General features: G+C 53.4%; 50 protein-coding genes, 1 tRNA gene and 3 rRNA genes (1 of these 54 running past the window's edge). 30 read left to right on the forward strand and 24 right to left on the reverse strand.

The window, feature by feature from the left end:
• From E2L00_RS19050 to rrf (E2L00_RS19065), 4 genes are all read left to right on the forward strand, one after another.
• Positions 1 to 206 (forward strand): 23S ribosomal RNA (locus tag E2L00_RS19050); the annotation flags it as partial.
• A gap of 106 nt (positions 207 to 312) precedes the next feature.
• Positions 313 to 428 (forward strand): 5S ribosomal RNA (rrf, locus tag E2L00_RS19055).
• Positions 429 to 479: 51 nt separating this feature from the next.
• Positions 480 to 555, forward strand: a tRNA-Thr gene (locus E2L00_RS19060).
• Between the two features lie 39 nt (positions 556 to 594).
• Positions 595 to 710 (forward strand): 5S ribosomal RNA (rrf, locus tag E2L00_RS19065).
• A 65-nt stretch (positions 711 to 775) separates the two neighbouring features.
• Here the strand turns inward: rrf (E2L00_RS19065) and E2L00_RS19070 are convergent.
• From E2L00_RS19070 to msrP, 15 genes are all read right to left on the reverse strand, one after another.
• Entirely contained in the window at positions 776 to 1,534 is a 759-nt protein-coding gene (locus tag E2L00_RS19070) for an amino acid ABC transporter ATP-binding protein (RefSeq protein ID WP_167614527.1), read from the reverse strand.
• 8 nt (positions 1,535 to 1,542) lie between these two features.
• On the reverse strand, positions 1,543 to 2,643 hold the full coding sequence (locus E2L00_RS19075; protein ID WP_167614528.1) for an amino acid ABC transporter permease: 1,101 nt from the start codon (positions 2,641 to 2,643) through the stop codon (positions 1,543 to 1,545).
• Between the two features lie 9 nt (positions 2,644 to 2,652).
• Positions 2,653 to 3,834: an amino acid ABC transporter permease gene (locus E2L00_RS19080; protein WP_167614529.1), complete on the reverse strand. Its 1,182-nt coding sequence runs from the start codon at positions 3,832 to 3,834 to the stop codon at positions 2,653 to 2,655.
• 70 nt (positions 3,835 to 3,904) lie between these two features.
• Positions 3,905 to 4,930 (reverse strand): amino acid ABC transporter substrate-binding protein, encoded by a 1,026-nt coding sequence (locus E2L00_RS19085; protein WP_167614530.1) that lies wholly within the window; start codon positions 4,928 to 4,930, stop codon positions 3,905 to 3,907.
• Positions 4,931 to 5,313: 383 nt separating this feature from the next.
• Positions 5,314 to 5,535 (reverse strand): putative periplasmic lipoprotein, encoded by a 222-nt coding sequence (locus E2L00_RS19090; protein WP_167614531.1) that lies wholly within the window; start codon positions 5,533 to 5,535, stop codon positions 5,314 to 5,316.
• Positions 5,536 to 5,834: 299 nt separating this feature from the next.
• Entirely contained in the window at positions 5,835 to 6,131 is a 297-nt protein-coding gene (gene fis / locus E2L00_RS19095) for a DNA-binding transcriptional regulator Fis (RefSeq protein WP_000462905.1), read from the reverse strand.
• Positions 6,132 to 6,156: 25 nt separating this feature from the next.
• The gene (gene dusB, locus E2L00_RS19100) at positions 6,157 to 7,122 is read right to left on the reverse strand and encodes a tRNA dihydrouridine synthase DusB (RefSeq protein ID WP_167614532.1); all 966 of its coding nucleotides are present in this window, start codon (positions 7,120 to 7,122) and stop codon (positions 6,157 to 6,159) included.
• Between the two features lie 337 nt (positions 7,123 to 7,459).
• The gene (gene prmA, locus E2L00_RS19105) at positions 7,460 to 8,341 is read right to left on the reverse strand and encodes a 50S ribosomal protein L11 methyltransferase (protein ID WP_167614533.1); all 882 of its coding nucleotides are present in this window, start codon (positions 8,339 to 8,341) and stop codon (positions 7,460 to 7,462) included.
• An 11-nt stretch (positions 8,342 to 8,352) separates the two neighbouring features.
• A complete protein-coding gene (gene panF, locus E2L00_RS19110) occupies positions 8,353 to 9,807 on the reverse strand; it encodes a sodium/pantothenate symporter (RefSeq protein ID WP_167614534.1) in 1,455 nt (484 codons plus the stop codon).
• Positions 9,797 to 10,039, reverse strand: a complete 243-nt coding sequence (locus E2L00_RS19115; RefSeq protein WP_167614535.1) for a YhdT family protein — start codon at positions 10,037 to 10,039, stop codon at positions 9,797 to 9,799. The genes panF and E2L00_RS19115 overlap by 11 nt, the downstream gene beginning before the upstream one ends.
• A 348-nt stretch (positions 10,040 to 10,387) precedes the next feature.
• Positions 10,388 to 11,734 (reverse strand): acetyl-CoA carboxylase biotin carboxylase subunit, encoded by a 1,347-nt coding sequence (gene accC / locus E2L00_RS19120; protein ID WP_167614536.1) that lies wholly within the window; start codon positions 11,732 to 11,734, stop codon positions 10,388 to 10,390.
• A 10-nt stretch (positions 11,735 to 11,744) separates the two neighbouring features.
• Positions 11,745 to 12,224 (reverse strand): acetyl-CoA carboxylase biotin carboxyl carrier protein, encoded by a 480-nt coding sequence (accB, locus tag E2L00_RS19125; protein ID WP_167614537.1) that lies wholly within the window; start codon positions 12,222 to 12,224, stop codon positions 11,745 to 11,747.
• Between the two features lie 21 nt (positions 12,225 to 12,245).
• Positions 12,246 to 12,698, reverse strand: coding sequence for a type II 3-dehydroquinate dehydratase (gene aroQ / locus E2L00_RS19130; RefSeq protein ID WP_167614538.1), 453 nt, complete (start codon positions 12,696 to 12,698; stop codon positions 12,246 to 12,248).
• Positions 12,699 to 12,923: 225 nt separating this feature from the next.
• Complete coding sequence (msrQ, locus tag E2L00_RS19135; protein ID WP_167614539.1) at positions 12,924 to 13,529, reverse strand: protein-methionine-sulfoxide reductase heme-binding subunit MsrQ; 606 nt, start codon at positions 13,527 to 13,529, stop codon at positions 12,924 to 12,926.
• Complete coding sequence (msrP, locus tag E2L00_RS19140; protein WP_167614540.1) at positions 13,530 to 14,534, reverse strand: protein-methionine-sulfoxide reductase catalytic subunit MsrP; 1,005 nt, start codon at positions 14,532 to 14,534, stop codon at positions 13,530 to 13,532.
• A gap of 292 nt (positions 14,535 to 14,826) precedes the next feature.
• On the opposite strand from msrP, the gene csrD reads away from it, so the two are divergent.
• From csrD to tldD, 8 genes are all read left to right on the forward strand, one after another.
• Positions 14,827 to 16,767: an RNase E specificity factor CsrD gene (gene csrD, locus E2L00_RS19145; protein ID WP_167614541.1), complete on the forward strand. Its 1,941-nt coding sequence runs from the start codon at positions 14,827 to 14,829 to the stop codon at positions 16,765 to 16,767.
• Positions 16,768 to 17,074: 307 nt separating this feature from the next.
• Positions 17,075 to 18,118, forward strand: a complete 1,044-nt coding sequence (gene mreB / locus E2L00_RS19150) for a rod shape-determining protein MreB (protein WP_000913396.1) — start codon at positions 17,075 to 17,077, stop codon at positions 18,116 to 18,118.
• Positions 18,119 to 18,183: 65 nt separating this feature from the next.
• On the forward strand, positions 18,184 to 19,200 hold the full coding sequence (gene mreC / locus E2L00_RS19155; RefSeq protein ID WP_167614542.1) for a rod shape-determining protein MreC: 1,017 nt from the start codon (positions 18,184 to 18,186) through the stop codon (positions 19,198 to 19,200).
• On the forward strand, positions 19,200 to 19,688 hold the full coding sequence (gene mreD / locus E2L00_RS19160) for a rod shape-determining protein MreD (protein ID WP_167614543.1): 489 nt from the start codon (positions 19,200 to 19,202) through the stop codon (positions 19,686 to 19,688). Before mreC ends, mreD begins: the two co-directional genes overlap by 1 nt.
• Before the next feature lie 8 nt (positions 19,689 to 19,696).
• Positions 19,697 to 20,290 (forward strand): Maf family protein, encoded by a 594-nt coding sequence (locus tag E2L00_RS19165; protein ID WP_167614544.1) that lies wholly within the window; start codon positions 19,697 to 19,699, stop codon positions 20,288 to 20,290.
• On the forward strand, positions 20,280 to 21,749 hold the full coding sequence (rng, locus tag E2L00_RS19170; RefSeq protein ID WP_167614545.1) for a ribonuclease G: 1,470 nt from the start codon (positions 20,280 to 20,282) through the stop codon (positions 21,747 to 21,749). The genes E2L00_RS19165 and rng overlap by 11 nt, the downstream gene beginning before the upstream one ends.
• Before the next feature lie 59 nt (positions 21,750 to 21,808).
• Positions 21,809 to 25,618, forward strand: a complete 3,810-nt coding sequence (yhdP, locus tag E2L00_RS19175; protein ID WP_167614546.1) for an AsmA2 domain-containing protein YhdP — start codon at positions 21,809 to 21,811, stop codon at positions 25,616 to 25,618.
• A 73-nt stretch (positions 25,619 to 25,691) separates the two neighbouring features.
• The gene (gene tldD, locus E2L00_RS19180) at positions 25,692 to 27,137 is read left to right on the forward strand and encodes a metalloprotease TldD (RefSeq protein WP_167614547.1); all 1,446 of its coding nucleotides are present in this window, start codon (positions 25,692 to 25,694) and stop codon (positions 27,135 to 27,137) included.
• A 150-nt stretch (positions 27,138 to 27,287) separates the two neighbouring features.
• Here the strand turns inward: tldD and aaeR are convergent, their stop codons facing one another.
• Positions 27,288 to 28,235 carry an HTH-type transcriptional activator AaeR gene (gene aaeR, locus E2L00_RS19185; protein WP_167614548.1) on the reverse strand — a complete coding sequence of 316 codons (948 nt, stop codon included), beginning with the start codon at positions 28,233 to 28,235 and terminating at the stop codon, positions 27,288 to 27,290.
• 182 nt (positions 28,236 to 28,417) lie between these two features.
• Between aaeR and aaeX the strand changes: the two genes are divergently transcribed.
• The 5 genes from aaeX to E2L00_RS19210 all read left to right on the forward strand — a co-directional run bounded on the left by aaeX (position 28,418) and on the right by E2L00_RS19210 (position 33,386).
• Positions 28,418 to 28,621, forward strand: coding sequence for a p-hydroxybenzoic acid efflux pump operon protein AaeX (aaeX, locus tag E2L00_RS19190; RefSeq protein ID WP_167614549.1), 204 nt, complete (start codon positions 28,418 to 28,420; stop codon positions 28,619 to 28,621).
• A gap of 7 nt (positions 28,622 to 28,628) precedes the next feature.
• On the forward strand, positions 28,629 to 29,561 hold the full coding sequence (aaeA, locus tag E2L00_RS19195; RefSeq protein ID WP_167614550.1) for a p-hydroxybenzoic acid efflux pump subunit AaeA: 933 nt from the start codon (positions 28,629 to 28,631) through the stop codon (positions 29,559 to 29,561).
• An 11-nt stretch (positions 29,562 to 29,572) separates the two neighbouring features.
• Positions 29,573 to 31,534 carry a p-hydroxybenzoic acid efflux pump subunit AaeB gene (aaeB, locus tag E2L00_RS19200; RefSeq protein ID WP_167614551.1) on the forward strand — a complete coding sequence of 654 codons (1,962 nt, stop codon included), beginning with the start codon at positions 29,573 to 29,575 and terminating at the stop codon, positions 31,532 to 31,534.
• Positions 31,535 to 31,616: 82 nt separating this feature from the next.
• Positions 31,617 to 33,071, forward strand: a complete 1,455-nt coding sequence (locus tag E2L00_RS19205; RefSeq protein WP_167614627.1) for an NAD-dependent succinate-semialdehyde dehydrogenase — start codon at positions 31,617 to 31,619, stop codon at positions 33,069 to 33,071.
• Positions 33,072 to 33,113: 42 nt separating this feature from the next.
• The gene (locus E2L00_RS19210; RefSeq protein WP_167614552.1) at positions 33,114 to 33,386 is read left to right on the forward strand and encodes a barstar family protein; all 273 of its coding nucleotides are present in this window, start codon (positions 33,114 to 33,116) and stop codon (positions 33,384 to 33,386) included.
• Positions 33,387 to 33,446: 60 nt separating this feature from the next.
• Here E2L00_RS19210 and yhcN (E2L00_RS19215) read toward each other — a convergent pair whose 3' ends face one another.
• From yhcN (E2L00_RS19215) to argR, 3 genes are all read right to left on the reverse strand, one after another.
• Entirely contained in the window at positions 33,447 to 33,713 is a 267-nt protein-coding gene (gene yhcN, locus E2L00_RS19215; RefSeq protein ID WP_167614553.1) for a peroxide/acid stress response protein YhcN, read from the reverse strand.
• Between the two features lie 125 nt (positions 33,714 to 33,838).
• On the reverse strand, positions 33,839 to 34,102 hold the full coding sequence (gene yhcN / locus E2L00_RS19220) for a peroxide/acid stress response protein YhcN (protein ID WP_167614628.1): 264 nt from the start codon (positions 34,100 to 34,102) through the stop codon (positions 33,839 to 33,841).
• A 383-nt stretch (positions 34,103 to 34,485) separates the two neighbouring features.
• Complete coding sequence (gene argR, locus E2L00_RS19225) at positions 34,486 to 34,956, reverse strand: transcriptional regulator ArgR (protein ID WP_167614554.1); 471 nt, start codon at positions 34,954 to 34,956, stop codon at positions 34,486 to 34,488.
• Positions 34,957 to 35,388: 432 nt separating this feature from the next.
• On the opposite strand from argR, the gene mdh reads away from it, so the two are divergent.
• Entirely contained in the window at positions 35,389 to 36,327 is a 939-nt protein-coding gene (gene mdh, locus E2L00_RS19230) for a malate dehydrogenase (RefSeq protein ID WP_167614555.1), read from the forward strand.
• A 54-nt stretch (positions 36,328 to 36,381) separates the two neighbouring features.
• Here the strand turns inward: mdh and degS are convergent, their stop codons facing one another.
• The 3 genes from degS to zapG all read right to left on the reverse strand — a co-directional run bounded on the left by degS (position 36,382) and on the right by zapG (position 39,655).
• Complete coding sequence (gene degS / locus E2L00_RS19235; RefSeq protein ID WP_167614556.1) at positions 36,382 to 37,449, reverse strand: outer membrane-stress sensor serine endopeptidase DegS; 1,068 nt, start codon at positions 37,447 to 37,449, stop codon at positions 36,382 to 36,384.
• Between the two features lie 87 nt (positions 37,450 to 37,536).
• Positions 37,537 to 38,907 carry a serine endoprotease DegQ gene (gene degQ / locus E2L00_RS19240; RefSeq protein ID WP_167614557.1) on the reverse strand — a complete coding sequence of 457 codons (1,371 nt, stop codon included), beginning with the start codon at positions 38,905 to 38,907 and terminating at the stop codon, positions 37,537 to 37,539.
• A 337-nt stretch (positions 38,908 to 39,244) separates the two neighbouring features.
• Positions 39,245 to 39,655, reverse strand: coding sequence for a Z-ring associated protein ZapG (gene zapG / locus E2L00_RS19245; RefSeq protein WP_167614558.1), 411 nt, complete (start codon positions 39,653 to 39,655; stop codon positions 39,245 to 39,247).
• A gap of 177 nt (positions 39,656 to 39,832) precedes the next feature.
• Between zapG and zapE the strand changes: the two genes are divergently transcribed.
• The 10 genes from zapE (at position 39,833) to nanQ (ending at position 48,404) form a co-directional block, all read left to right on the forward strand.
• Positions 39,833 to 40,960 (forward strand): cell division protein ZapE, encoded by a 1,128-nt coding sequence (gene zapE, locus E2L00_RS19250; protein ID WP_167614559.1) that lies wholly within the window; start codon positions 39,833 to 39,835, stop codon positions 40,958 to 40,960.
• Positions 40,961 to 41,187: 227 nt separating this feature from the next.
• A complete protein-coding gene (gene rplM, locus E2L00_RS19255; protein ID WP_167614560.1) occupies positions 41,188 to 41,616 on the forward strand; it encodes a 50S ribosomal protein L13 in 429 nt (142 codons plus the stop codon).
• A gap of 14 nt (positions 41,617 to 41,630) precedes the next feature.
• Positions 41,631 to 42,023 (forward strand): 30S ribosomal protein S9, encoded by a 393-nt coding sequence (gene rpsI / locus E2L00_RS19260; protein ID WP_003025138.1) that lies wholly within the window; start codon positions 41,631 to 41,633, stop codon positions 42,021 to 42,023.
• Between the two features lie 323 nt (positions 42,024 to 42,346).
• Positions 42,347 to 42,988, forward strand: a complete 642-nt coding sequence (gene sspA, locus E2L00_RS19265; RefSeq protein WP_167614561.1) for a stringent starvation protein SspA — start codon at positions 42,347 to 42,349, stop codon at positions 42,986 to 42,988.
• Between the two features lie 3 nt (positions 42,989 to 42,991).
• Entirely contained in the window at positions 42,992 to 43,489 is a 498-nt protein-coding gene (gene sspB / locus E2L00_RS19270) for a ClpXP protease specificity-enhancing factor (protein ID WP_167614562.1), read from the forward strand.
• A 140-nt stretch (positions 43,490 to 43,629) separates the two neighbouring features.
• On the forward strand, positions 43,630 to 44,412 hold the full coding sequence (locus tag E2L00_RS19275) for a transcriptional regulator NanR (RefSeq protein WP_167614563.1): 783 nt from the start codon (positions 43,630 to 43,632) through the stop codon (positions 44,410 to 44,412).
• A gap of 177 nt (positions 44,413 to 44,589) precedes the next feature.
• Positions 44,590 to 45,489, forward strand: a complete 900-nt coding sequence (nanA, locus tag E2L00_RS19280; protein ID WP_167614564.1) for an N-acetylneuraminate lyase — start codon at positions 44,590 to 44,592, stop codon at positions 45,487 to 45,489.
• Positions 45,490 to 45,577: 88 nt separating this feature from the next.
• Entirely contained in the window at positions 45,578 to 47,068 is a 1,491-nt protein-coding gene (locus E2L00_RS19285) for an MFS transporter (RefSeq protein ID WP_167614565.1), read from the forward strand.
• Complete coding sequence (gene nanK / locus E2L00_RS19290; RefSeq protein WP_167614566.1) at positions 47,065 to 47,940, forward strand: N-acetylmannosamine kinase; 876 nt, start codon at positions 47,065 to 47,067, stop codon at positions 47,938 to 47,940. The genes E2L00_RS19285 and nanK overlap by 4 nt, the downstream gene beginning before the upstream one ends.
• Positions 47,937 to 48,404 carry an N-acetylneuraminate anomerase gene (gene nanQ, locus E2L00_RS19295; protein WP_167614567.1) on the forward strand — a complete coding sequence of 156 codons (468 nt, stop codon included), beginning with the start codon at positions 47,937 to 47,939 and terminating at the stop codon, positions 48,402 to 48,404. Before nanK ends, nanQ begins: the two co-directional genes overlap by 4 nt.
• Before the next feature lie 121 nt (positions 48,405 to 48,525).
• On the opposite strand, the gene E2L00_RS19300 is transcribed toward nanQ, so the two are convergent.
• A complete protein-coding gene (locus E2L00_RS19300) occupies positions 48,526 to 49,944 on the reverse strand; it encodes a glutamate synthase small subunit (RefSeq protein ID WP_167614568.1) in 1,419 nt (472 codons plus the stop codon).
• 9 nt (positions 49,945 to 49,953) lie between these two features.
• Positions 49,954 to 54,411, reverse strand: coding sequence for a glutamate synthase large subunit (gltB, locus tag E2L00_RS19305; protein WP_167614569.1), 4,458 nt, complete (start codon positions 54,409 to 54,411; stop codon positions 49,954 to 49,956).
• Between the two features lie 819 nt (positions 54,412 to 55,230).
• On the opposite strand from gltB, the gene mnmL reads away from it, so the two are divergent.
• A complete protein-coding gene (mnmL, locus tag E2L00_RS19310) occupies positions 55,231 to 56,163 on the forward strand; it encodes a tRNA modification radical SAM protein MnmL/YtqA (protein ID WP_167614570.1) in 933 nt (310 codons plus the stop codon).
• 61 nt (positions 56,164 to 56,224) lie between these two features.
• Positions 56,225 to 57,671 carry the 5' portion of an aerobic respiration two-component sensor histidine kinase ArcB gene (gene arcB / locus E2L00_RS19315; protein ID WP_167614571.1) on the forward strand. It continues 902 nt past the right edge of the window, so only the first 1,447 of its 2,349 coding nucleotides appear in the window; the start codon lies at positions 56,225 to 56,227; the stop codon falls past the right edge of the window.

The following is a 57,671-nucleotide window of genomic DNA, read 5'->3' on the forward strand; positions in this document are numbered from 1 at the left end:
CATGCCAATGGCACTGCCCGGTAGCTAAATGCGGAAAAGATAAGCGCTGAAAGCATCTAAGCGCGAAACTTGCCCCGAGATGAGTTCTCCCTGAGCCTTTAAGGCTCCTGAAGGAACGTTGAAGACGACGACGTTGATAGGCTGGGTGTGTAAGTGCAGCGATGCATTGAGCTAACCAGTACTAATGATCCGTGAGGCTTAACCTTACAACACCGAAGGTGTTTTGGTGAGAGACGATAATTTGATTTTCAGCTGAATTCCGAGATTAAACATTGATGGTCATGAGAATGACGGTTAATGAAACAGAATATGCCTGGCGGCAACAGCGCGGTGGTCCCACCTGACCCCATGCCGAACTCAGAAGTGAAACGCCGTAGCGCCGATGGTAGTGTGGGGTCTCCCCATGCGAGAGTAGGGAACTGCCAGGCTTCAAATTAGTAAAGTTTGCTTTTAAAGCAGGCTGTTATAAGAATTAGCGTGCTGATATGGCTCAGTTGGTAGAGCGCACCCTTGGTAAGGGTGAGGTCCCCAGTTCGACTCTGGGTATCAGCACCAGTTTTTAGGTTAAAGTTCGGTGATTTAATAAAGAATTTGCCTGGCGGCAACAGCGCGGTGGTCCCACCTGACCCCATGCCGAACTCAGAAGTGAAACGCCGTAGCGCCGATGGTAGTGTGGGGTCTCCCCATGCGAGAGTAGGGAACTGCCAGGCTCCAAATAAACAAAAAGGCCATCCGTAAGGATGGCCTTTTTGTTTTGCATAACGACCAGGATATATCAATGTATAACCTGCGACAGAAATGCGCGCGTACGCTCTGACTTTGGATGGGCAAAGAATTCATCCGGCGGAGCCTGCTCTACTATCTCACCGCGATCCATAAAGATCACCCTGTCTGCGACCGTCTTGGCGAAGCCCATTTCGTGCGTTACGCACAGCATCGTCATGCCTGACTGTGCAAGGCTAATCATGGTATCCAGCACTTCCTTGACCATTTCTGGATCGAGCGCCGAAGTGGGTTCATCAAACAGCATTATCCTGGGCTTCATACACAGCGAGCGGGCGATCGCCACGCGCTGCTGCTGTCCACCGGAGATTTGGCCGGGAAACTTATGGGCATGCTCCGCGATGCGTACCCGCTCCAGATAATGCATACCAAGCTCTTCGGCTTCCCTCTTCGGCATCTTTTTCACCCAAACTGGCGCCAGCGTGCAGTTCTGCAGCACGGTCAGATGAGGGAAGAGGTTAAAATGCTGGAAAACCATCCCTACCTCAGTGCGCACTTTCTCGATATTGCGTAAATCATCATTCAGTTCCGTTCCGTCTACAACGATACGACCTTTTTGATGCTCTTCGAGATGGTTAATACAGCGGATGGTGGTTGATTTGCCGGATCCTGACGGTCCGCAAAGCACGATACGCTCACCCTGCTTAACCTGCAGGTTTATATCCTTCAAAACGTGAAACTGCCCGAACCATTTATTCACGTTCTCAAGGAGGATCATCGCATCAGCAGGTTGCATAATAGTTTGGCTCATTTTTATCCTCAGTGCGGTGCTCGCCCGGTATTAAAGCGCTTTTCCAGGTGTTGGCTGTAGCGCGACATGCTGAAACAGAAAGCCCAATAGATCAGGGCGGCAAAAACGTAACCTTCGGTGGACATGCCCAGCCAGGCGGGATCTACGGTAGCCTGTTGCACGCTACTAAAGAGATCGAACAAACCGATGATGATCACCAGGCTTGTATCCTTAAACAGCGCGATGATCGTATTGACCAGTCCCGGGATCACCAGTTTTAACGCCTGCGGTAAAATCACCAGCCCTTGTGTTTTCCAGTAGCCCAGCGCCAGAGATTCTGCCGCCTCGTATTGGCCTTTAGGCAATGCCTGTAAGCCACCGCGGACCACTTCGGCGACGTAAGCCGACTGGAACAGGATCACGCCGACAAGGGCACGAATCAGCTTGTCGATGCTTGTGCCTTCCGCAAGGAACAGCGGCAGCATGACCGACGACATAAACAGTACGGTGATCAGCGGAACGCCACGCCAGAACTCGATAAATACAACCGATAATATTCTTACCACCGGCATGCGAGAGCGGCGTCCGAGCGCCAGCAGGATCCCCAGTGGCAAAGCGCCAGCTATCCCTACGGAAGCAATGATAAGCGTTAATGTCAGTCCACCCCACTGGCGGGTTTCCACACGCTCAAGCCCCAGAAAACCGCCATACATCAACCACCAGACAACCAGCGGGTAGATGATTGCCCAGGCCGCAATATAGCGCCCGCGACGAGGCATAGCATTCCAGAACATTGGTACAATGGAGAGCAGGCCGATAATCAACGCGAGATTGATGCGCCAGCGCTGATCGTGCGGATAAAGCCCATACATAAACTGGCCGAAGCGGGCATGAATGAATACCCAGCACGCTCCTTCTTTGGTGCAGTCGGCTCGCGTCTCGCCAAACCAGTTCGCCTGGAAAATGGCCCAGTTAAGCAGCGGCGGAATAAGCTGCCACATCATCCATAAACAGAAAAGCGTCAGCAGGCTGTTGGACCAGCTCGAAAACAGATTCTTACGAACCCATTGCACCGGACCCGAACGCGCGGCTTTGGGAGGCGCCTGATGGGAGGTTAAGGCTTTCGTCATCATGGTTCCTTAGCGCTCAATCAGGGCTATGCGGCGGTTATAGATATTCATCAGCAATGAGATGCCCAGGCTGATAATCAGATAAACCGACATAGTAATAGCAATGGTTTCAATGGCCTGTCCGGTCTGGTTTAGCACCGTACCCGCAAACAGCGACACCATATCCGGATAGCCGATAGCCGCCGCCAGTGAAGAGTTTTTCACGATGTTGAGATACTGGCTGGTCAGAGGCGGAATAATGACCCGCAGGGCCTGAGGAATAATGACCTGGCGTAACGTCACCGTATTGGGCAGCGCAAGGGAGCGAGCGGCTTCATGCTGACCATAGGGTACTGACTGGATACCAGAGCGGATAATCTCTGCGATAAAAGCTGAGGTATAAACCGACAGGGCGAGAGTTAAAGCCGCCAGTTCAGGGATCAGAACCATCCCGCCGCGGAAGTTAAAGCCGCGTAAGGCAGGCACGTCCCAGTGCAGTGCAGCGCCGAAAATCCACTGCGCTATAGCCGGGAGTAAAAGCAATAATCCAAGAGCGACAGGCCATGTACGACGAAGCTGCCCGGTTTTGATTTGATGCGTTTTGTTATAGCGAAAGAGGCCAGCAGAAACGGCAATCGCCACTATTATCGCGACAACAAAAGCCAGGGTTCCTTCTCCCAACTGCGGCGAAGGAATATATAACCCGCGGTTGCTGAGAAAGAGCAGATCAAAGGCATTCACCGCCTGACGAGGCCCTGGCAGGTTACGAAGCACGGCAAAGTACCAGAAAAAGATCTGCAACAGCGGCGGGATATTCCGGAACGTCTCAATGTAGATGGTCGACAGTTTACGTAGCAGCCAGTTTTCAGACAGGCGGGCGAGGCCCAGAAAGAAACCGATGAAGGACGCAAACAGGATACACAGCGCGGATACCAGTAAGGTATTCAATAATCCGACCACAAAAACCCGGCCGTAAGTATCGCCCTGCTCATAATCAATAAGATGCTGGACGATGCCAAAACCGGCGCTGCGGTCGAGGAACGCAAAACCTGAGGTGATACCGCGATTATTAAGGTTAGTAATAGTGTTGTGTATCAGGTAAGCCGCAATGCCAACAACGATAGCGACGGCAATAATCTGATACAGCCATGCACGAAACCTGGGATTAGAAAAGGAGAAATCTCCTTTTACGGTTGGGCGACGTTGGAACATAAGCGAACCTCAGTAACGTAAACTCAAACCCTGGGCACCACCTGAGCGGTGCCCATTTCTGACGTTTCGCTTAGCGAACGGGCGGAGCGTACTGGATGCCGCCTTTGTTCCACAGGTTGTTCTGGCCGCGTTTAATTTTCAGCGGGCTTTCAGAGCCGACGTTGTGCTCGAAAATCTCGGCGTAGTTGCCGACCTGTTTAACGATGTTATAAGCCCATTTGTTGTCGAGCTTCAGGTCTTTGCCAAAATCGCCCTCTTTGCCTAACAGGTGCGCCATATCTGGCGTGGTTGGATTCGCGGCCATCTGGTCGACATTTTTAGAATCCACGCCCATCTCTTCGGCATTCAGCATGGCGAACAATGTCCAGCGCACGATGGCGAACCAGTCTTCATCGCCGCGACGAACTACCGGGCCCAGCGGCTCTTTGGAAATCACTTCTGGCAGAACGATCCATTCAGCCGGATTGCTCAGCTTAATACGCAGCGCGTATAGCTGGGATTGATCGGAGGCAAGCGTATCGCAGCGGCCTGATTCCAGCGCCTTAGCGGATTCGTCTGAGCGATCGAAGGTTACCGGCGTGTAATTCATCTTATTGGCTTTAAAGTAGTCCGCCACGTTCAGCTCGGTGTCAGTGCCGGCCTGGATACAAACCGTTGCGCCATCCAGCTCTTTAGCGCTCTTCAGGCCAGCTTTGTTATGCGTCAGGAAGCCGATGCCGTCGTAATAGGTCACGCCGGTGAAAATCATGCCCATGCCCGCATCGCGCGAAGAAGTCCAGGTGGTATTACGAGACAGAATATCCACTTCGCCAGACTGTAATGCGGTGAATCTTTCTTTGGCGGTCAGCGGCGTGTATTTAACTTTAGTGGCATCGCCAAATACCGCAGCGGCCACGCCACGACAAACGTCCACATCAATACCGGTGAATTTGCCGCTCGCGTCGGCATAAGAGAAACCCGGCAAGCCGTCACTGATGCCGCACTGCACAAAACCTTTCTTTTTCACTGCATCGAGCGAGGTCCCGGCATGAGCCTGACCTGCAATGGCTAACAACGAACCGGCTGCAACCAGAGTGGCTAATATTAACTTTTTCATAATGCATCCTGTGTGTAGAAATTATCGTTATATTTGTGGCTCCCTGAGGCGCCGTTTTCCTGCCTGTGGCATCCGCCAGTTTCTTTAAAGCAAAGGCAATGCCAGGATTGCAGCGGACGTATCGCGTGCACGTTTGCCGCAGTAAGCTGAGTGTAGACAGGAAAATATGCGCTCAACGCCCCGAATCGGTGCAAAACTGAAACCTGCGCCACATTTCGGAGCAAAAAATGCTCAGGATTTGATAGGGCGAAAGGAGCTGGTTTCAGGCGTTAATAGTAGCGACGGTAGTATTCAGACAGGAATGTGAGAATTATCACGATGTGGATGCAAAAAGGGGAACAGAAAAAACAAAAAGCGCGGGGGGTTACCCGCGCTTTTCAACGTTATTTTGTCAGAGCGACGATACCCAGGGTTAAACCTGCAACGGCCGCCGCGCCACCGGCGATAGCGCCTGCTGTTTCCCAGTTATCCTGCGTTGTGCCTTTCATACAGGTGTTGGTATGCACCAGACGGCCCTGATCGTCGTAGACCGGCACGCAAGGCGAGTTGGTCGCGCATCCAGCGAGAAGCGTGGAAAGCACAGCGGCAGCAATTAACTTTTTCATTTTCAAACCTCATTGATACAAACCCCGGGGCAGGGACGACTCTCGCTGGTGCGCCGGGAAGCGCACTGAGCCTTCGCAAAATCCACCCCGGCGTGAATGTGCTTATTTTATCATCGTCATCAATACACAAGGAGAAGGGAATAATTGCAATTCATGTGTACTGTAAACAAAGTGGAGAAAAGGGAGAACAGAAACAAAACTATGGAGAAAAAAGGAAGAAAAGCTAATAACCTGGACGATAAAAAAGGCGCTTCCCCATGCCGGTTAGCGCCTTCTTAAACAACACTAACTGATTAGTATCAGTTCATGCCGTATTTTTTCAGCTTTTTGCGCAGCGTACCACGGTTGATGCCCATCATCAGAGCAGCACGGGTTTGGTTGCCACGGGTGTATTGCATCACCATGTCCAACAATGGCTGCTCTACTTCAGCCAGTACCAGCTCATACAGATCGTTTACATCTTGACCATTCAGTTGAGCAAAATAGTTCTTCAGTGCCTGTTTCACGGAGTCACGCAGGGGTTTTTGGGTAACCTGATCCTGAGAGTTAACGGTAGAAACGGTCAGTACGTCAGAATTTACGCGTTGTTCGAACATAGTTCTGTCAGCTCTTTATTTCTGTTTACGCAAAATTTTCGAAGTATGCCTCCAACGCCTCAAGCTGTTCGCTTGCATCCTCAATGGCGTTGAATGTGCGCCGAAACTGGTCATCCGGAGCGTGTTCCTGGAGATACCAGGATACGTGTTTGCGCGCAATTCGGTATCCCTTTACCTGACCATAAAAGTCATGGAGTTCCCGAATATGTGCGCAAAGTAAGCGCTTTACCTCTGCCAGAGGCAGGGGCGGAAGCAACTCTCCAGTGTCCAGATAGTGCTGGATTTCCCGAAAGATCCAGGGTCTTCCCTGAGCTGCACGTCCTATCATCAGAGCATCAGCCCCTGTATAGTCGAGCACAGCTCTGGCTTTAAGCGGGTCAGTAATGTCGCCATTCGCGATAACCGGAATGGAAACTTTCTGCTTAACTGCCCGAATACTGTCGTACTCAGCGTTTCCCTGGAATAAACAGGCGCGTGTGCGTCCGTGAATCGTCAGGGCCTGAATGCCACATTCTTCAGCCAGTTGGGCAATCTCTACACAGTTACGGTGCGCCGTATCCCAGCCAGTGCGAATCTTTAACGTTACAGGAACGTCCACTGCCTTCACTACCGTCGTCACGATAGACTTCACCAGACTCGGGTACTGCAGAAGGGCTGAACCTGCCAGTTTGCGATTCACTTTCTTCGCCGGGCAACCCATATTGATATCAATAATCTGGGCGCCATTAGCCACGTTAATGCGTGCGGCTTCTGCCATCTCTTCAGGATCGCTTCCGGCAATCTGCACGGTGCGAATACCTGGCTCATCAACATGTACCATCCGTAAACGAGATTTGTCGCTCGCCCAAACTTCTGGGTTAGAAGACATCATCTCGGAAACGGTTAACCCTGCTCCCATCTCATAACACAGCGTCCTGAATGGTCTGTCGGTAATGCCAGCCATCGGTGCTGCGATAAGGCGATTTCTGAGCTGGTGGTGTCCGATGCGCATGAGTTAAGAAATGACCATACTGTACCTGCAAGGCGGCGTATATTACGCATTTTTTATCCGAGATGAAAGGACAAACTTTGAGCAATCCGCTGCCGTAGATCGATGAACCATAAAGATGTATCAATTTTTTGTTTTATTTATGCTATTTATCAACGGGTTAATGTCAGTTGGTTGATTTGTGCTCTTTTAAATTTTGCTGAAAATCATCAGCCATTAAGCGCTATTAAAGGCGCTGGCGCCGGATAAACTGCTGGGTTTCTGCGCGATTTCGGCGTTTTTATGCGAGCCGGATCTCATTTTTTTGCCGGGAAAGGGGACGCAACGGCCCCCCAAAACCTTAGCGCTTGATGCCTGTGATACGGCACCACTCTTCTTTTTCGGCAACCGGGTCGAGGATAAATTTATCCGCGTAGGCTTCACAAACGCCTTCCGCCTGGCTTGCCAGCACGCCAGAAAGGCCCAAAAAACCGCCCTGAACGGGCAGGACGCTGATTAACGGCGCCAGTTCACGCAATGGGCCTGCGAGGATATTAGCGACCACCACATCGGCGCTCATGGCTTCTGGCTGATCTTTTGGCAGATATAGCTCCAGACGCTCAGAAACACCGTTACGCTGGGCATTGTCGCGGCTGGCCTGAATTGCCTGCGGATCGATATCGATACCGATGGCTTTCGCCGCACCCAGCTTCAAAGCGGCAATGGCCAGAATGCCGGAGCCGCAGCCGAAATCGATAACGGTTTTGCCTTCCAGATCCAGGCCGTCTAACCATTCAAGGCACAGAGACGTCGTTGGGTGCGTGCCGGTACCAAACGCCAGGCCAGGATCAAGCATCACATTCACGGCATTTGCGTCAGGCACGTCGCGCCAGCTCGGACAAATCCATAAACGCTTCCCGAAACGCATTGGGTGGAAGTTATCCATCCACTCACGCTCCCAGTCTTTATCTTCCAGCTGCTCGATTTTATGGTGGAATCCCTGGCCGAGCAGAGGATGTTTTGCAAGGATGGCGATAACCTCCTGCATATCGGCTTCTGCGTCAAACAGACCAATCACGTCGGTATCGCCCCACAGGCGAGTTTCACCCGGCAGGGGTTCAAATACCGGCGTGTCGTGCGTGTCCTGAAACGTAACGGATACCGATCCGCTTTCAATCAGGGCATCACCGAGTTCTTCAGCGTTCGAGCCGGTAGTATTAATTTTCAGTTGAATCCATGGCATGACGAAACTCTTTATTTATCAGTAGGTGAAACCAGCGCTGGCTCCGGCAGCGTATGGCCAAAGCGGTTGCCGATGATGAAGGCCAGCAAACTTAATAATAGTGAAGGAACAATCGGATGGAAGCTGAACGGCTGGACATTAAAGCTTGCCAGCAGAGCGTACAGCACGCCGCCGACGATCATCGCGCTCAACGCCCCCGCCGCATTAGCACGCTCCCAGTACAGACCCAGCACCAGCGGCCAGAGGAATACTGCTTCAAGGCCGCCAAAAGCGAGCAGGTTAAGCCAGATGATCATCTCCGGCGGATGCCACGCGGCAAGCAATAACAATACGCCTAATATCAGCGTGATCGCGGAGGACATTCGCTTAAGCAGTTTTTCATTGCGGATCTGCTCGGGACGCATATTGAGATAGAGATCCTTGACGATCGTCGCCGAAGACTGAAGAAGCTGAGCGTTAATGGTCGACATAATGGCGGCCATCGGTGCTGCAAGGAAGATCCCCGCGGCAACGGGCGGCAGTACCGTTACCATAAGCGTTGGAATAACCAGATCGGGTACGTGTAAATCTGGCAGCACGGCCCGTCCCAGCGCGCCCGCCAGATGCATTCCGAGCATCAACACGGCCACAACAATAGTGCCCAGAATAATGCCGCGGTGAACGGCCTTGCTGTCTTTATAGGAGATACAGCGCACGGCGGTATGGGGCAAACCAATTACGCCAAAGCACACCAGCACCCAGAACGAGGTCATAAAGGCTGGCGAAAGAATATCGTCCGCACCCTGCGGTGAAACCAGTTTCGGGTCGATATTCTGAAGTTTATCCACGGCGCTTTCCAGGCCTCCTGCGGCATGCACCACGCCAATCAACAGCAGCACGGTGCCAAGCAACATCACCAGCCCCTGCATGGCATCGTTTAACACGCTGGCACGAAAACCACCGAATGCGGTGTAGAGCGCAATACTGATGCCAAAGATCAGCAGGCCGGTTTCGTAAGGAATACCCGCAGCGGTTTCGAGCAGACGTGCACCACCGATAAACTGCACCGTCATTGCGCCGATAAACGCAACCAGCAGGCTCAGGCTTGCCAGCCAGACCAGCAGGCGGCTCTGGTAGCGGGCATAAAGCATGTCGTTGAGCGTTACCGCGTTGTAACGGCGGGCCAGAATGGCAAACTTCTTCCCTAAAATGCCTAAGGCTAACCAGACTGCGGGGAGCTGAATCATCGCCAGCAGCACCCAGCCCAGACCGTATTTATAGGCGGCGCCGGGCCCACCGATAAACGAACTGGCGCTGATATAGGTAGCCGTCAGCGTCATCGCCAGCACAAATCCGCCCATCGAGCGGCTGCCGAGGAAATATTCGTTCAGAAAATTACCGCTGCTCCGCTTGCGCATAGCGTAAATAGATAAACCAAACACCACGAGCAGATAAGCAACGAGGGGCAGGACCACTTCAGGCCGCATTGTCGTCCTCCAGCGGAATATCACGGAAGATAAATTTCACCATCATCCAGCACAGCAGAATAAAGACCAGCGGTACCAGCAGACAGGCCATCTCAAACCAGTGCGGCAGGCCCGTCGGGCCGATCGTATTGCCAGGTAAGTAAGCAGCCACTAACCAAGCTGCGAGGTAGGCCAGGGTTAGCCATAGCGCCCAGCGCGCTTCTTTATGGGCCTGAACAAAACGCGTGTCCATTATTGTCCCTTGAGTTCGCGGAAAGCGGCGATTGTAACGCATAGCGGCAGGAGGAGGATCAAAAAAGAAAAGGCCGTATCAGCGGCCTTTTAAGATTACTGTGACCCGTCTCTGGGAGAGAATAAAGCTTGCCATCAACGTAAAAGGCCGCATCAGCGGCCTTTTAAGGTTACTGACAAAGAAGGAAAAAGCGTGGTTTTCCCTTCTTTGTGGTCAGCAGCCGAAAATCAATGAATTGATTTTCCTTGTTCATTATTTGATGACCTCTTCCCGTCCTGGGAGAGAATGAAGCTTGCCATCAACATGAAAGGCCGCATCAGCGGCCTTTTAAGCGACAAGTTGAAAAACTTAGTCCTGAAGACCCAGCTTTTTCTCCAGGTAGTGGATGTTAGTCCCACCGTGCTGGAAATGTTCGTCGTTCATGATGCGGGTCTGCAAATCAACGTTGGTTTTGATGCCGTCGATGATCAGTTCCGCCAGGGCGTTTTTCATACGAGAGATCGCCACTTCACGGGTTTCGCCGTAGCAGATCAGTTTGCCAATCATGGAATCGTAGTACGGCGGCACTGTATAACCGGCGTAAATATGTGATTCCCAACGCACGCCAAAACCACCTGGCGCATGGAAGCGAGTGATTTTGCCCGGGCTTGGCAGGAAGGTGTTCGGGTCTTCGGCGTTAATACGGCATTCCACCGCGTGGCCTTTAACGTGAACTTCATCCTGCTTGATAGACAGCGGCTGACCAGCCGCGATACGCAGCTGCTCTTTAATCAGGTCAACGCCGGTAATCATTTCTGTTACCGGATGTTCAACCTGAATACGGGTGTTCATCTCGATGAAATAGAACTCGCCGTTTTCGAACAGGAACTCGAAGGTGCCCGCACCGCGATAGTTGATATCGACACAGGCTTTCGCGCAACGCTCGCCGATGAATTTACGTAGTTCAGGCGTGATGCCCGGCGCTGGCGCTTCTTCAACGACTTTCTGGTGACGACGCTGCATGGAACAGTCACGTTCTGCCAGATAGATTGCTTTGCCCTGGCCGTCTGCCAGCACCTGAATCTCAATATGGCGTGGATTCTCCAGGTACTTCTCCATATAGACCATGTCGTTGTTGAAAGCAGCTTTCGCTTCCGCACGGGTCATATTAATGGATTGTTCCAGTTCCGCATCGCTGCGGACCACGCGCATACCGCGACCGCCGCCGCCGCCGGACGCTTTGATAATCACCGGGTAGCCAATGCGTTTCGCATGAGCACGGTTTTTATCCATATCGCCGTCTAACGGGCCGTCAGAACCGGGCACGCAAGGCACGCCTGCTTTCTTCATGGCGTTGATTGCGGAAACTTTATCGCCCATCAGGCGGATAGTCTCGGCACGTGGACCAATGAAGATAAAGCCTGAACGTTCAACCTGCTCGGCAAAGTTAGCGTTTTCAGACAGGAAGCCATAGCCCGGGTGAATCGCCACTGCGCCAGTAATTTCAGCGGCAGAGATGATAGCCGGGATATTCAGATAGCTTTTTACGGAAGGAGCCGGGCCAATACAGACCGTCTCATCCGCCAGTAATACGTGTTTTAAGTCGCGGTCCGCGCTTGAATGCACGGCGACAGTCTTGATGCCCAGTTCTTTACAGGCACGAAGAATACGCAGAGCAATCTCGCCACGGTTGGCGATAACAATTTTATCCAGCATGTTCGCCTCGTTACTCGATGACGACCAGCGGCTCGTCATATTCTACCGGTTGACCGTTTTCAAGCAGGATGGCTTTCACCACGCCAGCTTTGTCCGCTTCGATCTGGTTCATCATTTTCATTGCTTCAACGATGCACAGCGTATCGCCAACGTTAACTTTCTGGCCAACTTCAACGAACGCTTTCGCATCCGGGCTTGGGGTACGGTAGAAAGTACCGACCATCGGGGAACGTACGATGTGACCACTGACTTCAGCAGCCGCTGGCGCTTCCATTACCGGTGCGGTGGCAGGAGCAACAGCGTTAGACAGGCCTGGTTGCGGCTGCGGCTGGTACATAGGGGCAGCATAAGCCTGTTGCATCATTGGGTAGCCCGCGTTTGGCGCGCTACGGCTGATACGAACAGACTCTTCGCCTTCAGAAATTTCCAGTTCGGAGATGCCTGATTCTTCAACCAGCTCGATCAGTTTTTTAATCTTACGAATATCCATGAGTGGGTTCCGTACTCTTGTTTAGATGGATTTTGACAGGCGTTTTACCGCCGTCTGTAGTGCATATGAATAACCGTCAGCGCCTAATCCGCAGATAACACCAACGGCTTTATCAGAAAGATACGAATGATGGCGGAACGGTTCGCGCGCGTGCACGTTGCTCAGGTGAATCTCGATAAACGGAATATCCACCGCCAGCAGAGCATCACGCAGCGCAACGCTCGTATGCGTAAACGCGGCCGGATTGATCAGGATAAAGTCGACGTTATCTTTCGCCTGATGAATTCGGTCGAGCAGCGCATATTCCGCGTTCGATTGCAGGTGGCTGAGCGACACGTTGAGGTCTTTCGCTTCGTTTTCAAGCACGTTAATAATCTGTGCCAGCGTCTGGTCGCCGTATTTATCCGGCTCGCGCGTCCCCAGCATATTCAGATTTGGACCGTTCAAAAGCAAAATGTGAAAGTTACCCGACATCGTGCTGCCATCTCCCGCAATGTGTAGGCATTTTACAAAATATATCTAAATTGCCCGGTTGTCACCTTCAGAGCCTGAAAATGGCCCGTCAGGAAAACCAAAGATGCGCATTATAACGATTTCGTAGCATTTGGCAGCTAAATACTGGTCTTATCAGGGAAGATGATCAACCGATATTGTTATTGATGCCCGCCGGGGCCATATTTTGCAGGAAGGGACACAGTTTCAGGATCGGGCCCACCATCGGCGGAACTTTTTGTAACGCAGGGCGAGGAGGATGAATGCACCCAAAGCATAAAGCAAGGGCTGGGGTGAGATAATCTTCACTGACCAGAGGTAGTGAACGGGGGCGAGGATCGCTACCAGATACACGAAGTTATGCAGTTTTTGCCAGCGTGGGCCGAGCTTACGCTGCGCGCTTTGCGTAGACGTCGCTGCCAGAGCAAGTAGAACCAGCCAGCTAATGATGCCCAATAAAAGGTAAGGGCGCGTTACCAGTTCCTGGCCGAGCAGGCCCAGGTTATTTATCCCCAGCTCTAACAATGAGTAGCTGATCAGATGCAGCGTCGCCCAGGCAAAGCACCAGATGCCCAGTAACCGACGCGTACGGATCAGCAAAGGCTGCTTAGCGTAGCGGGCAAGAGGCGTTACTAATAGCGTCGCCAGCAATAATTTTAGCGCCATTCTGCCGGTAAAATGCTGAATATCTTTCGCCGGATCCGCGCTGAATAGCCCCTGACTGGCGGCATATATCAGCCATACAAAAGGTAAGAATGCGGCGAGATGCAGCGCCACCTTAAGCCAGGTAATTTGCTTTGCTGTCAGTCGCACTCAGAAGTTCTCCTTGAGATTCAGGCCCTGGTAAAGTGAGGCAACCTGTTCGGCATAGCCGTTAAACAGCAGCGTTGGCTGACGTTTTACCTCCAGCACGCCGCCGGAACCGATAAACCTTTCCGATGCCTGTGACCAGCGCGGATGGTCAACGTGTGGATTCACATTGGCATAGAAACCGTATTCATCCGGCGCGGCCATATTCCAGGTCGTGGGCGGTAATTCGCGAACTAATTTGATGCTGACAATAGACTTGATGCCCTTGAAGCCATATTTCCAGGGAACGGTGAGGCGGACAGGCGCGCCATTTTGCGGCGGCAGCGCTTTGCCGTAAACGCCCACGGTCAATATTGTCAGCGGATGCATGGCCTCATCGAGACGCAGCCCTTCTACATAAGGATATTTCAGGCCGCCGCCAATAAAGCGATCCTCCTGGCCGGGCATTTGTTCAGGCGCATACAGCGTTTCAAACGCGACATACTTCGCGTTGCTGGTCGGTTCGACAAGCGCCAGCAATTTACTGAGCGGGAAGCCAATCCACGGCACCACCATTGACCAGGCTTCCACGCAGCGCATACGGTAGATGCGCTCTTCTAACGGGAAGCGCTGGTATAGATCGTCCAGATCGAGCGTCACCGGTTTGGCCACCTCGCCGCTGATTTTTACCTGCCATGGATCGGTCTTCAGGCTACCCGCATTGGCTGCCGGATCGGCTTTATCCAGCCCAAACTCGTAAAAGTTGTTATAGCCGGTGACCTTAGCTTCCGGCGTCAGGGGAAGTTTTGTCTGCCACCGGGCGGGCTGGCTGAACGTCAGCGGTTTGCCTGCGGGGGCTGGCGGACGGTCGTTTCCTTTAAACCATGAGAGAATGTCGGCTTCAGCCGTACGCGGAAGGGATAGCGCCGCCGCGCTGATGCCCAGCGCTTTAAGCACCTGACGACGTTTGAGCATAAACACGGATTCTGGCGTAACATCCGCTTCGGTCAGATGAGCAGCTTTTTTCATGGCAATCTCCAGCAGGGCTTTTCACTAAGCATGACGGAGAAGTTGTATCCCGGCGAATATGTCACAAAAAATTGAAATTTGGGCCACGGTCATTGACAGCGGCCGGGCTTATTATTGGAAAAAACACCCGGAGGGCTATACTCGCTAACTGACGCACAGCATCCGTTTTTGCAACAAATAGCGATATTCTGTCTGCGGGTATTTGCCTGGCATTGGCTTTTACTATGTAATGCCGCGTTAGTCATAGCCCGGTTTAAGGCGGCAATCTTTCTCATACGGAGTTAACACAGGGATGCGATTAACGACGAAACTTTCTGCTTTCATAACCTTGCTAACCGGGTTCGCAATTTTTGTGACGCTTATCGGCTGCTCGCTGAGCTTTTTTAACGCGGCGCATGAAAAGGTTAACCAGCGCGTGCTGGCTGTCGCCACTATTATTGATAACGAGCTGGTCATCTCTTCCCCGCAAATTTTGCTGGCGCGCCTCAATGAAGTGATGGTTCCCGTTGATATCACTGAAATCCATCTCAGGATGGGTGACAAAGTGGTGTACGAACATGAACTGAAGCAGATCTATAACCCCAACGCGGCTCAATACGGCTACCGCAGCGTAACGGTTGAATTGATGAAGCATCCCGGCATGTTCGTCAGCCTGACTTTCCGTGACCCCGTACCTTATTATTACCACTCTCTGTTTAACACCGTGCCGCTTACCATCGCCATCGGCTTCATAATGCTGGTGCTGTTTTTTGCCGTTCGCTGGATGAAAAAACAGTTTGCGGGGGAAGAATTATTGGAAGCGCGTGCAACCAGAATTCTGAACGGTGAGCGCAGCCCGGCAGTGCAGGGATCGGTGCTTGAGTGGCCAACCCGTGCCAGCAGCGCGCTGGATGTCCTGCTTTCTGATTTACAAAACGCGAGTGAACAGCGCAGCAGGATGGACACGCTGATTCGTGCTTTCGCCGCGCAGGATGCGAAAACCGGGCTTAATAATCGTCTTTTTTTCGACAATCAACTGGCGATGCTGCTTGAGGATCAGGAGCGAGTTGGCGCCTATGGCGTGGTTATGATTGCCCGCCTGCCTGATTTTGACACCCTCCACGATACCTGGGGCCGCCCCGCAGTGGAAGAATACCTCTTTACGCTGATTAATATGCTTTCGACCTTTGTGATGCGCTATCCCGGGGCGTTGCTGGCGCGCTATTTCCGTAGCGATTTTGCGGTCCTGCTGCCGCACCGTACGTTGAAAGAAGCCGACGGCATTGCCAGCCAGCTTCTGACAGCCGTAGATACCCTGCCCCCGACCCGCATGTTAGATCGTAACGATATGTTGCATATCGGTATTTACGCATGGCGCAGCGGACAGACCAAAGAGCAGGTAATGGAATGTGCTGAAGTTGCCACCCGTAACGCCTCTTTGCAGGGGACCAATAGCTGGGCGGTGTATGACGATAAGCTGCCTGAAAAGGGGCGTGGAAACGTTAAATGGCGTACGCTTATTGAACAGTCGCTGCGACGCGGTGGTCCACGTTTTTATCAAAAGCCTGCGGTGATGCGCAACGGTTATACTCATCATCGCGAAATCATGTGTCGTATCTTCGATGGGGAACATGAAGTTCTCTCGACTGAGTATATGCCGATGGTAAGGCAGTTCGGTTTGTTCGAGCAGTACGATCGCCAGCTAATAATGCGCACCCTTCCTCTTATTAGCTTCTGGCCGGAAGAAACGCTGGCCATTCAGATTACCGTCGACTCGCTGGTTCGCGTGCCTTTTCAGCGCTGGCTCAGGGATGCGCTGATGCAATGTGAAAAATCGCGGCGTAAACGAATTATTTTTGAACTTGCAGAGGCAGATGTTTGTCAACATATCAGCCGATTACAGCCGGTTATACGTTTAATAAAGGCCCTGGGCGTTCGTGTTGCGGTTGTTCAGGCGGGGTTAACCGTTGTGAGTACAACCTATATCAAGACGCTGGGTGTAGAACTGATTAAGCTTCATCCGGGACTGGTGAGAAACATTGAGAAGCGGACCGAAAATCAGTTATTTATCCAGAGCCTGGTGGCGGCCTGTAATGGAACGCAAACGCAAGTTTTTGCCACGGGCGTAAGAAAGCGTGGCGAATGGCAGACGCTGGTAGAGAAGGGAGTGAGTGGCGCTCAGGGTGATTTCTTTGCCGCCTCAGCGCCTCTGGATAGTAACGTGAAAAAATATTCTCAAAGATATTCGGTTTAACCTGCCGTTTATTGAGTTTTCACGTAGAATAACGCGCGCTGCATCTCATGGGGACGCGTACGTCTGCCGGGCAGAATATCGCAGCAATTAATGTATCGGTTTGCTACCCGGCCCTGTTCGTTTAACCTACAGCGTTTGTTCACTTCCCAAGCGGTTTGCGAAGCAACGTTTCTTAGGTGTAACGGGTAAAGTAAACTGCACAAATTTTCACCGTTGCAGAACATTTATGCGCCTTGTCGCTGCAACGTGTGGTTGGTAAAGTAAGCGGATTTTGTTTCCGCCCCAGCTTTCAGGATTATCCTTTAGTATGTTGAAAAAATTTCGTGGCATGTTTTCCAATGACCTGTCCATTGACCTGGGTACCGCGAATACCCTGATTTATGTAAAAGGACAAGGCATCGTACTGAATGAGCCCTCCGTCGTGGCCATTCGCCAGGATCGTGCCGGTTCACCAAAAAGCGTTGCTGCCGTAGGTCATGACGCAAAGCAGATGCTGGGCCGTACGCCTGGCAACATCGCGGCTATCCGTCCAATGAAAGACGGCGTTATCGCTGACTTCTTCGTGACTGAAAAAATGCTGCAGCACTTTATCAAACAGGTTCATAGCAACAGCTTTATGCGTCCAAGCCCGCGCGTGCTGGTGTGTGTGCCGGTTGGCGCAACCCAGGTTGAACGTCGCGCAATTCGCGAATCCGCTCAGGGCGCTGGTGCGCGTGAAGTATTTCTGATCGAAGAGCCAATGGCTGCTGCTATCGGTGCTGGCCTGCCGGTTTCTGAAGCAACCGGTTCCATGGTTGTGGATATCGGCGGGGGTACTACTGAAGTAGCCGTTATCTCCCTGAACGGCGTGGTTTACTCTTCTTCTGTTCGTATCGGCGGCGACCGCTTCGATGAAGCCATTATTAATTATGTGCGTCGTAACTACGGCTCCCTGATTGGCGAAGCAACGGCTGAACGTATCAAGCATGAAATCGGTTCTGCTTATCCAGGTGATGAGGTTCGTGAAATCGAAGTTCGTGGCCGTAACCTGGCTGAAGGCGTTCCACGTGGTTTCACCCTGAACTCCAACGAAATTCTCGAAGCGCTGCAAGAACCGCTGACGGGCATTGTTAGCGCCGTTATGGTTGCGCTGGAACAGTGTCCGCCAGAGCTGGCTTCTGACATCTCCGAGCGCGGTATGGTGCTGACCGGCGGTGGCGCCTTGCTGCGCAACCTCGACCGTCTGCTGATGGAAGAGACCGGTATTCCAGTAGTAGTTGCAGAAGATCCATTGACTTGCGTAGCCCGTGGCGGTGGCAAGGCACTGGAAATGATCGACATGCACGGCGGCGACTTGTTCAGCGAAGAGTAATCAGCCGCAGGTAAGGGGGAGTCGATGACTGCCCCTTCTTGTTGGCCTGGGAATACGCATAGCCTATGAAGCCCATTTTTAGCCGTGGCCCATCGCTGCAGTTTCGCCTGATCCTGGCGTTGCTGGTGGCGATTGGTGTCATTATTGCCGACAGCCGCCTCGGTACGTTCAGCCAGATCCGAACGTACATGGATACTGCCGTCAGCCCTTTCTATTTTGTCTCCAATGGTCCCCGTGAGTTGCTTGACAGCGTGTCGCAAACGCTCGCCTCCCGTGACCAGTTAGAGCTTGAAAACCGTGCGTTGCGTCAGGAACTGATCCTGAAAAACAGCGAATTGCTGATGCTGGGCCAGTACCGCCAGGAAAACGCGCGCCTGCGCGAATTGCTCGGCTCACCGTTGCGACAGGACGAGCAGAAGATGGTGACGCAGGTCATCTCTACGGTAAACGATCCCTACAGCGACCAGGTTGTGATTGATAAAGGCAGCGTCAACGGCGTTTATGAAGGCCAGCCCGTTATCAGTGATAAAGGCGTCGTAGGTCAGGTTATTGCCGTAGCGAAGCTCACCAGCCGCGTATTGTTGATTTGTGATGCGACCCACGCGCTGCCGATTCAGGTGCTGCGTAACGACATTCGCGTGATTGCAGCCGGTAACGGTTGTACTGACGATCTGCAGCTGGAGCATCTGCCGGCAAATACGGATATCCGTGTCGGTGATGTGCTCGTAACCTCAGGGCTGGGCGGTCGTTTCCCGGAGGGTTATCCGGTGGGCGTCGTTTCTTCCGTGAAGCTTGATACCCAGCGTGCTTACACCGTGATTCAGGCCCGTCCGACCGCTGGCTTGCAGCGTCTGCGTTACCTGCTTCTGCTGTGGGGGGCGGATCGCGAAGGCAAAACGCCAATGCTGCCTGAAGAGGTGCATCGCGTGGCTAATGAACGCCTGATGCAGATGATGCCGCAGGTATTACCGCCAGCGGGTTCAGTCGGGCCGCCGGCTCCTGTGCCACCTCCGGCCACCGGTATGTCGCAGACGTCCGCCGTGGAGACTCCGTCTCCTGCTGACACCCAGGGAGACCAGTAGTGGGAAGCTATCGTAGCCAGGGCCGTTGGGTTATCTTTCTGTCATTTCTGGTTGCTCTGTTATTGCAGGTAATGCCCTGGCCGGACGATATGAAAGTCTATCGTCCGGACTGGGTATTATTGATCCTGCTGTACTGGATCCTCGCCTTGCCCCATCGCGTAAATGTGGGCACAGGATTTATCATGGGTGCCATACTGGATCTGATAAGTGGCTCCACGCTGGGCGTTCGCGCCCTGTCACTGAGTATCGTCGCCTACCTGGCCGCTTTAAAATACCAACTGTTCCGCAACCTCGCGCTCTGGCAACAGGCGCTGGTGGTGATGCTTTTATCACTGGTCGCTGATGTCATCGTTTTCTGGTCCGAGTTTCTGGTGATTAACGTCTCCTTCCGACCGGAAGTGTTCTGGAGTAGTGTAGTGAACGGCGTGCTCTGGCCATGGATATTTCTGTTGATGCGAAAAATCCGTCAACAATTTGCCGTGCAGTAAGGGTAAACATGACATCTTTATATCTCGCCTCTGGTTCACCGCGTCGCCAGGAGCTTCTCTCCCGGATGGGCGTAGCTTTTGAACGTATCGTGACGGATGTGGAAGAGCAGCGTCTGAGCCATGAAAGCGCAGAGCAGTACGTCCGACGTCTGGCGCGAGACAAAGCGCTGGCGGGCGTAGCATTGGCCCCACAGGATTTACCGGTGTTGGGCGCAGACACTATCGTTATTTACAACGGTGAAGTGCTGGAAAAGCCGCGCGATCAAGATCAGGCGGCACAGATGCTACGATTACTCTCCGGACATCAACATCAGGTTATGACGGCGGTTGCGCTGGCGGACAGTCAGTCGGTGCTCGATTGTCTGGTGATGACAGAAGTGACGTTCCGCAGCTTATCAGAACAGGATATCGCCGATTACATTGCCAGCGGTGAACCTATGGACAAAGCAGGCGCATACGGCATTCAGGGGCTGGGTGGCTGTTTCGTCAGGAAGATAAATGGCAGTTACCATGCCGTTGTCGGCCTGCCGCTGGTAGAAACATATGAACTACTGAGTAATTTTCACGCATTGCGTGGTGGACGAGGAAAAGATGACGGCTGAATTACTGGTCAATGTTACCCCTTCAGAAACGCGGGTAGCCTATATTGACGGCGGAATACTGCAGGAGATCCACATTGAGCGCGAAGCGCGCCGGGGGATCGTAGGGAATATCTACAAAGGTCGTGTTAGCCGGGTGCTGCCGGGGATGCAGGCGGCATTTGTAGATATTGGCCTTGATAAGGCAGCGTTTCTTCACGCCTCCGACATCATGCCGCACACCGAATGCGTTGCGGGTGAAGAGCGTAAAAACTTCACCGTGCGCGACATCTCCGAGCTGGTCCGCCAGGGTCAGGATCTTATGGTACAAGTGGTTAAAGACCCGCTGGGTACTAAAGGCGCGCGTCTTACTACGGACATCACGCTTCCTTCCCGTTATCTGGTATTTATGCCGGGCGCCTCGCATGTCGGCGTTTCTCAACGCATCGAAAGCGAAGAAGAGCGCGATCGTCTGAAACGTGTGGTCAGTACCTGGTGCGATGAGCAGGGCGGATTTATCATCCGTACCGCTGCTGAAGGCGTATGCGAGGAAGACCTCTCTTCAGACGCCGCTTACCTTAAACGCGTCTGGACTAAAGTCAGCGAGCGTAAAAAGCGCAATAAAACCCGCTGCCAGCTTTATGGCGAACTTGCGCTGGCGCAGCGCGTACTGCGTGATTTTGCTGACGCAGCGCTGGACAGAATTCGTGTCGATTCCCGTCTGACCTACGACATGCTGCTGGAATTTACCGCCGAGTACATGCCGGAAATGCATGCCAAAATCGAACACTACAGCGGTCGCCAGCCGATTTTCGATCTCTTTGACGTCGAAAATGAAATTCAGCGGGCGCTTGAGCGCAAGGTTGAGCTGAAGTCCGGCGGCTATCTGGTTATCGATCAAACTGAAGCGATGACCACCGTGGATATCAACACCGGGGCGTTTGTCGGCCACCGCAACCTTGACGATACTATTTTTAATACCAATATCGAAGCCACACAGGCCATCGCCCGTCAGCTGCGACTGCGTAACCTTGGCGGCATTATCATCATCGATTTTATCGATATGAGTAATGAAGACCATCGGCGTCGCGTCCTGCACTCGCTGGAACAGGCGCTGAACAAAGATCGCGTGAAAACCAGCGTGAATGGCTTCTCGCAGCTTGGTCTGGTAGAGATGACCCGCAAGCGTACTCGTGAAAGCGTGGAGCACGTGCTGTGCGCAGGCTGTCCAACGTGCCACGGGCGCGGCACGGTGAAAACTGTGGAAACGGTTTGCTATGAAATTATGCGCGAAATCGTGCGTGTTCATCATGCTTATGATTCCGACCGCTTCCTGGTTTATGCATCCCCGGCGGTTGGCGAAGCGCTGAAAAGCGAAGAATCTCACGCGCTGGCAGAGGTAGAAATTTTTGTCGGCAAGCAGGTAAAAGTGCAGATCGAGCCGCTCTATAATCAGGAGCAGTTCGACGTCGTTATGATGTAACCCGGGTACGGGTTGTACTTTTTGAAGCACCGAGCCGTGAGGCTGACAAGGAGAGAGATGTGAGGCGACTGCCCGGCATTCTGCTGCTCACAGGCGCAACGCTGATTGTTATCGCCGCACTGCTGGTGAGCGGTATGCGGCTCCTTTTGCCGCACCTTAATGCCTGGCGCCCGGCATTGCTGGAAAAGATTGAAGCTATGACGGGCACGCCGGTGGATGCCAGCCAGATTCAGGCAAGCTGGCAGAACTTCGGCCCCACGCTTGACGTGCGTGACATCAACGCCGGCCTGAAGGACGGCGGCGAGTTGAGCATTAAACGCGTTACGCTGGCGCTGGATATCTGGCAAAGCCTGCTTCATGCTCGCTGGCAGTTCCGCGATCTCACCTTTTATCAACTGCGCATGCGCACCAATACCCCGCTCAGCCAGAACCGCGGCGACGGCCAGCTCGAATCGGGCAAAATCAACGATCTCTTTTTGCGGCAGTTCGATCATTTCGATCTGCGCGACAGCTCCCTTAGCTTTCTTACTCTCTCCGGCCAGCGCGCCGAACTTGCCATTCCCCAACTGACCTGGCTGAACTCTAAAAATCGTCACCGTGCCGAAGGCCAGGTGAGCCTATCAAGCTTTACGGGCCAGCATGGCCTGGCAAACGTCAGGATGGATCTGCGTGATGACGATGGCATTCTCAATACCGGCAAGGTATGGCTGCAGGCCGATCGCGTTGACGTTAAGCCCTGGCTGGGCCACTGGATGCAGAACAACGTCGATTTGCAGGACGCTGAGTTTAGCCTTGAAGCATGGATGGAAATTAAAGGCGGAGACATTGCGGGCGGCGATATCTGGCTTAAACAGGGTGGGGCAAGCTGGAAAGGAGACCAGGCAGACCATCATTTATCGGTTGATAACTTAGTGGCCCGTGTGAATCGTTCCGCGACGGGCTGGGACCTTGCGATCCCTTCGACCAACATCACGCTTGATGATAAAACCTGGCCGAAAGGTTCCCTGAGCCTGGCGTGGCTCTACCCGCAGGATGTCGGCGGCAAAGCGAACAAACGCAGCGAAGAACTGCGCGTGCGAGCAACCAATATGGAACTGGAGAGTTTCTACGGCCTGCTGCCGATTGCGGCCAAAATTTCGCCCGATTTGGGCGAAATCTGGAACGCCCTGAAACCACGCGGGCATATTGATGTGCTGGCGGTGGATATCCCGCTGCAGCAAACCGAAAAAACGCGCATGCAGGGGCGCTGGAAGGATGTCAGCTGGGATCAATGGAAGATGCTGCCGGGCGCCGAGCATTTTTCCGGATCGATTACCGGCAGCGTGGAACACGGTCAGCTTAACGCTCAGATAACCGATGCAACAATGCCGTATAAGACGGTATTCCGCGCTCCGCTGGAAGTTGAAAGAGGCGTAGCCTCGCTTGAATGGCGGAAAAATGCCGCAGGTTTCCAGCTTGATGGTAAAGATCTGGATGTGAAAGCTCGTTCGGTCCGGGCGCGCGGCGATTTCCGCTACTTTCAGCCTTCCGGGGGCGAGCCCTGGCTGAGCATTCTGGCTGGCATCAACACTGATAATGGCGCAGATGCCTGGCGCTACTTCCCTGAAAACCTGATGGGCAAAGCGCTGGTCGACTATCTGAGCGGAGCCATTCAGGGCGGGCAGGCAGAAAATGCCACCCTGGTTTACGGCGGTAACCCGCATCTGTTCCCTTATAAGCACAACGAAGGGCAGTTTGAAGTTCTGGTTCCGCTGCGCAATGCCACATTTGCTTTCCAGCGGGACTGGCCCGCGCTGGAAAATCTGAATATAGAGCTGGATTTCATCAACGATGGCCTGTGGATGAAGAGCGATGAGGTGAAACTTGGCGGCGTTACCGGTCGTAATCTCAGCGCCATTATCCCCGATTATTCCAAAGAAAAGCTGCTGATTGATGCGGATATCTTTGGGCCAGGGAGCGCCGTCGGGCCGTACTTTAAAGAAACGCCGCTTGAAGATTCGCTGGCCGCCGCCCTCGATGAACTTCAGATTGGCGGCGATGTGAATGCTCGCTTACATCTTGATATTCCGCTGGACGGCAAGATGACAACGGCGAAAGGCGACGTGGTGCTTAACAACAATACGCTGCTGATAAAACCGCTCTCCAGCACCCTGAAAAATCTGAGCGGTAAGTTCAGCTTTGTAAATGGCGATCTGCAAAGCGAGCCGCTGCGGGCGACCTGGTTTAATCAGCCAATGAATATTGATTTTACTACTAAAACTGGCGAAAAAGATTATCAGATTGGCGTGAATCTGAACGGCGACTGGCAGCCCAATAAAATGGGTGTATTACCGGAACAGGTGAACAAGGCGCTGAGCGGCAGCGCGGCATGGAAAAGCGTGGTGGGCATAACGCTGCCTTATCGCGGTAGCGCCAGCTACAACATTGACCTGGACGCGGATCTGAAGAATGTGAGTAGTCACTTACCTGTGCCAGCAAATAAGTCTGCCGGGCAACCGCTGCCGTTAAAGGTTGCCGTGAAGGGCAATCTTTACAGCTTTAATCTGACGGGCAACGCCGGGGAAACCAATCGTTTTTCCAGCCGCTGGCTACTTAACAAAAAACTGACGCTCGAGCGCGCTATCTGGGCGACGGATAGCCATACCATTCCCCCTCTGCCTGAGCAACCGGGGCTGGAGTTAGACCTGCCGGCTATGGATGGCGCGCAGTGGCTGGCCTTATTCAGCCAGGGCGCCGCTACGGGCGTTGGCGATGCGGCAGTTTTCCCGTCCGATATTACGCTCAGAACGCCTTCTTTAACGCTTGCCGGGCAGCAGTGGAACAACCTCAGCCTGGTTTCGCGTGCCACACCAAACGGTACTCAGGTTAATGCTCAGGGTCGTGAAATTAACGCAACGCTGAATATGCCTGATAACGCACCATGGCAGGCCGCGATCAAATACCTTTATTTCAATCCTGACTGGAGCGTGGCGACTACATCGTCCGCCCCGCCGAGCGGCACATCACTTGCGCCAGTTCAGGACACAATCAGTTTCCGCGGCTGGCCTGATGTACAACTGCGCTGCGTCGAGTGCTGGCTGTGGGGGCAAAAATATGGCCGCGTTGACGGCGACATAGCTATCAAAGGCGACACCCTGGCGCTCAGCAATGCGCTGGTCGATACCGGCTTTGCACGCCTGACCGGCGAGGGTGAATGGGTGAACAGCCCGACGGAAATGCGCACTTCCCTGAAAGGTAAGCTGAAAGCCAACAAGCTGGATGCGGCCACTAACTTCTTCGGCGTGAAAACCCCGATTCAGGGCTCCTCCTTCGATGCGGATTATGATTTACACTGGCGCGATGTGCCCTGGAGACCGCAGGAAGCCTCGCTGAACGGCATTCTGCATTCCCGGCTGGGTAAAGGACAAATTGCCGAACTGGGCACAGGGCATGCGGGCCAGCTGCTGCGACTGGTGAGCTTTGATGCGCTGATGCGCAAGCTGCGTTTCGACTTCAGCGATACCTTTGGCGACGGCTTCTACTTCGACTCTATCCGCAGCACGGCGTGGATAAAAGACGGAATATTGCATACCGATGACACGCTGGTGGACGGGCTGGAAGCAGATATTGCTATGAAAGGCTCGGTGGACCTGGTCGCTCGTCGGCTCGACATGGAAGCCGTGGTCGCCCCGGAAATTTCCGCGACGGTTGGCGTTGCGGCAGCCTTTGTGGTCAACCCTATTGTAGGCGCCGCGGTATTTGCCGCCAGCAAGGTGCTTGGGCCTTTGTGGAGTAAAATCTCCGTCCTGCGCTATCACATCACCGGCCCGGTAGATAATCCGCAAATCAACGAAGTGCTGCGCCAGCCGCGCGTGAACAAAGTTAAGTGATTTGACGCGGGCAGTTAATTGCCGCAAGCTCAATAGATAAACCCAATCGGTATGAAATAAGAGTAATCAAACGATGAGTCTGAACCTGGTAAGTGAGCAGTTGCTGTCTGCGAATGGCTTAACCCATCAAGATCTGTTTTCCATTCTCGGCCAGTTGTCCGAGCGTCGGCTCGACTATGGGGATCTCTATTTCCAGTCCAGTTATCACGAATCCTGGGTGCTAGAAGACCGCATTATTAAAGATGGTTCGTACAACATTGACCAGGGCGTCGGGGTCCGTGCCGTTAGCGGTGAGAAAACCGGCTTTGCTTATGCCGATCAAATCAGCCTGCTGGCGCTGGAACAAAGTTCCCATGCGGCGCGCAGCATTGTTCGTGAGCAAGGCGATGGTCGCGCACGTACGCTCGGTGCGGTAGAGCACAGCGCGTTGTACACCACCGCCGACCCTTTGCAGAGTATGACCCGCGAAGAGAAGCTCGACATCCTTAAGCGTGTCGATAGCGTGGCACGTGCGGCAGATCCTCGCGTGCAGGAAGTCACCGCCAGCCTGACGGGCGTTTATGAATTAATCCTCGTGGCGGCAACGGACGGCACCCTTGCCGCAGACGTTCGTCCGTTAGTGCGATTATCTGTTAGCGTTCAGGTTGAAGAAGATGGCAAGCGCGAGCGCGGCTCAAGCGGCGGCGGCGGTCGTTCTGGTTATGACTATTTCCTCGAAACTATCGACGGCGAAGTTCGTGCCGATGCATGGGCGAAAGAGGCCGTGCGTATGGCGCTCATCACTTTGTCTGCCGTTGCGGCACCGGCGGGTATGTTCCCGGTGGTTCTCGGTGCGGGCTGGCCTGGCGTGCTGCTGCATGAAGCGGTTGGTCACGGCCTGGAAGGTGATTTTAACCGTCGCGGTACTTCCGTGTTCAGCGGGCAGATGGGCCAGCTAGTTGCCTCTGAGCTTTGCACGGTTGTGGATGATGGCACCATGACTAACCGTCGCGGCTCGGTTGCAATCGACGATGAAGGCGTGCCGGGACAATACAACGTGCTGATTGAAAACGGCATTCTGAAAGGTTACATGCAGGATAAGCTAAACGCACGACTGATGGGCGTTGCGCCAACCGGCAACGGCCGCCGTGAGTCCTACGCGCATTTGCCGATGCCGCGCATGACCAACACCTATATGCTGGCAGGTAAATCCACGCCGCAGGAAATTATTGCCTCCGTTGAGTACGGTATCTATGCGCCAAACTTCGGCGGCGGCCAGGTGGATATCACTTCCGGTAAGTTCGTGTTCTCGACTTCAGAAGCGTATTTGATTGAAAAAGGTCAGGTCACAAAACCTGTGAAAGGTGCGACGCTGATTGGCTCCGGCATCGAAACCATGCAGCAGATCTCCATGGTGGGCAACGACCTGGCGCTGGATAACGGCGTAGGCGTCTGTGGCAAAGAAGGTCAGAGCCTGCCGGTAGGCGTTGGCCAGCCAACCCTTAAAGTCGATAACCTTACGGTTGGCGGTACGGCATAAAACTAAACGGCCGGGATAACCCCGGCCGTAGTCTGATGCTGTTAAAATCCTGAAATATGTTATCCGGAAAATTAGCTGCAAAATCAAAGGATTGGTTTCGGCTGTTAATCACAAAGAAAGAAAAATCATGCTTTCTTTCTTTGTCAGCAGCTAACTCCGGCTGTTTTCTATCCCACGTCCGTTACTTTCCCGCACGCCCTGGTACAGCTGTGCCACCTTCACAAAGTATTCTGTCAGGTAGTTAATACACACCTGCACCTTCAACGGCAGCTTGTCCTTTTCGGTATAGAGCGCGTAGACCGGGCGCGGATCCGACTGGTAGCGAGGGAATAAGATCTCCAGCTCACCGCTGTTGATCTCATCGATCACCCACATCAGCGGCACGTAGGCGATCCCGGCCCCGGCTTTCAGCCAGCGTGAAAGCGTCATCGGATCGTTGGTGACGAAGCGTCCCTGCGGGATCATCTTCGTGGAAATGCCTTCAGGGGCGATGAGTTCAAATTCGTTGTCGGGCCGTACGCTGTATTCCAGCCACGAATGGTTTGCCAGATCGGCCGGTTTTTCCGGTATGCCATTTTGCTGGAGGTAGCTTTTCGAGGCGCAAATAACCATTGGCATCGATCCGAGCCGTTTTGAAAACAGGCTGGAGTCCTGGAGCGCACCCACGCGAATCACCACGTCGAGACCATCCGCAATCAAATCCGGGGCAGGAATGCCGGTCACCAGGTTAACCTTGAGTCCCGGGTACTCTTTAAGCATATCTGCGGTCATGTTTGCGAGCACATTCTGTGCCATGGTTGAAGAACTGCCGATGCGTAGCGTGCCAATAGGCGTATTGTTGAAGGCGTAAAGTTGCTCGTGCACTTCCTGGACTTCATGTAACATCTTGCGGCAGCCGAGATAGTAAATCTTACCCGCTTCGGTAAGGCCAATGCTGCGGGTGCTGCGGTTCAACAGCTTTACCTGCAGTTCGTCCTCAAGCTTTGAAACCGTCTGGCTGATGGACGATACGCTCATCTGCAGTTGCCTTGCGGCAGCGGTGAAAGAGCCGAGATCGACCACTTTGGCAAAAACCGACATGCGCTTAAGTCTTTCCATTGTTCACTCTGAGTTAAAAGTGATTTAGATCACATATTATAGATAACAAGGTAACAGTTACGTTAATATATTATTATTAACACAGTCCAAACCGCGTTCTTATCTGCCGTTCCCGGCAATCCTTTAGTCGCGGATAACCGTCCGGGGCCCGTGTCGCCTGCACTGTCTTTAACAAGGTTAACATGAGTTTATTTCCAGTTATCGTGGTATTCGGTCTTTCCTTTCCACCGATATTCTTTGAGCTGATCGTTTCACTGGCGGCTTTCTGGCTGGTGCGCCGTTTGCTTACCCCAACGGGTATCTATGATTTTGTCTGGCATCCGGCATTATTCAATACAGCGCTCTATTGCTGCCTGTTTTATCTCGTCTCGCAGCTGTTTGTTTGAGGTTGATGTGAAAACACTTACAAGAAAAATGACCCGTACCGCCATCACGCTAATTCTGGTGCTGCTGGCTTTCATCGCTATCTTCCGCGCCTGGGTGTTTTACACCGAGTCGCCCTGGACGCGTGACGCCCGCTTTACTGCGGACGTTGTCGCAATAGCTCCTGACGTTTCCGGGCTGATTACTGCCGTAAACGTGCATGACAACCAGTTAGTTAAAAAAGACCAGGTGCTGTTTACTATCGATCAGCCGCGCTATCAAAAGGCGCTGGAAGAGGCGCAGGCAGACGTTGCCTATTATGAAGCGCTGGCGAGTGAAAAACGCCGTGAAGCCGGACGCCGTAACAAGCTTGGCATTCAGGCGATGTCGCGCGAAGAGATCGATCAATCGAACAACGAGCTGCAAACCGTGCTGCACCAGCTTGCAAAAGCTGAAGCAACGCGCGACCTGGCGCAGCTTGACCTGCAACGTACCGTTGTTCGCGCCCCGGCGGATGGCTGGGTGACCAACCTGAACGTGCACGGCGGCGAATTTATTACCCGTGGTTCAACGGTGGTGGCGCTGGTGAAACAGCATTCTTTCTACATTCTTGCCTATATGGAGGAGACCAAGCTTGAAGGGATCCGTCCAGGATATCGCGTGCAAATAACGCCGCTGGGCAGTAACCGTATATTACGCGGCACCGTGGATAGCATCTCAGCCGGTGTCACTAACGCCAGCAGCACCAGCGATACAAAAGGCATGGCCACCGTGGATTCCAACCTGGAATGGGTGCGCCTCGCACAGCGCGTGCCGGTACGTATTCGTCTGGATGAGCAACAGGGTAACCTGTATCCGGCAGGCACCACGGCGACGGTCGTCGTCACCGGTGAGAAAGATCGCGATACCGAGCACGACTCCGCATTTATGAAATTCATGCATCGCCTGCGTGAGTTCGGGTAAGACCGGCGGCTATGTATTCTATTTCCCGACTGCACCTGCGCTTTGCGTTCAAGCTGGCGTTTGCCATCGTGCTGGCGCTGTTTGTGGGTTTCCACTTTCAGCTCGAAACGCCGCGCTGGGCCGTATTAACCGCGGCGATTGTGGCTGCCGGTCCCGCGTTTGCGGCGGGCGGTGAGCCATACTCAGGCGCTATCCGTTATCGCGGTATGCTGCGTATCATCGGTACGTTTATCGGTTGTGTCGCGGCGCTACTCATTATCACGTCGATGATTCGCGCGCCGGTTGTGATGCTGCTGGTGTGCTGCATCTGGGCCGGCTTTTGTACCTGGATTTCTTCGCTGGTCAAAGTAGAGAATTCTTACGCCTGGGGCTTAGCCGGCTACACGGCGCTGATCATTGTTATCACTATTCAGATGGACCCGGTCACTACGCCGCAATTTGCCATTGAGCGCTGTAGCGAAATCGTTATTGGCATCGTCTGCGCTATCCTTGCGGATTTACTCTTTTCCCCGCGTTCTGTTAAACAGGAGATTGATCGTGAGCTGGACAGTCTGCTGGTGGATCACTATCGGCTGATGCAGCTTTGTGTTGCTCACGGCGATAAAGCAGAGGTCGATAAAGCCTGGAGCAGCATGCTGCGGCGCACTACCGCGCTTGCGGGCATGCGCAGCAACCTCAACATCGAATCTGCACGCTGGGGGCAGGCAAACCGCCGCCTGAAGGCGATAAACACGCTCTCCCTGACGTTGATTACCCAGGCCTGTGAAACGTTTCTGATCCAGAACACGCGCCCTGAATTTGTCTCGCCAGCATTCCGAATGCTGTTTGAAAAGCCGGTAGAAACCGCGGCGGATGTGCATAAAAAAATGAAGGTGTTAAGACGCATCATCACCTCCTCCGGCGAGAAATACACGCCTGTGACCATCAGTACCTGGGTCGGTGCCGCGACGCGCTTCCTGCTGTTAAAACACGGTGTGACAAGCAACACCCGTATCAGCGCCGTAGAAGAAGAGATTCTGACTGACGAAGTGGTTATCAAAGTGCAGTCGGCAGAACGTCACCATGCGATGATTAACTTCTGGCGCACCACCATTTCGTGCCTGCTGGGCAGCCTGTTCTGGCTATGGACCGGCTGGACCTCCGGCAGCGGAGCGATGGTGATGATTGCCGTCGTAACTTCCCTGGCGATGCGGTTGCCCAATCCGCGCATGGTGTCGCTGGACTTCCTGTACGGCATGCTGGCCGCGCTGCCGCTTGGCGCACTCTATTTTCTGGTTGTCCTTCCCGCCACTCAGCAAAGCATGCTTTTGCTGTGTATCAGCCTTGCGCTGCTGGGCTTCTTTATGGGGATAGAAGTGCAAAAGCGACGGCTGGGGTCAATGGGTGCGCTGGCCGGGACGATTAACGTTATCGTGCTGGATAATCCGATGACCTTTCACTTCAGCACCTTCCTGGATAGCGCGCTGGGGCAAATTGTCGGCTGCTTCCTGGCGATGATGGTCATTTTACTGGTGCGGGATAACTCCAAAGAGCGTACCGGGCGCACGCTGCTTAATCAGTTTGTTTCGGCTGCGGTTTCCGCACTGACCACCAATATCAGCCGTCGGAAAGAGAATCATCTGCCGGCGCTTTATCAGCAGCTTTTCCTGCTGTTGAATACCTTCCCGGGCGATATCGATCGCTTCCGTCTGGCCCTGACGCTTATTATCGCGCACCAAAGATTGCGTGACGCGCCTATACCGGTGAATCCCGACTTGTCCGCTTTCCACCGCCAGTTACGCAATACGGCCGACAAAGTGACCTCTGCTGCCGGTGATGACAAGCGGCGTCGTTACTTCGAACAGCTATTGGGTGAGCTGGACATTTACCAGGAAAAACTCCGTATCTGGGAGGCGCCTTTACAGGTTACCGAGCCGGTGAAAAGGCTGACAGATATGCTGCACAAGTACCAGCACACGCTGATAGACGCTTAATCAGCACCTCAGAGCCGACGCCATGCGTCGGCTTTTTTATATCTATACTTACCCGATGTGCAATGCGTAACAGGAGAAAATGATGACAATTCAGGCGCTCCAGGACAGTGAACTTTTCAATACCGGCTATCTGGTTAACGGGGAATGGCGCAAGCTTAATAACACCTTTGATGTGCTGAACCCGGCGACGGGTGAGGTGATTGCCAAAGTGGCGAAAGCCGGTAAGAAAGAGGCGGAAGAAGCCATAGCGGCGGCGGCAGATGCCTTCCCGGCATGGCGTGCGAAAACCGCAAAAGAACGTTCAACGATCCTTTATCGCTGGTACCAGCTCATTATCGAAAACAAAAGCTGGCTGGGACAGCTGATGACCACAGAACAGGGCAAGCCGCTGCAAGAAGCTGAGGGCGAAGTTGAATACGCCGCAAGCTTTATTCAGTGGTTCGCTGAACAGGCTAAACGTGCCAATGGCGAAATCATTCCAGCAGCCAAACCGGGCTCGCGGATCCTCGCGACGCGTGAACCGATTGGCGTGGTAGCTGCTATTACCCCGTGGAATTTTCCGTTGGCAATGCTGACCCGTAAGCTCGGTCCGGCGCTGGCCGCAGGCTGTACCGGGATAATCAAACCTGCCAACAATACGCCGCTTTCCGCTTTCGCTTTACTGGCTCTGGCGAAACAGGCTGGCGTGCCGGATGGCGTTCTGAACGCGGTAGCGGGCAATACTCCGGAAATCAGCGATGCGATTATGGCAAGCCACGAGGTGCGCAAAATTTCCTTCACCGGTTCCACCGCCGTGGGCAAAACGCTGGTGCGTAACGCGGCTGAAACCATGAAAAAAGTATCGATGGAGCTGGGCGGTAATGCGCCATACATCGTGTTTGACGATGCCGATATCGATGAGGCCGTAAAAGGCGCGATTGCGAATAAATTCCGTAACGCAGGTCAGGTTTGCGTTAGCGTGAACCGGTTCTTTATTCAGGAAGGGGTTTACCAGCGGTTCGTCAATAAGCTGGCGGAGGCGGTTAAGGCGCTCAAGGTCGGTAATGGTATGGATGAGGGTGTGGTTGTCGGGCCGCTTATTGAAAAGTCTGCCGTAGACAAAGTCCGCGAGCATGTGGAAGACGCGATAGCCAAAGGCGGTAAGGTGCTGACGGGAGGCAAAAGCCACGATCTGGGCGGCAACTTCTGGCAGCCAACGGTGATTATTAATGCGAATGATGAGATGAAGCTGGCGCAGGAAGAGACCTTCGGTCCACTGGCGGCCTGCTTTAGCTTCAAAACTGAAGAAGAAGCTATCAGGCGAGCCAATAATACGCCCTTTGGCCTGGCCGCTTACTTCTATACGCAGAATCTGCAACGCGTATTCCGCGTCTCGCAGGCGCTTGAAAGCGGGATGATCGGCATTAACGAATGCGCCGTGTCGACTGAACTGGGGCCGTTTGGCGGGGTAAAAGAGTCCGGTCTTGGTCGGGAAGGCTCGGTGCTGGGGCTTGACGACTACCTGGAAGTTAAAACCCTGCACATTGGCGGCCTGTAGACGTACGGCGGTACGGCGTATGCTTGGTTGGGATGGCCGGAAATGAAAAAATATACTTTTGATTTTAACGAGATAGAGGATCAGCAGGGATTCTATCGCCACTTTATCCAGGTATTTTCACTCGAGAAAAAGCAGGTCCACGATCTCGATAGCTTGTGGGATGCGGTGGTTGGAGGAGGGTTGCCTCTGCCGGTGGAAATTGAATTTGTTCATCTACCGGAGATAAAAAGGCGGCGTTACGGCGCGCTGATCCTGCTTTTTGACGAAGCGGAAGAGGAGCTCGAAGGGCAGCTCCGCTTTAATATCCGCGTTTAACAGGCATAAAAAAGCCCCCGGCAAAAGGGGGCAAAGTCGTCGGAGGTTGACGACGAGGGTTTATTTATACAGTTCAGCGGTGGCGTGCCAGGTATCGCCTGTACGAGCTTCGGTAACGCGATAGGCTGAAGCGCCTTTCTCTGTCGCTTTTTGTGATAATTCCTGACGCATATCCATTGGCGCACTGCCTATCTGGCTTACGGAGATGCTGCCTAAAGACTGCATGCCTTGCGTCTGCTCGCTGGTTATCTGATGCGCGGCTGCGTTAGCGCCAAAAGAGAGAACGGACAGAAGGCTAAGGGCGGCGATAGTTAATTTGGTTTTCATAATGTCTACTCCTGAATATTTTTCCCAACGACCGGAAGGGCTAAATGGCGATTTTTGTGCTTAGGGCCGTTGCGTGAGATTGTCGTTGCTAAATTTTTACTTTGACCGGTTTATGTCGCTGAACATTATTTATACAGTTCAGCCGTTGCGTGCCAGTGGTCACCGGAACGGGCTTCAATGATGCGATAAGAAGAAGCCCCTTCCTGCTCGGCTTTTTGCTCCAGTTTCTGATGCATATCCATTGGTGAACTACCGATGCCGCTTACGGACACGGTGCCCACCGGCTGAAGGTTTTGTGCGCCATCGACATCGACAGATGTGGCAGCAAAAGCACCAAAGGAAAGCATGGAGAGCAGGCTTGCGGTAACTAATGTATTTTTCATATTCATAATTTTTACCTCGTCGTATTCTTTTGTTCGGGTCATCGTTTCGTGACCTTCATCACATAATCAAGTATACACTAGTAACGGGAAAAATTAATACCCTGCTAACAGTTTCCAATGAAAATTTGTATTAATAGAATGTTTTCTTATGATGTTTAGTTATTAAAAATGAATGTTTAATGGGGATTTTTTGTCAAACTAGTTGTAAATCAATGGGATAAAGCACTTTGATTATTTGTGCGATCCGTCACAGAACAAACTCTCTTTAAGCGGGCTGATTGCTGGGGATATCTGCTGCGAGGCTGAAGCGAAACGGTCGTTTGCGCCCAAATAGGAGGATAAAGAAGAATTACCCGCCACGGTGAAGGCGGGTAGGGCAGGCGTAAAGCTTATAGCTCTTGCTCGAACAGAACGAGAATGGCCTCGTAAAGCTCTTTTACCGTGAAATTCCTGGCGGGGGTGGTAAAGATAGTGTCATCCCCGGCGATAGTGCCAAGAATACCTTCCGCTTTACCTAACGAATCCAACAGACGGGCAATTAACTGCGCGGCGCCTGGGCTTGTGTGGATAACCACTACCGCATTGTTATAGTCGATATCCAGCACCAGATTTTTCAGCGGACTGGACGTAGTCGGCACGCCAAGCTCGGCAGGCAGGCAGTAGACCATCTCCATTTTTGCATTACGCGTGCGTACCGCGCCGAACTTGGTCAGCATGCGGGAAACTTTGGACTGGTTAATATTATTAAAACCGTCGTTCTGCAACGCATGAACGATCTCGCCCTGCGAACTGAATTTTTCTTCTTTTAACAGCGACTTGAAGGCCTTAATCAATTCTTCTTGTTTTGAGGAGTTGCGCATGAGCCACCTGTATAGGGGTAAAAGGATAACATTATTATGCATTTGAATGAATTTTTATGCAAATTAGTGCAGGGGCGTTAGCCTGAAATAATGTTATGAAAGAGGCGGATTTTATCAAATTTCGTTATCGAGGAACATGCCTGTGTCACGACTCGTAAATAAGCCTGCAAGTAAACTAAATGTTATCAAAATGATGTTGTTTTGATGCGATGGTAAGGTGTAATGTAACCGCCGTTGATGTGACAACATCAGGTAGTGACCGGGCGCTCAGGCGTCGTTTCCACCCGGTGAGTAAATGCAGCAGTAACGCTCGAGGATTGCGTAGCGTCGCAGTCTGAAGGCGGGAAGATTGTAATTACCCCTTCTCTGGATTATGGTCGCCACCGCATGGAGTTACGGCACGTTTTTGCTAACCATAATAAGGAGTTTAGGATGAAAGTTGCAGTCCTCGGCGCGGCAGGCGGTATCGGCCAGGCGCTTGCCCTTCTACTCAAGACCCAACTGCCTTCAGGTTCAGAACTCTCACTGTATGACATCGCACCGGTTACCCCAGGGGTAGCGGTTGACCTCAGTCATATTCCTACAGATGTGAAAATCAAAGGCTTCAGCGGCGAAGACGCGACGCCGGCACTCGCTGGTGCGGATGTTGTGCTGATCTCCGCAGGCGTTGCCCGTAAACCTGGTATGGATCGTTCCGACCTGTTTAACGTTAATGCCGGCATCGTGAAGAATCTGATTGAGCAGGTTGCTAAGACCTGCCCGAAAGCTTGCATCGGCATTATCACCAATCCGGTGAACACCACGGTTGCTATCGCTGCCGAAGTGCTGAAAAAAGCAGGCGTCTACGACAAGAATAAACTGTTTGGCGTCACCACGCTGGACATCATCCGCTCCAATACCTTTGTTGCGGAACTGAAAGATAAACAGCCTGGCGATATCGAAGTTCCTGTTATTGGCGGCCACTCCGGCGTGACTATTCTGCCGCTGCTGTCCCAGATCCCGGGCGTTACCTTCACCGAGCAGGAAGCTGCCGATCTGACCAAACGTATCCAGAACGCGGGTACCGAAGTGGTTGAAGCTAAGGCTGGTGGCGGGTCTGCAACCCTGTCTATGGGCCAGGCTGCCGCTCGTTTCGGTCTGTCACTGGTGCGCGCGCTACAGGGCGAAAGCAATGTCGTTGAGTGTGCATATGTTGAAGGCGACGGCCAGCACGCTCGCTTCTTCTCTCAGCCGCTGCTGCTGGGTAAAAATGGTATCGAGGAGCATAAATCCTACGGCAAACTGAGCGCGTTTGAGCAACAGGCGCTGGAAGGTATGCTGGATACGCTGAAGAAAGATATCGCGCTGGGCGAAGAGTTCGTTAATAAGTGATATCTGACAGATAAAAAAACCGGAACATCAGTTCCGGTTTTTTTATTTCTGAAATCAGTTCCCCGCAGGGTATTCCTGAATGGTGACCTGCATGGTGAGCTTCTTGTCTTCGCGCATGACTTCAACCGGTATCACCGAACCTGGACGGATTTCTGCCACCTGGTCCATGGTTTCAAGGGCAGATACAGCTGGCTTATGGTTCACCGAGACAATGACGTCATTGACCTGAATACCTGCTTTAGCGGCCGGGCCATCCGGAGAAACCTCATTAACAATGATCCCCTGAATCTGATCGATGCCGGTTGCCGGACTATGCAAAGGGGTGATCTCACGTCCGCCGATGCCGATATAGCCGCGGATCACTCTGCCATCGCGGATAAGCTTATCCATGATTTTAGTCGCCAGCTGCGTCGGAATTGCAAAACCGATCCCTTCCGGCGTCTCGCCGCCGTTGCTTTTATCAAAGGAAAGCGTGTTGATGCCCATCAGCTCGCCCAGCGAATTCACCAGGGCGCCGCCGGAGTTTCCATGGTTGATGGAAGCATCGGTCTGTAAGAAAGACTGGCGACCGGAAGGGCTCAGGCCAATACGCCCGGTTGCGCTGATAATGCCCTGTGTAATGGTCTGACCGAGGTTATATGGATTGCCGATTGCCATAACCACGTCGCCAATATGCGGCAGGCGTTTGCTGTTTATCGGAATGAGAGGCAGGCCGGTGGCGTTAATTTTTAACACGGCCAGATCGGTCAGGTTATCGGAGCCGACCAGCAACGCTTCGAAGACGCGGCCATCCTGCAGGGCAACGATGATTTGTTCGGCGTCGTTAATCACATGTTTATTGGTAATGATGTAACCACGTTCGTCCATAATCACCCCGGAGCCAAGGGTTTTTATTTCCAGTTGGTTATGAGTGTTGCTGCCCACGCTGCGGTTATAGACGTTCACTACGGCAGGCGCGGCACGTCGCACCGCGGTATTATAACTCAGCGGTGTTTCATCGGCGCTGTCGAACGTCGAAGGAGCAAGCGGCGTGATGTGCTGGCGTAATGAAGGTAAGGATACCAACAGAATACCCGCCACAATCAGGCCGATCGCCACCGATCGTAAAATCTTCAGAAACATGGATTTGTAAGAGTCCGTGAGAAAACGAACGCAGAATAGCATGAGTTAATCGGACATCGCACTCGTGATGTCCGATTACTGAACAAATTAACGCAATAACAAATAGATGCTTTCTTCGCCACGCACGACGTGAAGAGCGATTAGCGCGGGTTTGCTTTCCAGCATTTTGCGCATTTCTGCAATCGTGCGGATACGCTCGCGGTTAATACCAATAATCACATCGCCTTTATGCAGCCCAACCTGCGCGGCCGGAGTGCCTTTTTCGACGCTGTCGAGCTGCACGCCCTTAGCCCCGTCTTTAAGTTGGCCATCGCTTAGCGACGCTCCCTGAAGCGCGGGAATAATCAGCTCCGCATTAGCCGATGAAGCGGTACTCTTATCAAGCGTGACGCTGACTTCCAGCGGTTTCCCATTGCGGAGCAGGCCAAGCTTCACCACCGTGCCCGGCTCTGTCGTCGCGATTTTGGCGCGTAATTCCGCAAAGCTGCTGATGGTTTTACCGTTCAGGCTGGTGATGATATCTCCTGCTTTCACGCCCGCTTTGGCCGAGCCGGATTGCGGCAGCACTTCGCTGACGAAAGCCCCTCGCTGGGTGGTGAGATTGAACGCTTTGGCAATATCAGCGCTCATTTCAGTGCCCTTAATGCCTAACAGGCCGCGCTTGATTTCACCAAACTCCATCAGTTGTCTGGCCAGCGTCTGCGCCATATTGCTCGGAATAGCAAAGCCGATACCCACGCTACCGCCGCTTGGGGCAAGTATCGCGGTATTAATGCCGATGAGTTCGCCGTTCAGGTTAAGGAGCGCGCCGCCCGAGTTCCCCCGGTTAATAGAGGCATCCGTCTGGATGAAGTTCTCAAGCCCTTCCAGATTTAATCCGCTGCGGCCCAGAGCCGAGACAATCCCTGACGTAGCGGTCTGGCCCAGCCCAAATGGATTCCCAACGGCAACGGCAAAATCGCCCACGCGCAGCTTATCGGAATCGGCCACGGCAATTTGCGTCAGCCCCGTCGCGTTCTGAAGCTGAATAAGCGCGATATCGCTCTGATCGTCGCCGCCTATTAATTTGGCGGCAAATTCGCGTCCATCGTTAAGCTGGACGCTGATCTTTTCTGCGTGACTGATCACATGGTTGTTAGTCAGCACATACCCTTTGGCAGCGTTAATAATCACGCCGGAGCCCAGCCCCTCAAAAGGTTGTGATTCGGATGGAGGAAGGTCATCGCCGAAGAACTTTTTAAACTCTTCCGGGACTTTTTGGGCAGGCGTAGCAGCCGTGCCTTCAACCTGAACACTCACCACGGCAGGCAAAACCTTTTCCAGCATCGGGGCCAGGCTTGGTAACGCAGCCTGGCCGGGAACCTGTGAAGGAATCGCGGCAACGGCAAAAGGTGATGCACTCAGAGCTAACCCGACGCTTAACGCTAACGCACTCAATAACCGTGTTTGTTTCTTCATTGATGGCTTGCTCTCGTGACCTGGAAAAAGGAAAACCCGTTTACCCGTTATCTTTCAAGCTGCATGCCCTTGCGCCGGTCACTTACTTAAGTAAGCTTTTAGGGAGATTCCCCTGCGGGCCGCTGCAGACAGCGTTCAAAACGGCTTACCGGCTTACGCCGAATTTGTCACTCCTTTGCCGCCTGGCTGCAACTCGAAGGCTAAAAGGTATGACACTCCGATATTATTGAAATATCAGCCGGGTAACAATGTTGATGAATGAGACCAGATGCTTAAATGATAGTCGTGACGAGATGAGATTTGGGGCACGAGCGGCATGCCCCGGAAAAAAAACTTATTACCGTGCTTGATCGCGTTTTGCACGCTCGGTACGCAACAGCCCTGACGCACCTTCCGAGTAGTCGCGCGGTATCTGCACCGGCGCCTGATCGTTGCTGGCCTCGGATTCAGCCAGACGGTTGCGGAAAGGGTTGGCCTCAGCGGAGAGTTCTGGCAGCAGGCTGCTGGAGCTCTTCGCCATGTGTTGATACAGCTGACGATAATCGTGTGCCATGTTATCGAGCAACTCTGCACTGTGGGCAAAGTGGCTGACCAGCTCTTCGCGGTATTCTTCAAGCTCCGCTTTGTTTTTCTCAAGCTCATACTGTAAAGCCTGCTGCTGACGCAGCTTGCGGTTACCAAAACGCATGGCGACGGCACCAATGATAATCCCGACAACTAACCCAATAAGCGCATATTCCCAGGTCATGTACTTCTCCCGTTATCTTGTGAATCCGTAGGGTAATGTAGCCACTATAACCGCTAACCTAAGAGAAGTGGAATCCTGACGCAGCTTCGCTTAGGGTAGAACGACCTTTTTTCGACATCCGTACTTAAAGAACATCAGTAAACGGCAATACGATTTCTAAGGGAATACCATAATACCATGCAAAATCTCTCCCCTACATCGCGCTATCAGCAGGCTCTGGCTGAGGGCAGCTACCAGGCGGATGACGTCCAGCGCGAAGCTGTAGCACGTCTTGAAGCGGTTTATCAAGCGCTTACAAATAAAAGCTCAGCGTCCGCTGAAAGCGGCGGATTGAGGGCGAAGTTTGGCAAACTGCTTGGGAAACGCGCCGCGCCAGCCAGCGATGAACCCGTGCGCGGCTTATATATGTGGGGTGGAGTCGGGCGAGGAAAGACCTGGCTTATGGATATGTTCTTTCAGAGTTTACCTGGCCGACGCAAGATGCGCCTGCACTTCCACCGCTTTATGCTGCGCGTGCACGAAGAACTTACGCAGTTGCAGGGACACAGCGATCCGCTTGAAATCGTTGCCGATGGATTTAAGGCTGAGACAGATATCCTGTGCTTCGACGAATTCTTCGTTTCGGATATTACCGATGCCATGCTGCTGGGTACCTTAATGAAGGCGCTGTTCGCCCGCGGCATTACTTTAATCGCCACTTCCAACATCCCACCGGACGAGCTTTATCGCAACGGCCTGCAACGACCGCGCTTTATGCCTGCCATCGAAGCGATAAAACGACATTGTGACGTGATGAACGTGGATGCGGGCATCGATTACCGGCTACGTACCCTGACGCAGGCGCATCTGTGGCTGGCGCCGCTGGACGATGCAACGGCACAACAAATGGAACGCTTATATACCGCGCTGGCGGGTACGCCGCGTGAAGGCGAGCCGATTCTGGAGATCAATCATCGCCCGCTGGCAACGTTGGGTACAGCCAATCAGACGCTGGCGGTGGATTATCAGACGCTGTGTGTGGATGCCCGCAGCCAGCATGATTACATCGCCTTATCGCGCCTGTTCCACACCGTTATGCTGTTCAACGTGCCCGTTATGACCACCACAACCGAAAACGAAGCTCGTCGTTTTATCGCGCTGGTGGATGAATTTTACGAACGCCATGTAAAGCTGGTGGTATCTGCCAGTGCAACATTATTCGATATTTATCAAGGGGAAAGGCTGAAGTTTGAGTTTCAGCGCTGTCTGTCACGCCTGCAGGAAATGCAAAGTGAAGAGTATTTGCGCCTGCCGCACATGCCGTAAAAATCGATATGTCGCTGGAAAGATAAATTATGGTCGATCTTTGAGGACGACTTCTCTATAATCTTGCGACCCCACGTTACAACCAAAGTTTTTTTCCCAAAACTTTTGTCGTGCCGGCATAGGCTATTCGAAGGGGTAGGTTTGCTGGACAATGTCGCGTGAACCTCAACTGATTTTAAACGTTTGGGTGTTCACCAACGTGTAACTATATATTGGGTAAGCTTTTAATGAAAACTTTTACAGCTAAACCAGAAACCGTACAGCGCGACTGGTATGTTGTTGACGCTGACGGCAAGACCTTAGGTCGCCTGGCTACTGAATTGGCTCGCCGTCTGCGCGGTAAGCACAAAGCGGAATATACTCCGCACGTTGATACTGGTGATTACATCATCGTTCTGAACGCAGAAAAAGTTGCTGTAACCGGCAACAAGCGTACTGACAAAGTGTATTACCATCACACCGGCCACATCGGTGGTATCAAACAAGCGACCTTTGAAGAGATGATTGCCCGCCGTCCTGAGCGTGTGATTGAAATCGCGGTTAAAGGCATGCTGCCGAAAGGCCCTCTGGGTCGTGCTATGTTCCGTAAACTGAAAGTTTACGCGGGCACCGAGCACAACCACGCGGCGCAGCAACCGCAAGTTCTGGACATTTAATCGGGATTATGGCAATGGCTGAAAATCAATACTACGGCACTGGTCGCCGCAAAAGTTCCGCAGCTCGTGTGTTTATCAAACCAGGCAGCGGCAAAATCGTTATCAACCAACGTTCTCTGGAACAGTACTTCGGTCGTGAAACTGCCCGCATGGTAGTCCGTCAGCCGCTGGAACTGGTCGACATGGTTGAGAAACTGGATCTGTACATCACTGTTAAAGGTGGTGGTATCTCTGGTCAGGCTGGTGCGATCCGTCACGGTATCACCCGCGCTCTGATGGAGTATGATGAGTCCCTGCGTGGCGAACTGCGTAAAGCTGGCTTCGTTACCCGTGATGCTCGTCAGGTTGAACGTAAGAAAGTCGGTCTGCGTAAAGCACGTCGTCGTCCACAGTTCTCCAAACGTTAATTGTTTTCTGCGTTCACGCAGAAGGGCAATTGGCAAAAAACCCGGTCTTGTACCGGGTTTTTTTATGCCAGAAATTTATATTATTTATTTTAACTGTTTGATAGTAAGTTGCTTTTTCGCAAATTCCAGATCCATTCCCCACAAAACCGGTAAAATCTGGTAAACTATCAACCAATTTTCTGCCCAAATGTCGGCATCATTTTGTTTTCGTCTGGTATCCAGGCGAGCTGATGGCAGTCCGAGTGAGTTGGGTAATCAACAGTCAGGTTAGTCGCCGCTTGCGGCTATTAGCAGTAATTTTCTGAATAAACTTGGAGGTTTTCATGGCTGTCGCTGCCAACAAACGTTCGGTGATGACGCTGTTTTCCGGTCCTACTGACATCTATAGCCACCAGGTACGTATCGTGCTGGCCGAAAAGGGTGTTAGCGTTGAAATTGAGCATGTGGAAACGGATAACCTGCCTCAGGATCTGATTGACCTCAACCCAAATCACAGCGTACCGACCCTGGTTGACCGCGAACTAACCCTGTGGGAATCCCGCATCATCATGGAATATCTTGATGAGCGTTTCCCGCATCCGCCACTGATGCCGGTTTACCCTGTGGCACGTGGTGAAAGCCGTCTGTATATGCACCGCATCGAAAAAGACTGGTACACCCTGATGAATACCGTGATGAACGGTTCAGCACAGGAAGCGGACATCGCCCGTAAGCAGCTGCGTGAAGAGCTGCTGGCTATTGCCCCGGTCTTTACCCAGAAGCCTTTCTTCCTGAGCGATGAGTTCAGCCTGGTGGATTGCTATCTGGCGCCGCTGCTGTGGCGTTTACCGCAGATGGGTATCGAGCTGGCAGGCGCGGGTTCTAAAGAGATGAAAGGTTACATGACTCGCGTATTCGAACGTGACTCCTTCCTCGCCTCTTTGACCGAACCCGAGCGCGAAATGCGTCTGCAGACCCGAGGCTAATTGATGGATATGTCGCAATTGTCACCGCGTCGTCCCTATCTGCTCCGTGCTTTTTACGAGTGGCTACTGGATAACCAGCTCACACCGCACCTGGTTGTGGATGTGACATTGCCGGGCGTGCATGTCCCAATGGAATATGCGCGAGACGGGCAAATTGTCCTGAATATCGCGCCGCGTGCAGTAGGAAACCTGGAGCTGGCTAACAACGAAGTGCGATTTAATGCGCGCTTTGGCGGCGTGCCGCGTCAGGTATTTGTTCCTATGGCTGCGGTACTGGCTATCTACGCTCGTGAGAACGGCGCTGGCACGATGTTTGAGCCGGAAGCCAGCTATGACGAGGATGTAGAAAGCCAGAGCGATAACGCACAGGCAGCATCCGATTCGGAAATGATGATGCAGGTGATCGATGGCGATCGCCCGGATCATGATGAAGATGACAATAGCCCGAATGACGATCCTCCTCCGCGCGGTGGCCGTCCGGCTTTGCGCGTAGTGAAGTAAAACCGAAAGCCAGTCTGACGACTGGCTTTTTTATTGCCCGCGCCAGCCGACCTCTTGTTTCGTAAGTCTGGAATTGCTGTGTTATGATCCAGAAGATTATTATTCACTCCTTCCCTTAAAAATGGCCCTTTTCTGACGCTATGAGCACATTTGACGACCAGGCAGACCAGACGACTGAAACCATCGGGCATGCGATGCGCCGTCGTCCGCTTGCGCGTAAAAAGCTCTCGGAAATGGTAGAGGAAGAGCTTGAGCAGATGATTCGCAGGCGCGAATTTGCTGAAGGCGAACAGCTGCCGTCCGAGCGCGAACTGATGGCCTTTTTCAACGTTGGCCGTCCTTCCGTACGTGAGGCGCTGGCTGCGCTTAAGCGCAAGGGTTTGGTGCAAATCAGCAACGGTGAACGCGCCCGTGTTTCACGTCCTTCCGCAGACACCATCATTGGTGAGCTATCCGGCGTGGCGAAAGATTTCCTCTCCCGTCCTGGCGGCATCGCCCATTTCGAACAGCTAAGGATGTTTTTCGAATCCAGCCTGGTGCGCTATGCGGCGGAGTTTGCCACGCAGGAGCAGATTGAGCGTCTTGGAAAGGCGCTGGAAATAAACAGCCAGGCGCTGGACGACAACGAACTCTTTATTCGCTCCGATATCGAATTTCACCGCGAACTGGCGGAAATTCCTGCGAACCCGATCTTCATGGCCGTGCATGTCGCTTTGCTGGACTGGCTGATTGCGGCCCGTCCTTCGGTGCCGCAGGAAGAGCTTCATGCTCATAATAACGTCAGCTATCAGCAGCATATTGCGATCCTTAAAGCGATCCAGGCACGCGACCCCGATGCCGCAGAAGCCGCGCTAAAAGCCCATCTTAAAAGCGTATTCGCCGCTTATTATGCCGTGCCACGCAAACGTAGCGCGAAGAAATAACCTTTGCTGAACCAGCATCGATCGTAAGTTTCAGGGCAATACACGATCGACCATCGCAATTTCATATGAACAAGATCACATTCTGACGCTCTGCCGGTATGGCGTTTACTTTTCGCTCTGGTATAACAGGTATAAAGGTATATCGTTATAATCTAAACCAGACAATAAGAGGCGTTTATGACACAGAATCTTCGGGGTGTGATGCCGGCACTGCTGACTCCCTTTAATCAACAACAGCAGGTGGATACGGAAAGCCTGCGTCGTCTTGTACGCTTCAACATCGAGCAGGGCGTGGATGGCCTTTATGTCGGCGGTTCTACCGGGGAAGCGTTTTTACAAAACGCGCAGGAACGTGAGCAGGTGCTGGAAATTGTTGCTGAAGAGGCGAAAGGCAAAATAACGTTGATTGCTCATGTAGGCGCTATCAGCACTCAGGAGAGCCAGAATCTGGCAGGCGCGGCACATCGCTATGGTTTTGACGCCGTTTCCGCCGTCACGCCTTTTTACTATCCGTTTAGCTTTAACGAACACTGCGATCATTACCGTGCGGTGATTGATGCATCCGGCGGTCTGCCGATGGTGGTCTACAATATACCGGCTTTAAGCGGCGTGAAGCTGACGTTGGATCAGGTCGGAACGCTGATTAATTTGCCGGGCGTAGGCGCACTTAAACAAACTTCCGGCGATCTGTATGAGATGGAAAAAATCCGCCGCGCCCATCCCGATCTGGTGCTCTACAACGGCTACGACGAAATCTTTGCCTCTGGCCTGTTGGCGGGTGCAGACGGCGGCATCGGCAGCACCTATAACGTGATGGGCTGGCGTTATCTGGCCATCAAACGTGCGATACAGGAAGGCGACGTGCAGCGCGCAATGCACCTGCAAAGCGAGTGCAACAAAGTTATCGATGTGCTGATTAAAGTCGGCGTCTTCCGCGGTTTGAAAACGCTATTGCACTACATGGATATCGTTGCCGTGCCGCTATGCCGCAAACCTTTTGCGCCGGTAGACGAGCAATACCTGCCGGAGCTGAAAGCGCTGGCGGCGCAGTTACAGGCGGAACGCGCAACGTTCTGATATACGATGCCGGGTAACCGGCATTTATAAAATCTAATCGGGCCTAACAAAAGGGCGGATTATCATTAATCCGCGCCGGGAGTGCTTTATGAATAACACTACCCAACAGATCTCATGGTATCGCCATCTGACTAAGCCGCAATGGAAGGCATTTTCCGCCGCATGGATTGGCTACTTACTGGATGGTTTCGATTTTGTCCTGATAGCATTAGTGTTAACTGAAATACAAAGTGAATTTGGCCTGACCACCGTCCAGGCCGCGAGCCTTATCTCCGCGGCGTTTATTTCCCGCTGGTTTGGTGGCCTGGTGCTGGGGGCGATGGGCGATCGCTACGGCCGTAAACTTGCCATGATTACCAGCATCGTTCTCTTTTCTTGCGGTACGCTGGCCTGTGGTTTCGCGCCAGGTTTTACCACCATGTTTATTGCCCGGCTGGTAATCGGCATGGGGATGGCAGGGGAATATGGCTCCAGCGCCACCTACGTCATCGAAAGCTGGCCAAAGCATCTGCGTAACAAGGCGAGCGGTTTCTTAATCTCAGGTTTCTCCGTCGGGGCCGTGCTGGCGGCACAGATTTATAGCGTTGTGGTACCCGTATGGGGCTGGCGCGCGCTGTTTTTTATCGGCATTCTGCCCATTATCTTCGCCCTCTGGCTGCGTAAAAATATCCCGGAAGCGGAAGACTGGCACGAGAAGTTTGCCGATAAAAAACCGGTCAAAACCATGGTTGATATTCTTTATCGTGGCGAGCACCGCATTATCAATATTGGTTTGACCCTTGTAGTTGCGACAGCGCTCTACTTCTGCTTTGCAGGCGATGTCGGGAATGCGGTTATCATCGCAGTTCTGGGGCTAATCTGTGCTGCGGCATTTATCAGCTTTATGGTGCAAAGCAGCGGTAAGCGCTGGCCGACGGGCGTCACGCTTATGATTGTGGTGTTCTTCGCCTTCCTCTATTCGTGGCCGATTCAGGCGCTGCTGCCCACTTATCTGAAGACCGAGCTGGCCTACGATCCCGCCACGGTGGCCCATGTGCTGTTCTTTAGCGGCTTTGGCGCCGCGGTTGGCTGCTGCGTGGGCGGTTTCCTTGGCGACTGGCTGGGAACGCGCAAGGCCTATGTTTGTAGTCTGCTGGTTTCCCAGCTGTTGATAATCCCGGTGTTCGCTATCGGCGGTGGGAATATTTGGGTGCTGGGCTTGCTGCTGTTCTTCCAGCAGATGCTGGGGCAGGGCATTTCCGGTATTTTGCCAAAATTAATCGGCGGTTATTTCGATACCGAACAAAGGGCGGCGGGATTAGGCTTCACGTACAACGTGGGCGCCCTCGGCGGCGCGCTGGCGCCGGTGATTGGCGCGACCATTGCCCAGCGTCTGGATTTGGGAACCGCGCTGGCTTCGCTTTCGTTCAGCCTGACCTTTGTTGTCATCCTGCTTATCGGGCTGGATATGCCGTCGCGCATTCAGCGCTGGATTCATCCGGAAGCCTTGCGCACGCATGATTCCATCGACGGCAAACCTTTTAGCGGCGCGGTGCATGCAGGCAGCAAAAGCGCATTAGTCGAGAAGGCGGTGAAATGACGACGCTTGCAATTGATATCGGCGGCACGAAACTCGCTGCCGCGTTAATCGACAAAGAAATGTACGTTATCGACAGATACGAACTGGCGACGCCTGCCAGCAAAACGCAGGATGCTTTACAGATCTGTCTGGCCGAGCTGGTCGCACCATTAGCGGCACGTGCGCAACGCGTAGCCATTGCTTCGACCGGGATTATTCAGGATGGTGCGCTGAACGCCATCAATCCCGAAAACCTTGGCGGCCTTGCCCATTTTCCGCTGGTTGAAGTGGTGACCCGGCTTACCCGGCTTCCCTGTATTGCCGTGAATGATGCCCAGGCTGCGGCCTGGGCGGAGTATCACGCGCTGCGAGAGGAGATCGGCGACATGGTGTTTCTGACGGTCTCGACGGGAGTCGGCGGCGGGATTATCAGCGATGGCAGGCTGCTGGTCGGAACGGGAGGGCTTGCCGGCCATCTCGGTCACACGCTTGCCGATCCAAACGGGCCGCGCTGCGGCTGCGGGCGTATCGGCTGTGTGGAAGCTATAGCCTCAGGGCGCGGTATTGCGGCTGCGGCAAAGGACGATCTGTCGGGGTGCGATGCGAAAACGATTTTTTTCCGCGCGCAGCAGGGACATCCTCAGGCTATTGCATTAAAGCAACGTTCGGCGCAAACGCTGGCTCGCCTGATTGCCGATATCAAAGCTTCGACGGACTGTCAGTGCGTGGTGATTGGCGGCAGTGTCGGTCTAAGCGAAGGGTATCTGGATTTGGTCAGCACATTTCTTAGCGGGGAGCCAAAAACTTATCGCACTCAGCTTCTGGCCGCCAGATACAAACATAATGCGGGCCTGCTTGGGGCCGCGCTGTTAGCACAGGAAGTCATATCATGATTACCGGAGAGAGTCTTTACCCTGAATCCGCAGGGCTACCCGAGGCGCTGATTAACGCCATTCGTCTGGCCATGGCGCAGAAACCGGAGCATAAAGCGCCGGGCAGCTATCCTGTACAGGGCGAAAAGCTGTTTATGAACGTTATGGAGTTTTCCACCCAGGCGCCGGAGATGAAAAAAGCGGAGCAGCATCGGGACTACATCGATATTCAGGTGTTGCTGACGGGAACAGAACGGATTTATTACGGCCTTTTTGAGAGCGCGCGTGAATGTGAAGAGCTTCATCTGGAGGAGGATTATCAGCTTTGCAATCGCATTGACAACGAACAAACGCTGACGCTGCGTCCCGGCCAGTTTGCCGTGTTTATGCCCCTTGAACCTCATAAGCCAGGCTGCGTAGTTACCCGGTCGGAAACCATTAAAAAAGTTGTTATCAAGCTGCACCGCAGCGCGCTGGAAGCATAAAAAAAGCCCGGAGCTTAACGCTTTCCGGGCTTTTTAACGACATCTGGATGGGGCTGTCACTTATCCATTTTACGATTTAAACGATTTCGTAGGTCGGGTAAGCGCAAGCGTCACCCGACTATTACACTTCGAGGAAGTTCAGGATCCCGTCAGCCGCTTTGCGGCCTTCGGCAATCGCCGTTACTACCAGGTCAGAACCACGCACCGCGTCGCCACCGGCAAAGATTTTCGGGTTGCTGGTCTGGAACGCGTTTTCGCTGCCTTCCGGCGCGATGATACGGCCCTGGCTGTCCAGCTCAACGCTGTGTTTTTCCAGCCACTGCATGCTGTGTGGACGGAAACCAAACGCCATGACAACCGCATCGGCAGGTACTACGTGCTCTGAACCCGCGACGATTTCCGGACGACGACGCCCGTTAGCATCTGGCGCGCCCAGCTCGGTACGTGCAAATTTCACACCCGATACTTTACCGTTCGCGTTAATTTCAACGCCCAGCGGCTGCACGTTGAACTGGAACTCTACGCCTTCTTCGCGCGCGTTTTTCACTTCGCGGCGAGAACCCGGCATGTTCTCTTCGTCACGACGATAAGCACAGATAACGTGCGTTGCGCCCTGGCGAACAGAAGTTCGCACGCAGTCCATCGCGGTATCGCCACCGCCCAGCACGACAACGCGTTTGCCTGCCATATTCACATACGGCTCTTCAGCAGTTTCGCCAAAGCCCATAATCTGTTTGGTGTTAGCGATGAGGAACGGCAGCGCGTCAAATACGCCCGGCGCGTCTTCATTCTCTAAACCACCGCGCATGGACTGATAGGTGCCCACGCCGAGGAAAACGGAATCAAACTCGTTAAGCAGATCGTCGATTTGTACATCGCGACCCACTTCGGTGTTGAGCTTGAATTCGATGCCCATACCGCTGAAGATTTCGCGGCGCTTGGTCATCACTTCTTTTTCCAGTTTGAACGCCGGGATACCGAAGGTCAGCAGGCCGCCGATTTCCGGATGGCGGTCATAAACCACCGCTTTCACGCCGTTACGCGCCAGCACGTCCGCACAGGCCAGCCCCGCAGGGCCAGCGCCGATAATCGCCACGCGTTTACCGGTTTGCTTTACGCCGGTCAGGTCCGGTTTCCAGCCCATCTCAATCGCTTTATCGTTGATATAGCGCTCGATGTTGCCGATGGTGACGGCGCCGAACTCATCGTTCAGCGTACAGGAACCTTCGCACAGGCGATCCTGCGGGCAAACGCGGCCGCACACTTCCGGCAGGCTGTTTGTCTGGTGAGACAGTTCAGCCGCTTCAATAATGCGCCCTTCGTTGGCAAGCTTCAGCCAGTTTGGGATGTAGTTATGAACCGGACATTTCCATTCGCAGTACGGGTTGCCGCAGGACAGGCAGCGGTCTGCCTGTGCTTTGGCCTGGCCTTCTGAGAACGGTTCGTAAATTTCCACAAATTCAATTTTACGGATCTTAAGCGGTTTCTTTGGCGGATCAACGCGCTGTAAGTCGATAAATTGATATACGTTTTGACTCATCGTGACCTCTTACTGCGCCTGCACCCGCAACTCGGCGGCGCTTCGACTACGGTGACCCAACAATGCTTTGACATCACTGGACTTCGGTTTAACCAGCGTGAATTTCGCGGCAAAGGCAGGCCAGTTTGCCAGAATTTCTTCGCCGCGCTGGGAACCCGTCAGCTGCACGTGCTCGGTGATCATACCGCGCAGATGCTCTTCATGGATGGCCAGCTCTTCAACGGCCAGCAGCTCAACCAGCTCAGGGTTAACGCGCTTACGGAAATCGCCGTCTTCGTCCAGCACGTAGGCGAAACCGCCCGTCATGCCCGCGCCGAAGTTAACGCCGGTTTTACCGATGATGCAGACGATACCGCCGGTCATGTATTCACAGCCGTTGTCGCCAATGCCTTCCACCACGGTGATGGCACCGGAGTTACGCACCGCGAAACGCTCACCCGCGCGGCCTGCGGCATACAGCTTGCCGCCGGTTGCGCCATACAGACAGGTATTACCGATAATGGTCGCTTCATGGCTGCGGAAGGCGGAACCCACCGGAGGACGCAGGGAAATCAAACCGCCCGCCATGCCTTTGCCGACGTAGTCGTTGGCATCGCCGGTCAGGTGCAGCTCAACGCCGCCCGCGTTCCACACGCCGAAGCTCTGGCCCGCGGTGCCGCTGAAGTGCGCTTTGATCGGATCGGCGGCCAGCCCCTGATCGCCGTTGTGCTGCGCGATATAGCCCGAGAGCATCGCGCCAACTGAACGATCGGTATTGCGAATATCAAACCAGAACGTTTTGCTCTGCTTATCGTCCACATACTGCTTCGCCTGAGCCAGCAGCTGCGCATTCAGATCGCCTTTATCGAACGGCGGGTTATGTTCGGTGCAGTACACCGCTTTGCCCGGCATAGGTTCAGCCGTTTTCAGCAGGTTCGACAGATCCAGGTTTTGCTGTTTGGCAGTGAAACCGTCCAGCTCTTTGAGCAGGTCGGTGCGGCCAATCAGATCCACCAGACGTTTCACGCCCAGCTGCGCCATGAGCTCACGCGTTTCCCGAGCGATAAAGTCAAAGTAGTTGGTCACGCGGAACGGCAGGCCGTGATAATGGTTCTTACGCAGCTTTTCGTCCTGGGTTGCAACACCCGTCGCGCAGTTGTTGAGGTGGCAAATACGCAGGTATTTACAGCCCAGCGCAACCATTGGGCCCGTACCGAAGCCGAAGCTTTCCGCGCCCAGAATCGCCGCCTTGATGATATCGAGGCCGGTTTTCAGACCGCCATCCACCTGCAAACGGATTTTGTGGCGCAGGCCGTTGGCGACCAGCGCCTGCTGCGTTTCTACCAGACCCAGCTCCCACGGACAGCCCGCGTACTTCACGGAGGAGAGCGGGCTTGCGCCTGTACCACCGTCGTAACCGGCAATAGTAATCAGATCCGCATAGGCTTTTGCCACACCGGTCGCGATGGTGCCGACGCCCGGCTCGGAAACCAGCTTGACGGAGATCATCGCCTTCGGATTGACCTGCTTGAGGTCGAAAATAAGCTGCGCCAGATCTTCGATAGAGTAAATATCGTGGTGCGGCGGCGGAGAAATCAGCGTCACGCCAGGCACGGAATAGCGCAGTTTTGCGATATAAGGCGTGACTTTATCGCCCGGTAGCTGACCACCTTCACCCGGCTTCGCACCCTGGGCTACTTTGATCTGAATGACGTCGGCGTTGACCAGATAAGACGGCGTTACGCCGAAGCGGCCGGAAGCTACCTGCTTGATACGGGACACTTTATTGGTGCCGTAACGCGCCGGGTCTTCGCCGCCTTCGCCGGAGTTAGAATTTCCGCCGATGCTGTTCATCGCTTCTGCCAGGGATTCGTGCGCTTCCGGGCTTAATGCGCCGATAGACATGGCCGCGGTATCGAAGCGTTTGAACAGCTCGGTGGCTGGCTCAACGTCTTCAATACGAATGGTTTCGCCCTGCGGATTCAGCGCGAGCATATCGCGCAGCGTTGCCACCGGACGCTCGTTCACCAGCTTCGCGTATTCCTGATAATCTTTGTATTCGCCGCTTTGGACCGCTTTCTGTAGCGTTTGCACCACGTCCGGGTTGTAGGCGTGATATTCGCCGCCGTGGACGAACTTCAACTGCCCGCCCTGATCCAGCGGCTTACGCACCAGCCATGCACGTTTCGACAAGTTCAGCAGATCCTGCTGGAAGTCGCTAAAGCCCGCGCCGCCGATACGGCTGACCACGCCCTGGAAGCACAGCTCGGAAACTTCTTTATGCAGGCCAACGGCTTCAAACAGCTTCGAACAACGGTAAGAGGCGATAGTCGAGATGCCCATTTTGGACATGATCTTATACAGCCCTTTGTTGATGCCGTTGCGGTAGTTCTGCATCACCGTGCGATAGTTTTTATCAAGCGCGCCGGTATCCACCAGTCTTGCCAGTGATTCGTAGGCAAGGTACGGATAGATTGCCGTTGCGCCGAAGCCCAGCAGCACCGCGAAATGATGCGGATCGCGGGCGCTTGCGGTTTCAACGATGATGTTGGCGTCGCAGCGCAGGCTCTTCTCAACGAGGCGAGTCTGGATCGCGCCAACCGCCATCGGCGCCGGAACCGGCAGACGATTTTTGGCAATGTTGCGGTCAGAGAGCACCAGCAGCACGGTGCCGTTACGTACCATGCGTTCGGCTTCGTCGCACAGCGCGCTTACGGTTTCGTGCAGCGATTTCTCCGTCACATCGTAGGTGATATCCAGCGTGTCGGCGCGATAATACTCTTCATCCAGATTGGTTAGCTGCTGGAAGTCAGACCACAGCAGAATCGGTGATTTGAAGCTCAGACGGTGCGCCTGGCCTTCTGCTTCACAGAAGACGTTCATCTCGCGGCCGATGCTGGTGGCCAGCGACATCACGTGTGCTTCACGCAGCGGATCGATTGGCGGGTTGGTTACCTGCGCAAACTGCTGACGGAAATAATCGTAAATAATGCGTGGCTGGCTGGAGAGCACGGCAAACGGGGTATCGTCACCCATTGAACCGACCGCTTCCTGGCCATTTTCACCCAGCACGCGCAGGATGGCATCCAGCTCTTCGCTGCTGTAGTTAAACTGTTTCTGATAGCTTGCCAGCGTATCGTCATCCAGCTCACGGGCGCCCACTTCTTCGTCCGGCAGATCTTCAAAAGGCACCAGACGTCGCACGTTGTTTTCCATCCACTCTTTATAAGGGTGGCGGCTTTTCAGCTCCTCGTCGGTTTCTGCCGAGTGGAGAATACGGCCGATACGGGTGTCGATAACCATCAGCTCGCCCGGGCCAACGCGGCCTTTTTCCACCACTTCGTCCGGCTGATAATCCCAGATGCCGACTTCAGAGGCGCAGGTGATGAGCTTGTCTTTGGTGATAACGTAGCGCGCAGGACGCAGGCCGTTACGGTCCAGGTTACAGGCGGCGAAACGTCCGTCGGACATAACGATACCGGCCGGGCCGTCCCACGGCTCCATGTGCATAGAGTTAAAGTCAAAGAAGGCGCGCAGCTCCGGGTCCATATTCGGGTTGTTCTGCCAGGCCGGCGGCACCAGTAAACGCATAGCGCGAACGATGTCCATCCCGCCTGCTAACAGCAGCTCCAGCATGTTATCCATTGAGCTGGAGTCGGAGCCGGTTTCATTAACGAACGGCGCGGCATCATGCAGATCAGGAATCAGCGGCGTCTGGAATTTATAGGTACGCGCGCGCGCCCACTGGCGGTTACCGGTAATGGTGTTGATTTCACCGTTGTGCGCCAGATAGCGGAACGGTTGCGCCAGCGGCCAGCGTGGCACGGTATTGGTGGAGAAGCGCTGGTGGAACAGGCAAATGGCCGATTCCAGACGCAGATCCGCCAAGTCCAGGTAAAAGCGCGGCAAATCTGCCGGCATACACAGACCTTTATAGATGTTCACCAGATTTGAGAGGCTACAAACGTAGAAATCTTTATCCTGGATGCGTTTCTCAATGCGGCGACGGGCAATAAACAGGCGACGTTCCATATCACGCGGACGCCAGCCGGCCGGGGCATTAACAAAAATTTGTTCGATGCGGGGCTTGGAGGAGAGGGCGATTTCACCGAGCACGTCTTCATTGGTTGGCACTTCGCGCCAGCCAACAATCGACAGGGTTTCTTTTTGCAGCTCTTCTTCAACAATACGACGACTGGCGCTGGCTAACGCGTCGTCTTTACTTAAGAAAATCATGCCAACGGCATAATTTTTGGCTAAACGCCAGCCGCGCTCTTCCGCAACGATACGGAAAAAGCGATCGGGTTTTTGTAGCAGCAGGCCGCAACCGTCACCGGTCTTGCCATCGGCGAGTATTGCACCGCGGTGCTGCATTCGGGCCAGTGCGTGAATAGCAGTACGCACTACCTTGTGGCTAGGTTCGCCTTCTATGTGGGCGATCAGGCCGAAACCACAGTTATCCTTCTCAAGGGATTTATCGTACAACATATCAGTGAACCTCCCCAGGCTCTACGTGATTCCCGATACCGTTTGCGCGTGGGCACAGCAAGGGCATGGCGACGGGGTTTGCGTCTCTACGCTCACCTCGCGTGCGCCCTCTTAAAAGCCAACGCATCCGGTTTCACAAGTGTTGAGGACTTGCTTTAGAGGGAATCTTAATTACTGCATAAATATGATGGGCACAGAACCCACCCAGAAAGCTTCCAGCGGATTTCCAAGTTATCGGGAAAGCGCACACAGGTCAAATGGCATTCTTATTTCTACGAAACTGTGCTACGCGGCCATTAATCTATTGATAAGTAAGATTATTAACCTATTTTTGATGCGTTTAAACCGTTGCTAAACGAGCCGGGTTCTGTGATCTCTCTCACTGTCTGTAAGGCGCCAGAATTCCAGACCATGCTGGCATTAATAATATTATTAGCATGTTGTGCTGCTAAATTGGCTGTAAGTGCAGCATGACACTGTTTTTAACCAGGTGTCATATTCTTTCAACAAAGGGCGTCAATATAAGGAAAAGTAATTATTCGCGCAGTGCGTAGACTTTCATTAATTATGCATGTTTATGCAAAAGATAAGGCTGCGCCAGCGCGATTGATCCAAATCATCGCGACGTTGCGCAGAAAATGGCAGGCTAGACCCCGATTTTGCTGACGAACTTTAGACAAGCCTGGCCTTCTGAAGCCTGTGCTTATCAGCGGAAAATCAAAAGGTTTTCAAAGAACTATTCAGCGCTTAGCAGCATCCGCGAGACAACGCAGGTTGCCAAATGTCTTTAATATCTTTTTCGGGCCGGCCCACCAGATTATGCAGTTACAGAAATTAGTCAACATGTTTGGCGGGGATCTGACTCGCCGCTACGGGCATAAAGTCCATAAGCTCTCTCTTCATGGCGGTTTCACCTGCCCAAATCGCGATGGCACCATTGGCCGCGGCGGATGCACATTCTGTAATGTCGCCTCCTTTGCCGACGAAACGCAGCAGCACAACTCCATCGCTGAACAGCTCGCGCATCAGGCGAAGCTTGTGAACCGTGCGCAGCACTATCTCGCTTACTTCCAGGCTTACACCAGTACATGGGCGGAAGTGCAGGTGCTGCGCTCGATGTACCAGCAGGCCGTTAACCAGGCGAGCATCGTCGGCCTTTGCGTGGGAACTCGTCCTGACTGCGTGCCGGAGAGCGTGCTGGATTTGCTGAGCGAATACCGCGAGCAAGGCTATGAAATCTGGCTGGAGCTGGGTTTACAGACCGCTCACGATAAAACGCTGCACCGCATCAATCGTGGGCACGACTTTGCCTGCTACCAGGAAACGACGCGGCGTGCCCGTAAACGCGGTCTGAAAGTTTGCGGCCATCTTATCGTCGGCTTACCGGGAGAAGGGCAGGCGCACTGCCTGCAAACGCTGAAAAAGGTCGTGGAGACGGGCGTGGACGGCATCAAGCTTCATCCGCTGCATATTGTCGCAGGCAGCACTATGGCAAAAAGCTGGCAGGCGGGGCGCTTACAGGGAATTGAATTAGCAGATTATACGGCGACGGCCGGAGAGATGATTCGCCATACGCCGCCTGATATCGTCTTCCATAGAATTTCCGCCAGCGCCCGCCGCCCGACCCTCCTTGCGCCGCTGTGGTGCGAAAATCGCTGGACCGGCATGGTCGAAATCGCCAGGTATTTGCTTGCGCATGGCGTGCAGGGATCGGCGCTGGGTGCGTCGTGGGATCCCATTCTTCTCTCGTAATTCCTGGGCGTTACGTCTTTTTGCGGTATATTTAGCGGATTGTTGGCGAAGGGAAAGTTCCATGAAGCAAATCCGGTTACTGGCGCAGTATTACGTTGATTTAATGGTGAAGCTCGGCCTGGTGCGCTTCTCTTTGCTGCTGGCTTCGGCGCTGGTGGTGCTGGCTATCGTTGTGCAGATGGCGGTCACCATGCTGTTGCGCGGCCAGGTCGAGAGCATAGATGTGGTGCGCTCAATTTTCTTCGGCCTGCTAATTACGCCGTGGGCAGTCTATTTTCTTTCGGTGGTGGTTGAGCAGCTTGAAGAGTCTCGCCAGCGGCTGTCAAAGCTGGTCGATAAGCTTGAAGAGATGCGCGAGCGCGACTTAAAGCTCAACGTGCAGCTAAAAGACAATATTGCCCAGCTCAATCAGGAAATTGCCGACCGTGTGAAAGCGGAAGACGAACGTCAGACCATGCTTGAACAGCTCAAAGTGGAGATGCAGGAGCGTGAAGAGACGCAGATTCTCCTTGAACAGCAATCCTCGTTTCTGCGTTCTTTCCTTGATGCTTCGCCGGATCTGGTTTTCTATCGTAACGAAGATAAAGAGTTCTCCGGCTGTAACCGAGCTATGGAATTGCTGACCGGGAAAAGCGAAAAACAGCTTATCAGCCTCAAGCCACAGGACATTTATTCGCCGGAGGCGGCGCAAAAAGTTATCGAGACCGATGAAAAAGTCTTCCGCCACAACGTTTCTTTGACCTATGAACAGTGGCTGGATTATCCGGACGGACGCAAGGCGTGCTTTGAAATTCGCAAGGTGCCGTATTATGACCGGGTAGGCAAGCGTCACGGCCTGATGGGTTTTGGGCGCGATATCACCGAACGTAAACGCTACCAGGATGCCCTGGAGCGGGCCAGCCGCGACAAAACCACGTTTATCTCCACCATCAGCCATGAACTGCGCACGCCGCTAAACGGCATCGTCGGGTTAAGCCGTATCTTGCTGGATACCGAGCTGAATACCGAGCAGACAAATTACCTGAAAACTATCCATGTTTCGGCCATCACGCTTGGAAATATCTTCAACGATATTATCGACATGGATAAGCTTGAGCGGCACAAAGTCCAGCTTGATAATCAGCAGGTCGATTTCACAAGCTTCCTTGCCGATCTCGAAAATCTCTCCGGCCTGCAGGCGCAGCAGAAAGGGCTGGCGTTGGTCATGGAACCAGCGTTGCCATTGCCGCATAAGGTGGTCACCGACGGCACGCGCCTGCGCCAGATCCTGTGGAATCTCATCAGTAACGCCGTGAAGTTCACACCGAAAGGTGGGCAGGTCACGGTGCGCGTGCGCTACGAAAATGAAAGCAGCCTGCGGTTTGAAGTTCAGGATTCCGGCATCGGTATTCCGCAGGTCGAGCAGGATAAGATCTTCGCGATGTATTACCAGGTAAAAGATAGCCACGGGGGCAAGCCCGCCACCGGCACCGGTATCGGCCTTGCAGTTTCACGCCGCCTGGCGAAAA

Origin of the sequence: Cedecea colo, assembly GCF_011808225.1 — a bacterium.
Lineage (GTDB): Bacteria > Pseudomonadota > Gammaproteobacteria > Enterobacterales > Enterobacteriaceae > Dryocola > Dryocola colo.

Bases quoted from the DNA above. Each gene is read 5' to 3' on its own strand.
- E2L00_RS19070 (WP_167614527.1), bottom strand. From the start codon at position 1,534: ATGAGCCAAACTATTATGCAACCTGCTGATGCGATGATCCTCCTTGAG.
- E2L00_RS19075 (WP_167614528.1), bottom strand. From the start codon at position 2,643: ATGACGAAAGCCTTAACCTCCCATCAGGCGCCTCCCAAAGCCGCGCGT.
- E2L00_RS19080 (WP_167614529.1), bottom strand. From the start codon at position 3,834: ATGTTCCAACGTCGCCCAACCGTAAAAGGAGATTTCTCCTTTTCTAAT.
- E2L00_RS19085 (WP_167614530.1), bottom strand. From the start codon at position 4,930: ATGAAAAAGTTAATATTAGCCACTCTGGTTGCAGCCGGTTCGTTGTTA.
- E2L00_RS19090 (WP_167614531.1), bottom strand. From the start codon at position 5,535: ATGAAAAAGTTAATTGCTGCCGCTGTGCTTTCCACGCTTCTCGCTGGA.
- fis (WP_000462905.1), bottom strand. From the start codon at position 6,131: ATGTTCGAACAACGCGTAAATTCTGACGTACTGACCGTTTCTACCGTT.
- dusB (WP_167614532.1), bottom strand. From the start codon at position 7,122: ATGCGCATCGGACACCACCAGCTCAGAAATCGCCTTATCGCAGCACCG.
- prmA (WP_167614533.1), bottom strand. From the start codon at position 8,341: ATGCCATGGATTCAACTGAAAATTAATACTACCGGCTCGAACGCTGAA.
- panF (WP_167614534.1), bottom strand. From the start codon at position 9,807: ATGCGGCCTGAAGTGGTCCTGCCCCTCGTTGCTTATCTGCTCGTGGTG.
- E2L00_RS19115 (WP_167614535.1), bottom strand. From the start codon at position 10,039: ATGGACACGCGTTTTGTTCAGGCCCATAAAGAAGCGCGCTGGGCGCTA.
- accC (WP_167614536.1), bottom strand. From the start codon at position 11,734: ATGCTGGATAAAATTGTTATCGCCAACCGTGGCGAGATTGCTCTGCGT.
- accB (WP_167614537.1), bottom strand. From the start codon at position 12,224: ATGGATATTCGTAAGATTAAAAAACTGATCGAGCTGGTTGAAGAATCA.
- aroQ (WP_167614538.1), bottom strand. From the start codon at position 12,698: ATGTCGGGTAACTTTCACATTTTGCTTTTGAACGGTCCAAATCTGAAT.
- msrP (WP_167614540.1), bottom strand. From the start codon at position 14,534: ATGAAAAAAGCTGCTCATCTGACCGAAGCGGATGTTACGCCAGAATCC.
- csrD (WP_167614541.1), top strand. From the start codon at position 14,827: ATGCGATTAACGACGAAACTTTCTGCTTTCATAACCTTGCTAACCGGG.
- mreB (WP_000913396.1), top strand. From the start codon at position 17,075: ATGTTGAAAAAATTTCGTGGCATGTTTTCCAATGACCTGTCCATTGAC.
- mreC (WP_167614542.1), top strand. From the start codon at position 18,184: ATGAAGCCCATTTTTAGCCGTGGCCCATCGCTGCAGTTTCGCCTGATC.
- E2L00_RS19165 (WP_167614544.1), top strand. From the start codon at position 19,697: ATGACATCTTTATATCTCGCCTCTGGTTCACCGCGTCGCCAGGAGCTT.
- rng (WP_167614545.1), top strand. From the start codon at position 20,280: ATGACGGCTGAATTACTGGTCAATGTTACCCCTTCAGAAACGCGGGTA.
- tldD (WP_167614547.1), top strand. From the start codon at position 25,692: ATGAGTCTGAACCTGGTAAGTGAGCAGTTGCTGTCTGCGAATGGCTTA.
- aaeR (WP_167614548.1), bottom strand. From the start codon at position 28,235: ATGGAAAGACTTAAGCGCATGTCGGTTTTTGCCAAAGTGGTCGATCTC.
- aaeX (WP_167614549.1), top strand. From the start codon at position 28,418: ATGAGTTTATTTCCAGTTATCGTGGTATTCGGTCTTTCCTTTCCACCG.
- aaeB (WP_167614551.1), top strand. From the start codon at position 29,573: ATGTATTCTATTTCCCGACTGCACCTGCGCTTTGCGTTCAAGCTGGCG.
- E2L00_RS19205 (WP_167614627.1), top strand. From the start codon at position 31,617: ATGACAATTCAGGCGCTCCAGGACAGTGAACTTTTCAATACCGGCTAT.
- E2L00_RS19210 (WP_167614552.1), top strand. From the start codon at position 33,114: ATGAAAAAATATACTTTTGATTTTAACGAGATAGAGGATCAGCAGGGA.
- yhcN (WP_167614553.1), bottom strand. From the start codon at position 33,713: ATGAAAACCAAATTAACTATCGCCGCCCTTAGCCTTCTGTCCGTTCTC.
- yhcN (WP_167614628.1), bottom strand. From the start codon at position 34,102: ATGAATATGAAAAATACATTAGTTACCGCAAGCCTGCTCTCCATGCTT.
- argR (WP_167614554.1), bottom strand. From the start codon at position 34,956: ATGCGCAACTCCTCAAAACAAGAAGAATTGATTAAGGCCTTCAAGTCG.
- mdh (WP_167614555.1), top strand. From the start codon at position 35,389: ATGAAAGTTGCAGTCCTCGGCGCGGCAGGCGGTATCGGCCAGGCGCTT.
- degS (WP_167614556.1), bottom strand. From the start codon at position 37,449: ATGTTTCTGAAGATTTTACGATCGGTGGCGATCGGCCTGATTGTGGCG.
- degQ (WP_167614557.1), bottom strand. From the start codon at position 38,907: ATGAAGAAACAAACACGGTTATTGAGTGCGTTAGCGTTAAGCGTCGGG.
- zapG (WP_167614558.1), bottom strand. From the start codon at position 39,655: ATGACCTGGGAATATGCGCTTATTGGGTTAGTTGTCGGGATTATCATT.
- zapE (WP_167614559.1), top strand. From the start codon at position 39,833: ATGCAAAATCTCTCCCCTACATCGCGCTATCAGCAGGCTCTGGCTGAG.
- rplM (WP_167614560.1), top strand. From the start codon at position 41,188: ATGAAAACTTTTACAGCTAAACCAGAAACCGTACAGCGCGACTGGTAT.
- rpsI (WP_003025138.1), top strand. From the start codon at position 41,631: ATGGCTGAAAATCAATACTACGGCACTGGTCGCCGCAAAAGTTCCGCA.
- sspA (WP_167614561.1), top strand. From the start codon at position 42,347: ATGGCTGTCGCTGCCAACAAACGTTCGGTGATGACGCTGTTTTCCGGT.
- sspB (WP_167614562.1), top strand. From the start codon at position 42,992: ATGGATATGTCGCAATTGTCACCGCGTCGTCCCTATCTGCTCCGTGCT.
- E2L00_RS19275 (WP_167614563.1), top strand. From the start codon at position 43,630: ATGAGCACATTTGACGACCAGGCAGACCAGACGACTGAAACCATCGGG.
- nanA (WP_167614564.1), top strand. From the start codon at position 44,590: ATGACACAGAATCTTCGGGGTGTGATGCCGGCACTGCTGACTCCCTTT.
- E2L00_RS19285 (WP_167614565.1), top strand. From the start codon at position 45,578: ATGAATAACACTACCCAACAGATCTCATGGTATCGCCATCTGACTAAG.
- nanK (WP_167614566.1), top strand. From the start codon at position 47,065: ATGACGACGCTTGCAATTGATATCGGCGGCACGAAACTCGCTGCCGCG.
- nanQ (WP_167614567.1), top strand. From the start codon at position 47,937: ATGATTACCGGAGAGAGTCTTTACCCTGAATCCGCAGGGCTACCCGAG.
- E2L00_RS19300 (WP_167614568.1), bottom strand. From the start codon at position 49,944: ATGAGTCAAAACGTATATCAATTTATCGACTTACAGCGCGTTGATCCG.
- gltB (WP_167614569.1), bottom strand. From the start codon at position 54,411: ATGTTGTACGATAAATCCCTTGAGAAGGATAACTGTGGTTTCGGCCTG.
- mnmL (WP_167614570.1), top strand. From the start codon at position 55,231: ATGCAGTTACAGAAATTAGTCAACATGTTTGGCGGGGATCTGACTCGC.